Raw genomic sequence first — 57,671 nt, 5'->3', positions numbered from 1 at the left:
TTTATCATCTAAAGGAAGAATGTTAGGTGAGTTTGATGGGTATTTAGTTTGGAGTGATATCATGAAAAAAGAATTAAAATATTTTTATCCAAATACAAATTCTGAAAAAATATTTGTTGTAGGCACTCCTCAGTTTGAAACTTATGTAATAGATAAATATGCATCTGACTCAAACTATTTTTATAATACTTTTAATTTAGATAAATCAAAGAAAACAATTTGTTATAGCTGTGGAGATGTTTCAACAAGTAAATTAGATCCATTATATATTGAAATTATAGCAAAAGGTATTGTTTCTAAAGAGATTGAAGGTGTAAATTTTTTAGTAAGAACTTCACCTGCTGAAGATGAGTCTAGATTTAAAGACATTATTGAAAAATATCCAAATATAAAATGGAACTTCCCTAATTGGGAACTTACAAGAGATAATCATGTTGAAACTTGGTCTCAAAGAGTTCCAAGTGAAAAAGATTTAATTAATTTAAGGAGTATTTTGATGCATTGTAATTTAAATATAAATATGTGTTCCACAATGAGTTTAGATTTTATGCTATTTGATAAACCTGTAATTAATATAGCACTTGGGAATGAGCATAATGGGCTATATAATGATCAAAAATATTTAAATTATAATCATTATGATAAAGTTGTAAAAAGTAATGCTGTTGAAATAATAAAACTCGAATCTAATTTTTATGAAGCTATTAATGAATCGTTAATTAATCCGAAGATTAGATTTAAGGAACAACAAGAGCTAATAAAATTTGAAATTGGAGCGCCATTAAAAGACACTAGTAAAAGAATTATTAAAGCAATGAAAACTATATAATATTATATTTTAAAATATTATGAAAAAACATATTGCCATAATTTGTAACTATAAATTACTCGAAAACCGAATTGGTGGTATGGACTATTTTTTTTGGGTATTTAATAAAAAATGTGAAGAACAAAATATAACTGTTGATTGGTTTTTTCCTAACAATGCAACACACAGTAATTATAATACATTCAATATTATAGCAAACGAAAACATTTCAATTGAAGCATCATTCATTAATCATATAAAAAAAAATAAAACGCCTTACACACATGTTGTTACTCATTTTGTAGAGTTATGTACTTCATTTCATGCTGAGGTTAAGCAATTATTAAATACAAAGATTATTGCTATAGATCATAATCCAAGGCCACTAAATGGTTATCCATTAATAAAAAAACTTAAAAAGAAAGTAAAAGGCTATTTATATGCCAAACATATCGATCAATTTATTGGTGTTTCAGATTATACTAATCATGCTATTTTAAACGATTTTGGTTGGTTTTTAAAACCTAAGACAAAAACAATTTACAATGGCGTTTTAATACAAGGTATTATACCTAAAACTACCCGGAGAGCCACATTGAACCCTAAATTTTTAGTGGTATCTCATTTGCGATTTTCAAAAGGTATTCAAGATTTAATTCTTGCGGTTAGTAAATTACCACAACCTTTAATTAAAAATTTAAAAATTGACGTTTACGGAGATGGACAATATAAAACTGAGCTATTAAAACTAGTAACTTTACATAAATTAGAATTCGTTTTTAATTTTAAAGGAAATAGTGCGTCATTAAAATCAACCTATCAACATTACGATTATATGTTGCAACCAACACATATGGAGTGTTTTAGCCTATCTATTTTAGAAGGTTTAGCAGCAAATATTCCAGTAATTACAACACCAGTTGGAGGCAACGAAGAAGTAATTACAAACGGCGAAAATGGTTATATATTTAAAACTAAAGATATACAGGCGTTAACTGTACTTTTACAATCTATAATTACAGGAGAAAAGCAGATTAAAATTAATACAAGGGATTTAATTGAAACCAAATTTTCTATAGATTTTATGGTAGAAAAACACTTAAACCTTTTAAAATAAAAATGCTTTTTAATTCTTTTACATTTCTTGTTTTTTTTATTATTGTTTTTATTATTTATTGGTTTCCGTTAAGAAATAAAACTAAACTTCAGAATGTCTTTATTTTACTCGCAAGTTATGTTTTTTATGCTTGGTGGGATTGGCATTTTTTAGGATTAATTATTTTAAGTACCCTAGTTGATTATTTTATAGGAAACCAATTAGTCAAATTCGAAAACTCTAATACAAGAAAAGGCTTATTATCTATAAGTATCATATTTAATTTAGGATTACTTTGCTATTTTAAATACGCAAATTTTTTTATTGAAAATTGGATTATTGCATGGGAAAGTGTAGGTATAACATCTAATGTAACATCACTTAACATTATATTGCCAGTAGGAATTTCTTTTTACACATTCCAAACCATGAGTTATACTATAGATATTTATAGAAATAAACTTAAACCATCAACATCACTAGTAAATTTTGCTGCGTTCGTAGCATTTTTTCCACAATTAGTTGCTGGTCCAATAGAAAGAGCATCGCATTTATTACCGCAATTTAGTATAAAACGAATATTTGATTATAAATATGCAACTTCTGGTTTGTACTTAATTGTTTGGGGATTATTTAAAAAAGTAGTAATAGCAGATACATGTGCAACTTATGTAAATACAATATTCGATAATTACGAAAATATGAATGCACTTAGTCTTTTACTTGGTGCGGTGTATTTTGCTTTTCAAATTTATGGTGATTTTTCTGGATATTCAGATATGGCTATTGGTCTTTCTAGAGTTTTGGGATTTGATTTAAAACAAAATTTTAATAAACCCTATTTTTCAAGGAACATTGCAGAATTTTGGAGACGTTGGCATATTTCCTTATCAACATGGTTTAGGGATTATTTATATATTCCGTTAGGAGGAAGTAAAGTTTCTAATATACTTAAAATTAGAAACGTATTTGCAATTTTCTTAGTCAGTGGTTTTTGGCATGGTGCTAATTGGACATTCATTTTTTGGGGTTTATTAAACGCCTTTTATTTTTTACCTTCTTTATTATTAAATAGAAACCGAAAGTATTTAGATACGGTAACACTTAGCTTTTCTAAAAGTGGTTTACAATCACTATATCAAATGTTAATTACGTTTTTGCTAGTAACACTAGCTTGGGTGTTTTTTAGAGCCAATACTTTAAAAGATGCTTTTAATTATTTAAAAAGATTATTTTTAAATAGAGATTTTTCATTTCAATACTTAGCAATAGAGCGTTATAATTTTGAAGCCATATTGTTGTTGCTGTTTTTTATTTTAGTGGAGTGGTTATCTCGTAATAATATTCATCCTTTTGTAGGTAAATATAGAAAAGTATTTATGTCACTAATTTTAATATTAATCATTATTTTGGGTGTGTTCTCAGAGCACTCAAGTTTTATATATTTTCAATTTTAGATGAATAGATTTATTAAAAATTGTCTTGTCATTACATTAGGAATAATAATGGTATTGTTTCTATTAGATATATTATATACTAAAGTTTATGAAAATGCTTTTCCAAGAAACAAAACACAACACATTCTTAACCTTAAACCAGGTACAGAATTTGATTATGTTTTTTTAGGAAGTTCAAGAACAGAGAATTTTATAATGCCTTCAATTATAAAAAGCGAAACAAAAAAAGAAGCTCTAAATTTAGGTACACAAGGTGCAAGACTTGGTGATATGAATCTATTTTTAAGACTTTTAATAGATAAAAAAGTAAAAATAAAAAGACTGTTTGTTCAAGTAGATTATATATATAATTTTGAATCTAGTTCAGACATAGTACATTCTCAAGCCTTGCCTTATATAAGAAGTAATACTATTATTAAAAATTACATGAATAGAGTAGATTCTAGTTATTTTAAAAATTATTATATACCTTTTTATAGATATGCCAGTAATGATTATAGATTAGGGTTTAGAGAATTTTTTGCATCTTCAATAAATAAAAAATCCAAAACAGATTTTAGTAATGGTTTTGTTCCTCTATTTAATTCAATTAATCAAGGAGAAAAACATACTGCAAGTTTGCCTAATACAATATTAGAAAAAAATAAAAGCCTAATAGAAATAGACGCATTGTGCACGGCTAATAATATTAAGGTTACTTATTTTTGTGCACCTTTTTGTTCTGGATTAGTAGCTAATAACTACCTTTCTAAATTAAAAGAAAAAATACCTGATTTCAAGGATTTTTCTACAGTAATAAAAGAGGATAGTTTATTCCAAAATTGCAGTCATCTTAATAAAAATGGAGCAGAAGCTTTTACTAGGCATTTAATAACAGCATTAAATTTATGAAAATAGCCTTCATAACACCAGAATATCCACATGAAAGCTTAGGGCATTCAGGAGGTATTGGCACTAGTATTAAGCATTTAGCTATGGCATTGGTTAAACAAAAACATAAAGTATCAGTTTTAGTTTATGGACAAAAGGAAGATGGTTTTTTTAAAGATGGAGATATAACTATTTATAAAATTAAGAATCCTAAAATTAAAGGTCTATCATGGTTTTTAGCCAAGAAAAAAATTGAAAAATTAGCAAATACTTTACATTCTGAAAATAAAATAGATATTATTGAAGCACCAGATTGGACAGGTATTTCATCATTTATAAATCCAACATGTCCTTTGGTTTTAAGATTACATGGTAGCGATAGTTATTTTTGTCATTTAGATAATAGAAAAGTTAAAACAATCAATAAATATCATGAAAAAAAAGCATTTAAAAATGCTGATGGTATTATTTCGGTAAGTAAATACACAGCACAATTAACGAATACTTTATTTGGATTAAATAGAAACTTTAAAGTTATCCATAATGGTATTAATTTAAAGTTATTTAGTCCGCAAGAAAACACATCTACAGAAAAAACTATATTATATTTTGGTACATTAATTCGAAAAAAGGGACTTTTAGAATTACCTTATATATTTAATTTGGTACATGAAAAACATCCAAAAGTAAAGCTTGTTTTAGTAGGAAAAGACAGTCCGGATATTACTACAGGTAATCCATCTACCTGGCAATTAATGAAGTATTTATTTACTAAAACAAGTATAAAACAAGTTGACTATAAAGGAGCAGTAGATTATTCTAAAATGCAAAATTTAATTAAGAAGGCTAATGTTTGTGTTTTTCCTACTTTTGCAGAAGCTTTACCTGTATCTTGGATAGAAGCTATGGCAATGGAAAAAGCGGTAGTAGCTTCAAATATTGGTTGGGCTAAAGAAGTTATTAATGATAAAAAAGAAGGGTTTTTAGTACATCCAACCGAACATAACATATTCGCAAATAGAATTTTAGAATTGCTTGAAAACGAAACATTAAGTCAGCAATTTGGAATAGCGGCTAGAAAAAAAGTGGAAACGACTTTTAGTAATGACTTGGTTGCAATGCAAAGTGTTGAATTTTACAGTAAAACTATAAAAGAAAAAAGTAAGTGAATTTTAAAGAATATATAGCATCAAACGGAAGCATAATTTTATATGTTGGTAATCCCAATCTCGATGTATTAGATACTTTAGCACTTAGCGAAGGCGATATTTGGCATAGCAGTTTAGACCAAGGCTATAAAAATGCATTTCCAGAAATCGTATATCAATCTGTAGTTTATTTCTGGTATGCTAGCGATTTCAATAATTTAGATAAGTGTGTGAGTTGGAGAGTGAACCCAAATCAATTTGCAGTAAGAAAAGACGCTTGGGAAACTTTAGGAGGTTTTGATAGCGATTATATAAGTACACAAACCGCAGCTTTAGATTTTGGTTTTAATGGATTACGCTACCAAGGAGCAATTCCATTATATATAAAAGGATTATTTCCAGCTTCAAAAGAAGAGATAAATATTCCTAAAAAAGATAGCTATACTTTTTATTTTAAAAGCTTTAAAAAGCCTCATGCTATCTACATGCTATTTAGAAAAGGCATTTGGAAATTAAGTGAATTAAAGGCATATAACTACGCGAAGCAATTCACTTTAAAATCTAAAAAAAAGGTGGTTGCACCTAGACAGCTAAATGCTATAAAAGGAAAACCTACTGTTAGTTATATAATTCCAACAATGCTGCGTCAGGATTTTACTTTAAATTTATTAAACGATTTAGAGAATCAAACCTACAAACCTACAGAAGTTGTTGTGGTGGATGCAACACCAGAAAAAGCAAGAGATTTAACGTTATATAAGGAAGATAATTATTCATTTAAAGTTACTTTTAAATGGCAAACCAGCAAAGGTAGCTGCCGTGCACGTAATGAGGCTATCGATTTGTGTACTGGAGATTATATTGTTTTTGGCGATGATGATGTAAGATTGCAACCTCAGTTTATAGAAAATCACATTCGTTTATTGCAAACCTATAATGCCGAAGCATGTAATGGTTTAGATATTAGAGCAGACCACCAACAGCAAACCTTAGAAGATTTAGATATAAAATTAAAAGCATTCGATAACGAACGCTGGAAAGTTGGAGCAGCACAATCCTTTAGTAATGCAAATTCTTGTGTTTCTAAACGCGTTGTAGATACGCTTGTTGGTAACGATATTAATTACGATGGTGGTTATGGAGAAGACAGCGATTTCGGGATGGCCATAACAAAATTAGGCGTTACCGTTTTACACAATCCATTTTCTGTAAATTTACATTTAAAGCCACCAGTTGGAGGTTATCGTTTTTGGGGAAAACAAGCGAAAATAAGAGGAAAGAAAAGAAAAAAACAACCTTGGGAATTAGATACGCCTGTTAAAAATATTGTACCAAAACCTAGCCCAACCATTATGTATCAGTTACATAAACATTTTACACCAAGGCAACGTAAAGAGTACAAAATTAAATACTTTGTGTTTTATTTTACCAAAGCTAAAGTAATAGAATGGCCTTTAAGACTTATAAAGTTACCAATGCGACTACTGCAATTTAATAAGTCGGTTTTTTATGCAAAAAAGTTAATGGACTTAGGTAAACGTACAAAATAATTAAAATGAAGTTCGCTCTAATCATCTGTACCTACATGCGGCCACAACCACTTTTAAAGTTGTTGCAATCGGTTAGAGCGCAAACAATGTATCCTAACAGTATTCTAATTATTGATGGTTCAACGGATATTAAAACTGAAACTATTTTAAATAAAAATAATTTTGAAAATCTAAGTTATTATAAGGTAGATGAAAGTAATCGTGGACTTACAAAGCAACGTAATTATGGTATAAATCTGGTTGAAGACGATACAGAAATCATCTGTTTTTTAGATGATGATATCATATTAACTCCAAATTATTTTGAAGCCTTAATAGGTACTTACAAAACAAAACCTAACGCGTTAGCAGTTGGAGGTTATATAACCAATGAGATAGTATGGCAAAAGCAAAACACTACAAATAATGCCAATTATTTTTATTATGATGGTTGGCAACGTAAAGAGCCATTACGTTTTAAAATTAGGCGTTTATTTGGTGTTTTACCAGATGTTCCACCTGGTTTTATGCCCACATTTTCTAACGGACGATCGGTAAGTTTTTTACCACCTTCAGGAAAAATATATCCTGTAGAGCAAATAATGGGAGGCGTTTCATCTTACAAAAAAGACGTGTTTAATCACTTATCATTTTCAACCTATTTTGAAGGTTATGGTTTGTATGAAGATGCTGACTTTTCTTTACGTTTAGCAAAAACTGGAAAACTATATATAAATACAGCTGCACAGTTAGCGCATTATCACGATGCATCTGGAAGACCAAATAAATTTAATTACGGAAAAATGGTGATTAGAAACGGTTGGTATGTATGGCGTGTAAAATATCCAAATCCAAATTTAAAAGCACGGTTTAAATGGCATGTAACCGCTATCTTGCTCATTAAATTAAGATTTCTCAACGTTATTACCACATCAAAAAGAAAAGAAGCGTTTACCGAAAGTTTAGGACGAATAGTAGGTTGGTGGTCATTAATTTTTAATGCTCCTAAAATACAAAGATGAATTTTTTAATTATTTCTCATGCTATACATAAAACTAAAAACCAACAGGTTTTTAGTTATGCACCTTACGTTCGTGAAATGAACGTATGGTTAAAGTATGTGGATAATACAACAGTTATAGCTCCAAAAACTGATGGTATTATTAATGCTATAGAAATGCCTTATGAACATAAAAATTTAAAATTAGAGAGTGTTCCAGGTATTCAATTTACTAGTGTAAAACATATTTTTTTATCGCTTTTAAATTTACCATTACTCTTTTTTAAATTGTTTAGAGCCTGTCAGAAAGCAGATTATATACATTTACGATGTCCTGGAAATATGGGTTTGTTAGGATGTGTTGTACAAATATTTTTTCCGAAGAAAGCAAAAACCGCAAAATATGCTGGTAATTGGGATCCTGAAGCTACACAACCATTAAGTTACAGATTTCAAAAATGGATTTTAAGTAATACGACTTTAACCAGAAATATGCAGGTTTTAGTATATGGCGATTGGGAGAACCAAACTAAAAACATAAAACCTTTTTTTACAGCAACCTATAAAGCTTCAGAAATTGAAACTATCTCAACACGAGATTATAGTAAAAAACTAAAATTTGTGTTTATTGGAAGTTTGGTGATTGGTAAACGTCCGCTATTAGCCATTCAAATTATAGAACATTTAAAACAAAAAGGCTATAATGTGAGTTTAGATTTGTTTGGTGACGGTAATTTAAAAGATAAATTGTCTCAATATGTTTCTACAAATAAATTACATAATATTATTACCATCCACGGCAATCAAAGTAAAGATGTGGTAAAAGCAGCTTTAAAAACAGCACATTTTTCAATATTACCTTCTAAATCTGAAGGCTGGCCAAAAGCCATTGCAGAAGCTATGTTTTTTGGATGTGTTCCTGTGGTAACTAAAATTTCCTGCGTACCTTTCATGTTAGATTATGGTAGAAGAGGTATTTTAATTACAGCAGAATTAGAAGCAGCAATACAAGAAATAGAAATTGTGCTAGAAGATGAAGCGCGACTAAAATTAATGTCTGAAAATGCTTTAAAATGGTCTCAGCATTATACTTTAGATAAGTTTGAAAAGGAAATAGCAAAACTATTACAACATTAAATGAGGGTTTTACAATTAATAGATTCTTTACATCCAGGAGGCGCAGAGCGTGTGGCAGTTAATATTGCCAATGCTTTAGTTTCTAAAATTGAAGCTTCTTACCTATGTGCCACAAGGGAAGAAGGATTGTTAAAGGAGAGTATTAATCCTCAAGTTAATTATCTTTTTTTAAATAAAACAAAAACTATTGACGCCAAAGCAATTAAAACACTAAGTGCTTTTGTTAAACAGAATAAAATTGATTTAATTCACGCACATTCCACTTCTTTTTTTTTAGCTACAGTTACAAAAATACTCAACAATAAAGTCAAGATTGTATGGCATGACCATTATGGGCAAAGTGAATTTTTAGAAGCACGTTCTTTTAAAATGCTTAAAATATGTTCTCGTTATTTTTCACAAATTTATAGTGTTAATGAAACTTTAGAAAATTGGGCAAAACATAAATTAAACTGTAAAAAAGTAAGCTATATTTCTAATTTTGCTGTTGATATTGAATTTGATAAGATTACGAGATTAAATGGATTAGCTGGAAAGCGGATTATACATTTAGCAAACTTGCGAGAACAGAAAGATCACTTTACTTTATTTACTGCTTTTGCAGAAGTAGTAAAAAAGTATCCAGAATGGACTTTACATTGTGTAGGTAAGGATTTTAATGATGATTATTCCAAAGCTATCCAAAAAAGTGTTAAACAATTACAATTAGGAAAAAGTGTATTTATTTATGGCAGTAAAATAGATGTTTCTAATATCTTAAGCCAATGTGAAATCGCGGTTTTGTCATCACAATCTGAAGGCTTGCCAATGGCGCTTTTAGAGTATGGTTTAGCCGCTTTACCTACTATTGCTACGCAAGTCGGCAATTGTAATTTGGTCATTAAAAATGAAACTTTGGGTCAATTAATTAAACCGAAAATGCCCAATATATTAGCGAACGCATTAATGTATTATATTGAGAACTCAGAAAAATCTAAAATAATTGGTGAACAATTAAAAAAACATGTGGAAGCTCATTTTTCGTCTCATGCTATTTCCAAACTATTAATTAATGATTATAATACTATTTTATAAGGTTAGTGCAATTTTTTAAAGACATAAAAGGAATAGGGTTACACGTTATTATTGCTATGGCAGTATTTGCAGTGCCATTATTATCTAATATTTATTTAGTAGGAATTTTTATTTATTTTTTCTTCAGAATAATAAAATCTACAACCAAAGAAAGAACTTTAGAAATATTATTAGCTTGTGCTTACATTGTTGGAGCTGAGGTTTTTATTAGAATGACAGGTGGTAGTATTCTTTACGAAGCTTCAAAATATATGATTATGTTTTTTAGTTTGGTGGGTATTGTAACGACTCGATTATCTCAAAAAAGCTTTGTGTATGTACTTTATATTCTGCTTCTAATTCCTGGTATTTTTGTTACTGGCTTTAATCAAACAGCAGATACTGTTATTAGAAAAGCGATTGCATTTAATTTAAGTGGACCGTTTTGTCTGGGTATTGTAGCTATTTTTTGCTATCAAAAAGTGATAACATATGTTAGTTTTCAAAAACTACTTTTTTACATAGCTTTACCATTAATTTCTACAACTGTTTATCTTTTTCTTTACAATCCAAGTGTAAGAGAAGTAATAAGCGGAACAGGTTCTAATTTCGACACTTCTGGTGGTTTTGGACCTAATCAAGTTGCAACTGTTTTGGGTATTGGTATGTTTATTTTTACAGTTCGTTTTTTTTCTAAATCGCCATATAAATTTTCTAAAATTATAAATATAATTTTACTTGCAGTTATTTCATTTCGTGCTATTGTAACTTTTAGTAGAGGTGGCGTTATAGTTGCAATTTTTATGATATTAGCTTTTATAGTGCTCTATTTTAAAAAATCAACAGGAAAAAATAAAAAGCGTGTTGTGTTTTTAACGACTTTATTTGTTTTTTTAGGACTGTCGATTTGGACAATTTCATCCTTACAAACTAACGGAATTATTGAAAATAGATATAATAATGAAGATGCCTTAGGAAGAGAAAAAGAAGATTTTTCTACTGGCCGAAGTGATTTAATGGCTTTCGAGTTAAATGCTTTTTTAGAAAATCCGTTTTTTGGCATTGGCGTAGGAAAATCTAAAGAATTACGTTTTGAGAAAACAGGTGTAAAAGCAGCTTCCCATAACGAAATGAGTCGTATTTTATCAGAACACGGTTTATTTGGGCTATTTGCTTTTAGTATTTTATTTCTAACACCGTTAATACTTAGAATAAGAAATAAATCTAATATCTTTTTTTATTCTTTTTTCCTATTTTGGTTTTTAACTATTAATCATTCGTCCATGCGTATTGCAGCACCAGCTTTTATTTATGGCTTGTGTTTACTATCTATAAATTATGAAAAACCTCCTATACATAGGAAACAAGCTATCTCAAAAAGGTAAAACAGCTACAACTATAGATACGCTTAGCCAAGCTTTTATTGCTGAAGGTTATGCCGTTAAAACAGCTTCTAGTAAAACAAATAAAATTATACGTTTGTTGGATATGTTGTTAGCTATTGTAAAAAATAGAAAATGGGCAAATTATGTTTTAATAGATACTTATAGTACTCAAAATTTCTATTATGCATATTTATGTAGTCAATTATGTCGTTTCTTTAATTTAAAATATCTTCCAATTTTACACGGTGGAAATTTACCAAACCGTTTAAAAAACAATCCAAAATTAAGCAAAGCCATATTTAATAAAGCATACTTAAATATAGCGCCCTCAGCGTATATACAGTCTAATTTTAAAGATTTTGGCTATAATAACATTGTTATTATTCCAAATGCTATAGCTATTGAAAACTATGCATTTAAGCATAGAAAGATAGAAGAAATTAAATTACTTTGGGTACGTTCTTTTTCAGAAATATATAACCCAAAATTAGCTGTTGATATTTTAAAAGCGTTACAAGATAAAGGAGAAATAGCAAGTTTAACAATGGTTGGTCCAGATAATGATGGCAGTTTACAAAATACTCAAGTTTATGCAAAATCCTTAAATGTTGAGGTTAATTTTACAGGTAAATTATCTAAGCGTTCATGGATAAAATTATCTCAAGACTATAATATTTTTATAAATACAACAAATTTCGATAATATGCCAGTAAGTATTATTGAAGCTATGGCTTTGGGCTTGCCTGTAATATCTACTAATGTTGGAGGATTACCTTTTTTAATAAAAAACGGAGAAACAGGTGTTTTAGTGAAACCAAATAATGTTGAGGCATTTGTTTTAGAAATTTTAAACTTTAAAGAAAATTATGAAGCTGTTAAAGTTATAACAAAACAAGCTAGAAATAAAGTTGAAACGTTTAGTTGGACTATGGTAAAAGAAAAATGGAAGTCAATTCTTGTTTAAACATTGCAATACTCATATTACTTAGTATATTTACATAAAAAATTATACCAGTTAATCCATGACTTCAAAGTCTAATATTCATTTTGAAATATCAGAACGTAAAATATTATTAAGGATTCTCGATGTTTTTTTTATAGGATTAGCATTATATATTTTTAGTTTTTTTTCAGGATTCGATTATATAAAAATTGACGAAACACATTGGCGATGGTTAGTGGTTTTAGTAATTTATATTATGGGATTCGGGACAATTTTCGAGTTATACGATTTAAAAAAATCAAGTAAAATAGAAACTGTTTCTAGTGCTATAGTTTTAACTACTTCCATAACAGTTTTAGTATATCTTTTAACACCTTATTATACACCAACATTACCAGAAAATAGAATTCAAATTCTTTATTTCTACTTGGCAATTTTATTTCCACTTTTAATTTGGAGATTAGCTTATATTACATTTATTGCATCTCCCAGATTTTATAAACGTGCTTTGCTAGTAGCCGAAGTGTCTAATGTAGAGGCTATTATTGCTTCGTTTAATGCTGCGGATCCTAATTATCAAATAATAGGCTTTATTAATTGCGAAGCAGAAAATGAAAACTCGGTAAAATTTAAAGGGTTAACACAGTATTCTCCTAACGAGATTCATAAAATTATTATAGATAAAAACATATCAGAAGTAGTAGTAGCGAGTTCTAATTCAGAACGTATTACTCCTTCAATTTATGTAGATTTAGCAACGCTTTTAGAACGCGGTTATCCTATTAGAGAATATACTCAAGTTTATGAGGATATGTCTTACAGAGTTCCTGTAAGTTTTATAGGTAAAGATTTTTACAAATATTTTCCATTTAGTAGAAACAATAAAAACAAACTTTATTTAGCCTATAGGCGCGTTTTTGATATAATTTTATCTGTTATAGGCATTTTTTGTACACTATTATTTTTACCTTTTATTGCTATAGGCAATGCTATAGGAAATCGTGGTCCTTTATTATATTCTCAAGAACGTATTGGTAAAAATGGAAAAATATTTAAAATATTTAAATTTAGAAGTATGGTTAAAAATGCCGAAGCTGATGGAGCAGTTTGGGCAACAAAAAACGATGCAAGAGTTACTTCTTTTGGTCGTTTTTTAAGAAGAACACGATTAGACGAGCTACCACAACTTATAAATATTTTAAAAGGAGAAATGAGCATTATTGGACCAAGACCAGAACGTCCAATTTTTGTAAATGAACTAGCTTTGGTTATTCCTTTTTATCACACTAGGCATATTGTAAAACCAGGTTTAACTGGTTGGGCGCAAGTATTAGCACGGTATGGGTCAAGTATAGACGACAGTCAAGTTAAATTAGAATACGACTTATATTATATTAAGCACAGAAGTTTTCTTCTAGACTTTAATATTATTATTAAAACGTTAAGCACTATTGTTTTCTTTAGAGGTCAGTAGTTAAATATAAAAATGTTTTAATTACAATTATCGTGCACTTTTCTTGGTAAAAAACCAAATTAAAAAAACATATCTAATACATAAAGCAATAAGTATTGGAATTAATGCATAAGCGTATACTTGAACACCAATAAACCAATGCAGCGTCATTAAGCATAACATAATTACTAGTAGTTTTAAATAGCTAATAAACCATTGTTTTGGTCGCTTTTTAAAAATTTGAAATATTGCAATTAAACTAATAGGGCATGCCCAAAGTAAATTATAATTTTGCGCTGTAGCAGTGTGGTCTGTGGCAAACCAAAGTAGAAGCAACAATAAGCCTACAATTCCAGTAACAGTAAAAATAATAGTGTCTAACCATTTAGAACGTTTGTTATTTTTCTTGTTTTTGTACGTTATAAAAAGGATAAATAAACTGATTAATGATAGAATAAAAATTGGGCTTGTAAAAAAAGAACCTTTTGCAAAGTATCCTTTTTGAGCATATATAATGTGTGATGATTTTACTATAGGTGTTTTAGAGTCTTTAAAAGTGGCAACCTCAAAAAATTGAAAAATGTTTTCTGGTAAAAACATATATTCTCTTGGAGTTGCAATTCTATCTATTACAGAGCCTAATGCAATATCAATACCAAAACTTCCCCAAGAATTCCAATATAAATTATTTTGAATAAGCTCTCTAAATGTTTCTTTTTTATAAACCTTAGGTGTGTTATATTTTATATTACCGTTTAATATATTTTCAGAAACATCTCGCATTTTTGTAGCGCAATTATCATAGAAAAAATCGTAAAGATATGGTCTGTTTTCAGGTTTATAGTTATCTGCTAAATAACTTAAAAGATTTTCTTTTTGTTGTTGGTTTAAGTTAAGAATTTGTTCTTTTATAGTTCTATTTTGTTGTTTGTAAAAAGAGAGAACATCTTTTGTATTAGCAGCTCCCATTAAATATTTTAATTTTCCTTTTGCAAAATTGGTATAAAAATTAGGGTCGTTAAAGTTGTAGCGACCATAGTCATAAACAATATCTTGAAAATCGTTTTTAACCCTAAATCCATTATGTCCAAAACTATCATTTAATAAGTTTCCAGGTCCAATGGTAATAATACTAATTTCGGTATTTTCTGTTAATTGAGGTATTTGAGAAAACGATAAAAAGAAAGAAAGTAGAAGAGAGGTAAATAAAAATTGCTTCATAAAATAAATTTTATCTAAAAGCGCTAAAGTCTAACTTTAGAGAAAAAACATTAGAATATAATGCTACACTTTGGTCTCCAATATCTGTAAAAGCGTAATCTACGTGTATGCCTTTATATTTAAAACCAACTCCAAAACTAGGCTGAAAACTTAAACTTTCAGAATTATCAATTTGTAATTCGTTTTGAAAATTTCCAACACCTGTTCTTAAAAAAATCATGTCTACATATCCAAATTCAAAACCTAATGCAGGATTTATGCTGGCAAAAGAAGTAGAAATAATATCGTTATTTTGTTCAAAACGAACATTTAAATCTAATGCTGTTTTAAAGCTATAATCGTAGTGAAATAGATAGCTTTTAGAAACTCCTATTTGTAATTTAGGTATAGTAATTTCAGAAGATTCTGGTAATTCTTGATTTTGTCCTTCAATAGCATTTTGTATCCTAGCAAAAGACTCTTCATCATAACTCCAAGAGTTAAATGTTGTAGTTATATCTCGAGCCATAATACCAAATTTCCAATTATTTTCTGTTTGAAATTGTATTCCGGCATCAAATCCAAATCCCCAAGAATTAGCAAAATCACCAATAACACGACGAATTACTTTTGCATTAATTCCGTAATTTAAACCTTGAACAGGTAATTTTCTCGCATAAGAAAAAGTAAAACCATAATCTGCGGTAGAAAATAAACTAATACGGTCGTAATTTACATTACCTTGATCGTCTATAAGTTGTGTGGTGTCTAAAATATCGTCTACAGCAAACCTAATTAGCGAGATTCCAATTGTACTTCTATCATCAATTGGCATTGCAAATGCAGCGTAATCATAATTTGCAATGTTAGCAAAATAACTAGAATGCATTAATGCTAATTGGTTATCTTCGACATTAATTAAACCTGAAGGATTCCAATATCCAGCATTAACATCGCTTGTAGTTGAGGATACAGCATTACTCATTCCTAAAGCTGCCGCATCTACACCAATGTTCATAAACTCATTAGAATATTTGGTCTGAGCAAATAGTGATAGCGACACTATGGTTAGCACAAGTGTTAGTTTTAATTTCAATTGCAATTTTTTTACAAAGATGGTAATAATTTTTCTTTTTACTTAATACCAAAATTTATTTTGTTTCTGGTATGTATTAAACTTTAAATCAACTACTATATTGTATTAAGTTATTTTTAAAATTTAAATGATGTGGTTTTAAATAAAATACTTTGTTATTTTTACAAAAAAACTAACCAATGCAAATAAAAAAGTTTATACCTAATTTTATAACACTTCTAAACTTGTTATGCGGAAGTATTGCAGTTTTATTTGCTGTAAATAACCTTTTTGTTACCGCAGCTCTTTTTGTTTTTTTAGGTATATTTTTCGATTTTTTTGATGGACTTCTAGCACGAAAGCTTAATGTGCAAAGTGATTTAGGTTTACAATTAGACTCTCTTGCAGATATGGTTACAAGTGGTTTGGTTCCTGGAATTATACTTTATAAGCTTATAGCAATAGCTGTAGATGCTCCTGCAATGGCAGCTTCTAACGAGTGGTCTTTACATTGGTCTGGTTTTTCTATGTCTTTTATACCTATTATAGGTTTATTTGTAACATTAGCATCTGCTTATAGATTAGGAAAGTTTAATTTAGATGAAGAGCAACAAACTTATTTTAAAGGCTTACCAACTCCAGCAAACGCATTATTAATACTGTCTTTACCATTAATATTAGAGTTTCAAAATAGTGATGTAATAAATAACATAATATTAAATAAATGGTTTTTAATTTCTTTAGCTTTTTTAAGTTGTTATTTATTAAATTCTAGTATTAAGCTTTTTGCACTTAAGTTTAAAGATTATAGTTTTAAAAATAATGCATTACGTTATATTTTTATTATTATAAGTTTAGTATTATTAATTGTACTTCAATTTGTTGCAATTCCAGTAATTATAATACTATACATAATCTTATCTATTTTTTCTCAAAACACAATTTAATTTTATGGCATCAGGATTTTTTGCATTATTAGATGATATCGCAGCGGTAATGGACGATGTGGCTGTTATGACTAAAGTAACAACCAAAAAAACAGCTGGTATTCTTGGAGATGATTTAGCTGTAAACGCAGAGAAAGCTTCTGGTTTTGTATCGTCTAGAGAGTTACCAGTTTTGTGGGCAATTACAAAAGGCTCTTTTATTAATAAGCTTATTATTTTACCAATAGCCTTTTTATTAAGTGCATTTTTGCCATGGGCAGTTACAGTTGTTTTAGTTTTAGGTGGAGTTTATTTGGCTTTTGAAGGAGCGGAAAAAATTTACGAATTATTTGTACCACATAAGCCTAAAAAAGAAATAGATTTAGAAGCAGAGTTAAGCGAAAAAGAGGTAGTAGCTTTGGAAAAAGGTAAAATAAAATCTGCAATTATTACAGATTTTATTCTTTCTGTAGAAATAGTAATTATTGCTTTAGGTACTGTTGTAAACGAATCGTTAGGTTTTCAAATTACAATTGTTTCTATTGTTGCAATTATTGCAACAGTTGGTGTTTATGGTATAGTTGCTCTTTTAGTTAGAATGGACGATTTTGGTTATAAACTTATAAGTTTAAGTAAAGATGGAAAAGGTTTTTCTGCAATAATTGGTAACTTTTTTGTTAAAGCTTTACCTGTAATAATAAAAAGTTTATCGGTTATTGGAACCATTGCATTATTATTAGTTGCAGGTGGTATTTTTGTTCATAATATAGAATTCTTTCATCATTTTCTAGAACAGATACCTTCTATTTTAAGAGATTTTATTGTTGGTTTGTTAGTGGGTATTGTAGCGTTAATAGTTGTACTTGTTTTCAAGAAAATTTTAAAACAATTTAAAAAGTAAACCAACCTAGCATTAATTTGGTTTTTAAAAATCAATTTTCGTTTTACGAAGTTCAAAATTCTGACCTAAATATACTTTACGCACCATTTCATCTGCAGCTAGTTCCTCTGGTACACCGGCTTTAAGAATACCACCTTCAAACATAAGGTAAGTTCTATCTGTAATAGCTAGAGTTTCTTGTACGTTATGATCGGTAATTAAAATTCCAATATCTTTTTTTGCTAATCGAGCAATAATACGTTGTATATCTTCAACAGCTACAGGATCTACTCCTGCAAAAGGCTCATCTAAAAGAATAAAATTAGGATCGGTTGCTAGGGCACGAGCAATTTCTGTTCTTCTACGTTCTCCACCAGATAATAAATCGCCTCTATTTTTTCTTATATGTCCTAAACTAAACTCTTCTATAAGCGATTCCATTTTATGTAATTGCTCTTTCTTGCTTAATTTTGTTAATTGTAAAACACTTAAAATATTATCTTCAATGCTTAATTTTCTAAACACCGAAGCTTCTTGTGCTAGATAACCAATACCGTTTTGAGCACGTTTATACATTGGGTATTTGGTGATGTTTGTTCCTTCTAAAAATATATCACCATCATTAGGTTTTATTAAGCCAACAATCATGTAGAAAGATGTTGTTTTTCCGGCACCATTAGGTCCTAGTAAACCTACAATTTCTCCAGTATTAACTTCTAAAGAAACGTCTTTTACTACTTTTCGCCCATTGTAGGACTTCATTAAATGTTCGGCTCTTAATTTCATAAAATTAAATATAAGTGATAAAAATACTAAAGTTGTACTTAAACTAAAATTAGTTTATATAAAGTTTAACTTTGGGTTTCTAATTCTTCCCAATACTCATAAGCTCTTCTTAAATGAGGAATTACAATAGTACCACCAATTAATGTAGCAATGCTTAATGTTTCTACAACTTTTTCTTTAGATAATCCAGCTTTATGGCATGACTCTAAGTGGTATTTTACGCAATCATCACAACGTAAAACGGTTGAGGCAACTAAGCCTAAAAGTTCTTTTGTAGCAACATCTAGAGCACCTTCTGTAAAGGCATTAGTGTCTAAATTAAAAATACGTTTTATAATTTTATTATTGTCTGATAATATTTTATCGTTCATTTTAGAACGGTAATCGTTGAATTCTTTAACTGACTGTGACATCTTTTCTATTTTTCTTTTTCTGTTTTTTAACTACCATTCTAGAAATAAATATACTAACCTGGTATAATATTAATATTGGTATTGCCACAATAATTTGGCTCGCAATATCTGGAGGTGTAATTATAGCAGAAAGGATAAGCACAATTACAAGTGCAAATTTTCTGTATTTTTTTAAAATTTCTGGTGTTACTAAACCAACTTTAGTTAAGAAGTAAATAACAATAGGAAGTTCGAAAACAAATCCTGCTGCTAATGATGATGATCTAATTAAAGAAATATAAGAACTTATATCTATTTCGTTTAATATTTCTGCACTTACAATATAATTAGCCAAGAAATTAATAGAGAGTGGAATTATTATAAAGTAACCAAATAATACACCAATAAAGAAAAGGATAGAGGAAATTATAATAAAACCTCTAGAGGTTTTACGTTCATTCTCTTTCATTCCTGGACTTATAAAATGCCATAATTGATATATAATATAAGGAAAAGCAATAATAAAACCGGCATAAAAAGAGGTCCAAATATGTGCCGAAAACTGTCCGGCCATGGTTCTATTTTGAATAATAAAAGGAAACTCGGCTTGACAAAAAGTGGTGTCTTCAATTCCAAAAAATTGAGAAATATTACACAGCCACTGGTAAGTAGGAAAAGACATTTTCTTGGGCCACATAATAATGTTATCCATTATAAATGTTCCAAAAATAAATGCTACTGTACCACATATTACTATTGAAATAAAAATTCTAATTAAATGCCATCTTAAATCTTCAAGATGATCTAAAAAGGACATGCTGTTTACGTCTGGTTTAGCCATTAAATAATTCCTTCTTTTATTAAATTATGTATGTGTATAACACCGGCATACTCACCATTGTTTTCGACTAATAATTGAGAAATACCGTTGGTTTCCATAAGTTCCATAGCGTCTACAGCCATAGCTTCTTCGTTAATGGTTTTAGGATTACTACCCATAATATCTTTAGCAGTTAAACCAGTAAAATCATCTACTTTAGTAAGCATACGTCTTAAATCACCATCGGTAATAATACCTACAATTTTGTTGTTTTCTGTAACGGCAGTAACACCAAGTAAACTTTCAGATATTTCAATAATTACTTTTTTTACATCTGTATCTAATTGTACTTGAGGTTTGTTATTAACAGAAGATAAATCCTGAACTCGTAAATAAAGTTTTTTTCCTAAAGCGCCACCAGGATGATATTTTGCAAAATCCTTACTCGAAAAACCTCTAATTTCTAATAAACAAACAGCTAAAGCATCACCAATTACTAATTGTGCAGTTGTACTAGTTGTTGGAGCCAAATTATTAGGGCAAGCTTCTTTAGCTACATAAGCGTTTAATACATAATCTGCTTGAGTACCTAAAAAAGAATCTTTATTGCCAGTAATGGCAATCATTTTATTTTTTGCATTTTTTATTAAAGGTACTAGCACTTTTATCTCTGGAGTGTTTCCGCTTTTAGATATACAAATTACAACATCATCTTCAAGTATTAATCCTAAATCTCCATGAATAGCATCTGCAGCGTGCATGAAAACAGCAGGTGTTCCAGTAGAATTTAATGTTGCAACAATTTTTGTTGCAATAATTGCACTTTTACCAATTCCTGTAATAATTACACGCCCTTTAGATTTATATATAAGTTGTACTGCTTCAGCAAAATCATTATCAATTAACGTTGCTAAATTACTAATCGAAGCACTTTCTAAAGCAATAGTTTCTTTGGCGATTTTTAGTATAGAATCTTTAGTATTCAAAATTTATAATTTTAAGATTTGGTTGCAATTAAAAAGATTTTCTTATCTTTAAAAGTTGCAAAAAATAACATCGTATTAATGATTGTTGATAATCTTGGCAAATTTAGCGAAAAATTAAAAGGAAAACTTTAATTCTTTATACTAAAAAGACCATATTCGAAGTTGTTTTATTTAAATTAGATGTGTAAATATTAAATTGCTTAAAAATATAGTGAAAAGTCAAATTCGTGCCGCCCTAAAAAAATATTTCGGTTTTAGTGAGTTCAAAGGATTACAAGAAACCGTTATAGAGAGTATTCTATCGCAGAACAATACCTTTGTTATAATGCCTACTGGAGGAGGTAAATCCTTATGTTATCAACTTCCCGCTTTAATGCAAGAAGGTACAGCAATTGTAGTGTCTCCTTTAATCGCCTTAATGAAAAACCAAGTAGATGCTATTCGTGGTATCTCAGATGAACATGGCGTTGCTCATGTTTTAAATTCGTCTTTAAATAAAACTGAAATAAAACAGGTAAAAGAAGATATTACAAACGGAATAACAAAATTACTTTATGTTGCTCCAGAGTCTTTAACTAAAGAAGAAAATGTAGAATTTTTACGTACAGTAAAAATATCTTTTATGGCTATAGATGAAGCCCATTGTATTAGTGAGTGGGGACATGACTTTAGACCAGAATACAGAAATTTAAGAACTATAATAAAACGAATTGGAGATAATATTCCTATTATAGGATTGACGGCTACAGCAACTCCAAAAGTGCAAGAAGATATACTTAAAAACTTGGGTATGAGTGATGCTAAAACTTTTAAAGCATCGTTTAATAGACCAAACTTATATTATGAAATAAGACCAAAAACTAAAACGGTAGATTCAGATATTATTCGTTTTATTAAACAAAACGAAGGTAAAACAGGGATTATTTACTGTTTAAGTAGAAAACGTGTAACAGAATTAGCTCAAGTATTACAAGTTAATGGCATAAAAGCATTACCGTACCATGCAGGTTTAGATGCAAAAACTAGAGCAAAACATCAAGATATGTTTTTAATGGAAGATATAGATGTTGTTGTTGCTACAATTGCTTTTGGTATGGGAATAGACAAACCAGATGTACGTTTTGTTATACATCACGATATACCTAAAAGTATAGAAAGTTATTACCAAGAAACCGGACGTGCAGGTAGAGATGGAGGAGAAGGACATTGTTTAGCCTATTATGCATATAAAGATATAGAGAAACTTGAAAAATTTATGTCTGGAAAACCTGTTGCCGAACAAGAAATAGGTCATGCTTTATTACAAGAAGTAGTTGCGTATTGTGAAACTTCAATTTCGAGACGTAAATTTATTTTACACTATTTTGGAGAAGAGTTCGATAATGAAACTGGTGAAGGTGGAGATATGGACGATAATATGCGTCATCCTAAAAAGCAAATAGAAGCTAAAGAAGATGCGGCTTTACTTATGGAAATTGTACAGCTAACTAACGAAAAATATAAATCTAAAGACCTAGTTAGTGTAATAGTTGGGAGTTCTAACGCTATGATTAGTTCTCATAAAACAGATAATCAACCATTTTTTGGGAAAGGAAAACATAAAGATAAAAAGTTTTGGATGGCTTTATTGCGCCAAATATTAGTAGCAGGTTATCTAAAAAAAGACATAGAGACTTATGGTGTTGTAAAATTAACTGATGATGGAAAAGCATTTATAGAAAGTCCTGTTTCATTTATGATGACTGAAGACCACACTTTTGATGAATCTCATAACGACCATATAATTACAGCAGAAAAAGGTGGAGGAGCAGTTGTAGATGACGCTTTAATGAAAATGCTAAAAGATTTACGAAAAACTAATGCTAAAAAATTAGGAGTGCCTCCTTTTGTTATATTCCAAGATCCTTCGTTAGAGGATATGGCTCTAAAATATCCGGTAACAATACCAGAACTGTCTAACGTTCACGGAGTAGGAGAAGGAAAAGCAAAAAAATACGGTAAGGATTTTGTAGCTTTAATAGCTAAATATGTAGAGGAAAACGATATTATGAGACCAGACGATTTTATTGTAAAATCTACAGGTACTAATTCTGGTTTAAAACTCTATATTATTCAAAATGTGGATAGAAAATTACCATTAACCGATATTGCTTCGGCTAAAGGTATGGAAATGGGAGACTTTATTAAAGAAATGGAAGCCATAGTATATTCTGGAACGAAGCTTAATATTAATTATTGGATTGAAGAATTGTTAGACGAAGATCAACAAGAAGAACTGCATGATTATTTTATGGACTCTGAAACCGATAAAATTGATGTTGCTATAGATGAGTTTGATGGTGATTATGACGATGAAGAGCTACGTTTATACCGTATTAAGTTTATTAGTGAAGTAGCAAATTAAAATTTAAAACCTAATAATAACTTTTGTAAGGTCTATTTAATAAAAAATTACAATAGACTTTACATTTATGTTTTAATTAGTCGCTGTTTTAAATTTATTTAGAATAAAGATTAAACAAAATTTCTTTCTTTTTTACGTAAAGAGTAAGTTGTTTAATGTTAGATCTTTTTATTTTTTCAACGTCTGTTTTTTCAATTTGAAAATCTATTCTTGTAACGTGTCCATCTAATGGGCTAGCAGATTCAGATTCAAATTCAGGCATATCAGAATCTAAATTAAGAGTATAATTGTTACCAATAATTTCAAGTTTTGCACCATTTTTTGTTTTCACTTTTAAGCGTCCAACAATAAATGTTTGAAGGTAGTAGTACCCGCCTAATTCGTTATAACCAACGTACATAACTTCATTATTTGATATAGCCAAAGGCTCACCTTCACCAGATTGAATTATCGTTTCAATATAATTATCGTTAGTTAAAACTTCTTCATTTTGCTTGCTACCAAATAATTTACCAAAAATACCCATAGTTACATTTTATTTGCATCAAAGCTAATAAAATTCAAACTTCAAAAAAAACTCATAACACTTTACTTAAAACTTTTAACTTCTTCCTATCTTTGCACTTCATTAAAAAACAAGACAATGCAAGACGGTTTATACGCAAAATTTAACACGAATAAAGGTGCTATTTTAGTTAATTTAGAATTTGAAAAAACACCTGGAACTGTAGGTAATTTTGTTGCTTTAGCAGAAGGTAATATGGAAAACTCTGCTAAACCTCAAGGTACACCTTATTATGATGGTTTAAAATTTCATAGAGTAATACCAGATTTTATGATTCAAGGTGGATGTCCTCAAGGAACAGGAACAGGAAACCCTGGTTATAAGTTTGATGATGAGTTTCATCCAGACTTAAAACATAGTGGCCCAGGAGTTTTATCTATGGCAAATGCTGGACCTGGAACAAACGGAAGTCAGTTTTTTATAACTCACGTTGCTACAGATTGGTTAGATGGAAATCATACCGTTTTTGGAAATGTAGTAGAAGGACAGGATGTTGTAGATGCTATAGCTCAAGGCGATGAAATTGAAACATTAGAAATAGTAAGAGTTGGTGATGCAGCTAAAAACTTTAATGCTATTGAAGCTTTTAGAACTTTTGAAGGTGCTCGCGAAAAAAGAATAGCAGAGGAAAGAGCAGCAAAAGCAGCTGAGTTAGATAAATATTCTGCAGGTTTCGAGCAAACCGAGAGTGGTTTACGTTACCAAATCGTTCAAAAAGGAGACGGAGCAAAAGCAGAAAAAGGAAAAACAGTTTCTGTACATTATAAAGGAACGTTAACAGATGGAACGGTTTTCGATTCGTCTTACAAACGTAATCAACCAATTGATTTTGCTTTAGGAATGGGACAAGTAATCGCAGGTTGGGACGAAGGTGTTAGCTTATTAAAAGTAGGCGATAAGGCACGTTTTGTAATACCAAGTGATTTAGGATATGGTTCTAGAGGTGCTGGTGGAGTTATACCGCCAAATGCAATATTAATTTTCGATGTAGAATTAATGGCTGTAAAATAAGCAGAAAATAAATATTTGTTTAATATAAGTAACAAATACAAATCTAAAACGTCTCATAATTATGAGGCGTTTTTTTATGCCAAACATTTATTATTTTTAAATACCAAAAACACCAAAAATGAAAACCAAACTTATTATTTACACTATAATTTGTACTCTATTTTTAGCTTGTGGTAAAAAAGCAGACTATACTCCAGAGTTTATAGAAAAAACCACCGGACGTTATTTGTTTAATGTAAATGAAGTAATAGAAGTTTATTTTGAAAATAATGAACTGTTTTTAAAATGGAGAGGTGCAGAAAAGATAGAGCCTTTATATTTAGAAGAAAACACCTATTTTATAAAGGAGATGAACAAGAAAATTAAGTTTTTAAAACATCCCGAAAATAAGATTATGTATATTTCTGAAGTTTCACCAGATGAAAACGCGAAAACAACATATAATTATAAAAAAATGCCAGATTCTTTACACGTTCCAAGTACTTATTTAAAAAATAAGGAATATGAGAAAGCAACAGAAGGTTACTTGGCTATACAAAAAGAAGATTCTCTAAATGTGTTTATAGAAGAGCATGTTTTTAATAGATTAGGTTATAATAAACTTAAAGAAAAAGAATTTGATGAAGCTATAGAACACTTTAAAATAAATGTAGCTTTATATCCAGAAAGTAGTAATGTTTACGATAGTTTGGCAGATGCTTATGCTAGAAAAGGCGATAGCTTACAGGCTTACAATAATTACAAAAAAGCTTTGCAACTTAATACAAGTAATGATAGGGCAAAACGTTTTATTGCATCTTACAATAATGAATAAAGATGTGTAAATAATGAATAATCAATCATTAGAAAAATTAAAGTATCCAATAGGAAAGTTTAATTGTCCAAAAGAAATTACAGTAACTCACACTAAAGAATGGATTAGTGTATTAGAGAATTTTCCAAGACATTTAGAAGAACTTGTAGTTAATCTTAATAATAAACAATTAAATACACCATACAGGCCAAATGGTTGGACAGTAAGACAACTAATACATCATATAAGTGATAGTCATCACCATAGTTACATTCGTTTTAAGTGGGCAATAACAGAAGAAAATCCTGTAATTAAAGCTTATAATGAAAATTCTTGGTCGCAATTGCATGATTATAATCAACCAATTGAAAATTCTTTATTACACATAAAAGTAATTCATGCAAAGTTGGTACATTTTGTAAAAGGCCTTTCTTTTGAAGATTTAGAGCGTACTTTTATTCATCCAGAAAGTAATGAGGTCATTGCTTTAAACAAAAACTTAGGAATATATGCTTGGCACTCTAATCATCACTACGCTCATATAGAGAGATTGATTAAGAGAAATGAATGGTAATTACACCTTTTTGCTTTTATTCATTTTTAGTGATGCTAATCCTAAAATAGGACCAATAGCTAGAATAAAAAAAATGTAATTTGAGTCTGTTATTTCTATAAATTTAGACACAAATTGAATACTTATTATAGTTACCAAATAACCAATTGAATTAACAATTGTTAGTGCTGTTGCTTTTATTTCTCCTTTAACATTTTGAGCAATTAAAGTCGATAATAATGGAGAGTCTGCAATAACAACCATTCCCCAAAAAACAAGAAAACCAATAAAAAGTATTTTATTTTCAATAGAAAAAACAAACGGAGATAAAATACAACAGCAACAAGATAAAAGTAAGGCTATTGCCGCAGTTTTTTTTGTTCCTAAAAATTCTGCAATATATGCTCCTATAACGCAGGCAACACCTCCAATTCCTATTATTACAAATGATAGTAATGGAATGTTAAAGTTAGTTTGTGTAAAGTTAATACTATACTTTGTTAACATAAGTGGTACAAATGTCCAAAAGGCATAAAGCTCCCACATATGTCCAAAATAAACTAAAGCTATAGATCTAAAATTACGATTTTTAAAAACACTAAAGCATGATAATAAGTTTAAATTGTTATTTGGTTTACGATATGGTCCATCTGGAACTAATACAAACATTAATAAACCACCAAATGTTGAAAGGGAAGATGTTGCTATAATAACAGACTTCCAAGAATAGGTTTGTGTTAAATCTTTTAATAAATGCGGAAGTGCTGTACCTAAAACTAATGCACCAACTAAAAAACCAAGCGATTTGCCTAAACCTTTATTAAAGTAATCGGCAGCTATTTTCATTCCAACTGGATAAATGCCTGCTAGAAAAAAACCAGTAAGAAAACGACATACAATTAAACTTGTAAAGTTGTTGGCTTCATTTATAATTATTAAATTAAAAAAAGTTCCAAGAATTGCACTAATTAAAAACACTTTTGATGGTGAAAAACGATCAGCAATTGCCATTATAGCAAAAATTAATGTGCCAATAATAAACCCAAATTGAACCGAAGATGTTAAGTCGCCTAACGCATTGTCGTTAAGATTAAAATCTTTAATAAGATTAGTAATTACAGAGTTGCCAGCAAACCAAAGCGAAGTGCAAAAAAATTGAGAAATTACAATTATAGGAAGTATTAGTTTAGATTGTTTCAATATTTTTATGTTGATATTTAATATCCTTAAAATTGTGTGTTGCAAATTTAAAACCACTTAAAAAAGACTGATAAATAAATGCTTCTGTTTTATTAAAAATCTATTTATAATTTATGCAATCACCTATAATAATTATATTTTTTTTAATTTTCTTATAGCTAATTAGTACTTCGGTACTGTGGTCTTTTTCAAAAACGTCTATGTGCTTTTTTTCTATTAATAAACCGTTTGGTAAGTGTTTTTGTAGTTTCCATTTTTCGTATGCTGTTGGATGCGTAAAAAAAGGTAGATGAGAAATGGATGAGTTATCTATAATATAAACATTTGTACCTGAGCCATTTCTTTTTCTTTTTTTGAAATTTAGCTTGCTTTTTAAATTATAGATTTGATGATTTTTATTATTTATTACTGTGTCTTTGGGTGCAGAGAATTCATAATCATCGATTACACTTTTATACTCATTTTTTTTAAATGTAATTTGATTACAGTTAATATTAATGGCTTCAGCTTCGTTTATCTGAAATTTTGAAACTAATACAAAAGAATGCAATTTATCATGATGTTTAAAAAACATATTATAATTTAAGCTGTCTTTTAAAGTAAGCTCGGCAAAATAGCTGTTGTCTTTTGAGTTTGTTAAGTAGAATACTTTTTTTTTAAGCGAATCTTCTTTTAAGAATGTTCTTTCATATTCAATTAAATAATCAAAAGTATATTTTTCTTGTGCAGAACAAAAGGTTGAAAATAGAATAAGAATTATTATGTGTTTCATACTTAGGCTTATAAATATTGCAAATATAATTGAATTACAATGTACTATATTAAAGCTGATTTTTTTTATTTTTTTACAATTTGTAAGAGCTATTCAACTTTATTACCTTTAGCTCATGAGCAAAACTATTCAATTTAACGATTTTACTAAAGTAGATATTCGTGTAGGAACTATAATAGAAGTAAATGATTTTCCAGAGGCTAGAAATCCGGCATATAAGCTTACTATAGACTTTGGAGCTTTAGGTGTTAAAAAATCTTCGGCACAAATTACTACGCTTTATAAAAAAGAAGACTTAATAGATAAGCAAATTTTAGCAGTTGTTAATTTTCCTAAAAAACAAATAGGCAAATTTATGAGCGAATGCCTAGTATTAGGAGCGGTAAATGGCAAAGATGTTACTTTATTAAACCCAGAACTTAAAGTAAAAAACGGAAGTACGGTGTCTTAATACAAATATTTTACTAAAACAATTTTAATAAAAAAACCATTTCAAAAGAAATGGTTTTTTTATGTTTAATATATAAAGAGTTAACTTTTTTATTAAATATCGTCGAAATCTATATCTGTAAATCTGCTTTCTGCAGTTTCACTAACATTTGTTGTGTCTTCTGTAACAGCGTCTTGGTTAGTTCTAGAAGAGTCGTATTCTTTTTTGTAATCTTTTTGGTGACGATCACTAATAACTTCGTCTCCTTTTTCGGCAATAACATAATCTGTCATTTCCTGTAAAATGCTATTAAACTCATTAAAATCTTCTTTGTATAAGTAGATTTTATGTTTTTTGTAATGAAATGAGCCATCATCATTTGTAAACTTTTTACTCTCGGTAATTGTTAAATAATAATCACCGGCTTTTGTAGCGCGAACATCAAAAAAATAAGTACGTCTTCCAGCTCTTAAAACCTTAGAGTAAATTTCTTCTTTCTCCATCATCTCGTTATTGTTCATAATTTTAATTTGTTATTAATGTGTTTCAAAAATAGGAAAAAAATAAAACCACGCAACATTTTAAAGTTTTTCTTTTAATTAGACTTATTTACATTAATTAGTATAATTTTCACTCATTTGTTTAATATAGAGTTCTTTGTAGTAACCATCAATGTTTATAAGTTGATTGTGTGTTCCTTTTTGAACAATTTTTCCATCGTCTAGTACTATAATATGGTCTGCATTTTTAGCTGAAGAAATGCGATGACTTACTATTATAGTTGTTTTACCAGCCGAAACTTTTTTAAGATTGTTAAGTATTTTTTCTTCTGTTTCTGTATCTACTGCAGAAAGACAATCGTCAAATAATAATATTTGTGGATTTTTAACTATTGCTCTAGCAATAGACACTCTTTGTTTTTGTCCGCCAGATAAAGTAATACCACGTTCTCCTAAAACTGTTTGGTATCCATTTGTAAATTTTGAAATGTTTTTATGTACTTGGGCGTTTTTTGCAGCAGCAATTACCTCTTCGTCTGTTGCATTTTCTTTACCAAATTTAATATTATTATTTATGGTGTCGCTAAACAAAAAGGCATCTTGTGGTACATAACCAATAGCGTCTCTTAAACTTGTTAAGTTTAATTGGTCTATTTCTTTATTATCGATTAATAATTGACCTTTATTAATATCATACAATCTGCCTATTAAATCTAAAATGGTAGATTTACCAGAGCCTGTTTTACCAACTATAGCTAAAGTTTCACCAGAGTTTAATTTAAAACTTAACCCTTTTAATGCTTTAATATTAGTATCGTCGTAAGTAAAATAAACATTTTTAAATTCAATATTACCTTTAATTATAGAAGGTTCTATTGTGTTGTTTTTAATTTCTGGTTCAATTTTTAAAAACTCATTAATTCTCTTTTGCGAAGCCTCAGCACGTTGAATAATAGAGGTTACCCAACCAACTGTAGCAACAGGCCAAGTTAACATGTTTACATATATAATAAACTCCATAATATTACCTAGAGAAATTTCACCATTTATATACTGCATACCACCAATGTAAATAACTAGAATATTACTAATACCAATTAGTAAAATCATCATTGGAAAAAAGAACGCTTGAATGCGTACTAAACTAAGTTGTTTCTCTTTACTTGTGTAAGCAAGCGTAGTAAAATCTGCCTGTGTTTGTGGTTCTATACCGTAAGCTTTAATTACCGAAATACCACTAAAAGCTTCTTGAGTAAATGTTGAAAGTTTAGATAAATACTCTTGAACTATTGTACTACGTTTATGTATTTCTTTACTAATTAAATAAATTAAAACCGATAGAATAGGAAGCGGAATTATAGTGTATAACGTTAAAGTAGGTGCTTGTTTAAACATAAAAGCCAAAGCCACTATAAAAAGTGTAATGGTATTTATACTATACATAATTGCAGGTCCGGCATACATTCTTACCTGTGTTACGTCCTCACTTATTCTATTCATTAAATCTCCTGTTCTATTTTTTTTATAAAAATTTAAAGAGAGTTTTTGGTACTGTTGGTAAATTTCATTTTTTAAATCGAATTCTATATATCTCGATACGTTAATAATATATTGACGCATAAAAAAAGTAAGAATACCTGCTATAATTGCAGTACCAATAATTAATAAAATATTATTTAAAAGTTCTTGCTTAAAATCTGAAATTGAGTTTTCAGGATTTTGTAATTGGTTGTTTACAATATCTATAATAGAACCAATTAATTTAGGAACATAAATTTTAAAAAGCATAGATATAATTGTAATTAAAATACCAATTATTAATTGCTTTTTATATTTTAAGAAATATTTGTTAAGGTGCTGTAATTCTTTCATTTACAGTTTTGGAGTTTGTTTTTTAGTTTAAAAACCTAAATATGTCGCTTTTTTATAAAGACAAAGATAAAGTATAAAAAGGAATAAAAAGGGTTGTAATGTTGGATTAGATTGTGTTTTAGTACAATAAAATTACTGTTTGTTCTATTATAAATAATATTAGCAATTAATAATAAATAATTAGTATTAGTATTCATAAAATATATTATTTTTGCCGACTTAAAGTGACCACCACTTTTATATTAATTTTATTAAGTTCTTTGTAAAGATGTTAAGTAGAAGACACATTCGAGTTAAAGTTATGCAAGTGCTTTATGCCTTTAATGGTAGTGAAAGCGATGATTTTTCAAAAGATCAAAAATTTTTATTATACAGTATAGATAACATGTATAATTTGTATTTATTATTAATTTCTTTAATGATTGAAGTACAAAAGCGTGCAGAATCTCACTTAGAAAAAACTACAAAAAAACATTTAGCAACTGCCGAAGAAAAAAATCCTAATCGTAAATTTATAAATAACGAAGTGCTTATTATGCTTAGAGATAATGAGCAGCTTCAAGCCAAATTTGATGCCCATAATATTAAAAATTGGGATTTAGATTCTGAATATGTTGATATTATTTATAAAGAAATATTAGCGAGTGATATTTATAAAGAATACCTAAAAACTACTACAACAAACTTTAACGAAGACCGTAATTTTATTGTAGAGGTATTTAAAGAAATTATTGCACCTAACGATAAACTTTATGAGTATTTAGAAGACAAACATTTAACTTGGTTAGACGATTTGCCTACTGTAAACACTTCAATACTTAAATTATTACGCAAAGTAAAAAAAGACTCTAACGCATTTCATTTTCTGCCTAAGTTGTATAAAGATATCGAAGACAAAGAATTTGCAATTAAGTTGTTTAGAAAAACGTTGTTAAATCAAAATACATTTACAAAAGAAATAGAAAATAAAACAACAAATTGGGATAGCGATAGGATAGCAAATATAGATTTAATGTTACTTAAAATGGGAATATGCGAAATTCAAAACTTTCCATCTATTCCTACAAAAGTTACTATTAACGAATATTTAGAAATATCTAAAGAGTATTCAACACCAAAAAGTCGCATATTTATTAACGGAATACTCGATAAACTTGTAAAAGAATATCAAATCGAAGGAAAACTAAATAAAGTTGGCCGTGGCTTGATGTAGTTCAAAATTATTCTTATTTTTGCGTTCGAAATTTATCAAAATATTTAAAAATTAAATTATGAAAAAAGTAGTATTATTATTTAGTGCAGTATGCATGTTAGCTTTTACTTCTTGTAAAGAAGACGCAACAAGCAAAGTAGATGACACAAAGGTTGCAGCAGCAGCAGAAAGAGATCAAGCTGCATCTAAATTTCCAGTAATCGAGTTTAATAAAACAGATCATGATTTTGGTGAAATTATCAATGGAACTCCAGTTGAAACTGTTTTTACATATAAAAATACAGGAGAAGCGCCATTAGTAATTACAGATGTAAAAAGTTCTTGTGGATGTACAATTCCTAAAGATTGGTCTAGAGAGCCTTTAGCTCCAGGTGAAGAAGGAAAATTTACAGTTAAATTTAATGGTAAAGGAAACAACAAAATTTCTAAAGCAATTACTGTAACTGCAAATACAGAAAAAGGTAGAGAAGTAGTTAAAATTTCTGCTTTTATTAAGCCAGATCCTAATGCTCCTGCAAAAACAGCAGCACCTTTATCTCCAGCAATTAAGTAATGGGAGATATTTCAGGTTTTTTACCAATAATAGCAATGTTTGCTGTAGTGTACTTTTTTATGATTGCACCACAGATGAAACGTGCTAAGAATGAAAAAAAGTTCGCTGCCGAGTTAAAGCGTGGCGATAAAATAGTTACTAAAAGTGGTATGCATGGTAAAATAGTAGAGCTTAACGATAAAGATAATAGTTGTGTTATAGAAACTATGTCTGGAAAATTAAAGTTTGATCGTGCTGCAATTTCTATGGAAAGCAGTAAAGCTTTAAATGCACCTTTAAAAGTAAACAAATAACTCTATTTTAATAAATTACTAAAAATCCTCAAGTTAAAACTTGAGGATTTTTTTTGTGTAATTTTTTAAATTTGATAATCAATCTTTTTGTACTTTCGTAAGGATTTTTTCATTTCAAGCCACAATTTTTTATATGATTACTTTAAAAGAACTTGCCGAAAAACTAAATGTTTCCATCTCTACAGTTTCTAAAGCCTTAAATGGAAGTAGTGAAATAGGAGAAGCAACTATAGCGCGAGTAAAGGAAACGGCTAAAATGTATAATTATAAGCCTAATCGCGTGGCTTTAAGCCTTAAAAATAGCAAGACAAAAACCATAGGAGTTATTATCCCAAATATATTAAATCACTTTTTTGCTAAAGTTTTATATGGTATAGAAAAGGAATCTGCAAAGCAAGGTTATAATATTATTACATGTCTATCTAACGAGTTATATGAAAAAGAAGCTAACAGTTTAGAGCTATTAGCAAACGGAAGTGTAGATGGTTTTATAATGTCTATTGCTGAAGAAACAGAGGTTAATAAGAAAACAGATCATTTTAAAGATATTTTAAATCAAAAAATACCTATTTTAATGTTCGACCGTGTGTCTCAAGCCATAACTTGTGATAAAGTTGTAAATAACGATTTTCAAGCAGCCTACGATGCAACAATGCATTTAATAAAAGAAGGTAGAAAAAATATAATACTAATAAATAAGATTGAAGAACTAAGTGTTGGTAAATTAAGATCTAAAGGTTGTTTTAAAGCTATTGAAGATGCAAAACAATACAATAGTAATTTAACCGAAGTAAAAATACCTAGTACAGAAAATGTAGAAGTTGCAATTGAAAATTATTTTGATAAAAAGCAACCTATAGATGGTGTTATTTGTATCGATAATATTTCTGGTGGAGCAGTACTAAATATTGCAAAAGAGAGAGGATATAGTATACCACAAGATATGTCTATAATTGGTTTTAGTGATGATAATGTTTTGCCATTTACAAGTCCAAAACTTTCAACTATAGCTCAACATAGTGATGCTATTGGTGAAGCATCTGTACAAATTTTAGTTAATAGATTAGAGTCTAAAGAACCAGTAGAAACGGTATTTAAAACTATAGACTTTAGTTTAAATTTACGTGAAACTACACTGTAATATTAAAACAAGTAAAAATTAGCAGTTTTTATATTTATCGTGTAAGCCAGCACCTTTTAAAATCATAGGTTTAATTTTTTCTAACCTAGACAATTTTGTGCTTTCTCGTTTTGCATCAATTATATGGTTGCAATATTCTCTTTGGCAAGATGGCGTTAAAGCTTTAAAAGCATCTTTAAATTTTTTATTGTTTTTTATTTCTTCGGCAATTAAATCTGGAATTGTAACATCTTTCTTTGTAGCGCGAACAGGTTTTAGTTCTTTACCATTTTTTTGATTTTCTATAGCTTCTTTTATATATGCTATAACAAGAGGTTTGTTTATGTCTTCCAACTTTTTAAAACGCATTTGGCGTAAAGCTTTAGTTTTTTCTTGTGCCTTTTCTAAAAGGTTATGCTCATCTTTTAAAAAGACACCGTTAAAAAACCATAAACAAAAATGATTTTTAAAAGCACCAATACCTAATATATTCTTTCCAGACAAAGTATAAGTAGGAGCAGACCATTTAATAGTTTCTTCAAGATTTGTAGATAAAATAAGTTCTCGAAGTATCTCTAAAGCGTCTTTAAAATGATTGTTATTTTCAATATATTCTTCTACCGAGTCTGCTTTTTTCATGTTTTAATTTATTTTTTTTTCACGTAAAATTTTTTCCATTTTACGACCTTTAGCTAATTCATCTATTAACTTGTCTAAGTAACGTACTTTTTTTGTTAAAGGTGTTTCGATATCTTCTATTCTATAACCGCAAATTACACCTTTAATTAAATCGGCATTTGGGTTTAAGGTTGCGCGATCAAAAAAAGTTTTAAATGTAACTTTTTCGTCAATGAGTTGTTTTATTTTTTCAGTATTAAAACCAGTTAGCCATTCTATTACCGTATGTAACTCTTCAACTGTTCTGCCTTTTTTTTCAACTTTATCAACGTAATGTGGGTATACAGAAAAGAATTTCATTTCTGCAATTCTTTTATCATGTTCGGGTGTTGTTGTACTCATAATTTTAAGCTTAGTACTCAAAATTAGTCAAATTTATTGAGACAAGAAATAGGGAAAATTTATCAAGCGCTAAATTAACTGTGTTTTTGCCAATATGCTTTACCATAACTGCAAAAAACTTCGTCTCCGGCATTAATATTTTTGGTTGCCATGATGCAAACATTATCATCACTGTCTAAAGTAATTTTAGCATTATTTTTAAAAGTGTTATTTACTATACCTTTAGCATCGTTAGCATATTTTGCATAACACTGTGTGTGCATGCTGTCCATTATGTTACCGTCTAAAAGGTTAATAAAATAGCGATCTTCACCTTTATTAACCCTTTTTTCGGCTTCAAATGTGCTAATAATTTCTCCTTTAAAAATAGAAATTATTTCATTTTTAAATATATCTATTGCGGTATATAAACCATTACCAGCATTTGGTATTTGTGAGGGTTTTATGAATAAATATTCACTTTCATCTGCATCAATAGAATCAAATGAAACATATTGAGATTTATTAGCATTTTCTTTCAAAGTATAAGACGTTTCGTTTACTAAAATAGTCTTCGAATTTACTTAACTTTTTTATGCTTTAGCTTCTAGATAGTATTTTTTTCTTAACCAAAACGATACACGAACTAATAAAATTAATGCCGGTACTTCTACTAGTGGACCAATAACTCCTGCAAAGGCTTGTCCGGAGTTTAGTCCAAAAACTGCAATAGCAACTGCTATAGCTAACTCGAAATTATTTCCTGCTGCAGTAAAAGCTACGGCTGTTGTTTTGTCGTATTCTGCTCCTGTAGCTTTTGTAAAGAAAAAACCAATAATAAACATTAATGTAAAGTAGATTAATAATGGAACAGCAATTATTAAAACGTCCATAGGTATTTCTACAATTAGCTCTCCTTTTAATGAGAACATTATTACAATAGTAAATAGTAAAGCTATTAATGTTAATGGAGAAATGGTTGGAATAAATTTATTTGTGTACCATTCATCTCCTTTTAGTTTTACTAAAATTAATCGGCTTAAAATGCCAAGTGCAAAAGGTATACCTAAATATATTGCTACACTTTCTGCAATGGTTGCAACAGAAATATCAATAATTGCACCTTCAAACCCAAAATATGGAGGCAGTACTGTTATAAAAAGCCATGCATAAAAGCTATAACCAAACACTTGAAAAATGCTATTTAATGCAACTAAACCTGCTCCATATTCGCTACTGCCTTCGGCTAAATCATTCCAAACTAAAACCATTGCAATACAACGTGCTAAACCAATTAAAATTAGTCCAACCATGTATTCTGGATAATCACGTAAAAATATAATAGCTAAAAAGAACATTAAAACCGGACCAATAATCCAATTAAGAATTAGTGAAATGGAAAGAATTTTAGTGTTCTTAAAAACCTTTGGTAATAATGAGAAATTTACTTTGGCAAGTGGTGGATACATCATCACTATTAATCCAATAGCAATAGGAATGTTGGTACTACCACTACTAAAAGAGTTAACAACTTCTGGAAAAGATGGATAAAAATACCCAATACCTACGCCAATAGCCATTGCGATAAAAATCCATAGTGTTAAATAACTATCTAAAAAACTTAATTTTTTTATTGCCATTATTTATGCTTTAATTTGAGAGAATATGTAAAATAATTCGGTTGCAATTTGTATGCTTCTTTCGTTGTACTTTTCCTCTTGTTGTGGTGTATTATCGAAAGCTTTTGGGTCTTGAAAAGTAATTGGTATACGTTTTTCTGCGCCAGGAATAAAAGGACATGCACCATCTGCTTGCGAACAAGTCATTATTGCTGCAAATTCAGATTTAGGATTAAAATCGTCTCCAAAAGTTTTGGAAAAGCCTATAATAGGATGCTCGTTTGTAGCATATTTAATACTGTAAATAGGATTTTTACCTTCAGAAAGTGTATTAATTTTAAAACCCGAATTTTGTAATGCTTTTGCTGCCATTGGAAACATTGCTGTAGCTTCTGTTCCGCCAGAATAACAAAACACATTATCTATATTAAAATACTGTGCCATTGCTTGCGCCCATACTTGCGATAAATGACTTCTTCGTGAGTTATGAGTACAAATAAAATTGATACGAATATCTTGTTTATTTTCAACTTTGGTTTGAATATATTCCGCTAACGGATTTAAAACCGTTTTACGTTCTTCTGAAATTGTTTCAGGTTTTAAGGTTTTAATTGTAGTGTCTATTTCTGAAAATAGAGTAGATTGTGTAGTAATCATTTTTTGTAATTTTATAATTAATTTTTAATTAACAACATCCACTTCCTGGAGCGCAAGAATTTCCAGATTGTATTTCAGAGAATTTTAATTTTGTTTTTTCTTGTGGAATCCCGCATTGGTCTTTAGCTAAACAATCTGTTTGTTTATTGGTTAATAAAAAATGTTTACCATCGAAATCAAGACCAAATTTTCCAATAGTATCACCTTGGTATTCTACTTCAATTTCTAAATCCTCTATACCTAAAACTTTTTCAGATAATTCTATAATATTTAAAAGTTTTTCTGGATGTAATCTATGGTCGTAATCGTTAGCATTCCATAATTGAAAATTTACAACATCCTCATGTCGCACTGTACCACCACAGTCTATAAAGTGTTTAGATATTTTACCAACTTCGGTAACATGAAAATGGTTTGGTACTAACTCTCCATTTGGTAATTGAAAAGAAATAGTTTCTAATTCATTTAATCTGTTTTTAACTTCTGATAATTTCATAATATTTTATTTATTTGTTTATTGCAATTATACGATTGATGTGTTTAAATTTTTTTAACAGCAATCTCCCTTTTTAGTTAGGTCTTGATCTAAAAATTGATTCATAACCTGTTTCATTTTTGTCCAATTTTCTGTGTCTATACAATAGCAAACACTTGTACCTTCAACGTTTCCTTTAATTAATCCTAATTGTTTTAATTCTTTTAAGTGTTGTGATATTGTGGGTTGCGCTAAACCAATCTCGTTAACTAAGTCTCCACACACGCATGTGTCTCTTTTAAATAAATGTTGTAAAATAGATACTCTTGCTGGATGACCAAAAACTTTTGCATAAAGAGCAATCTCGTTTTGTTGGTCTGTAAACATTTCTGATTTTACTAATCCCATAGTTTAAATTAATTTATTCATTGCAATATTACGATTAATAGATTTGTTAGAAAAATATATTTAGTTAAATTTTTATTAGAGGTGTATTAAATTACTAAATAAGGGAGCTCTAATAATTAATAAGAAGTAATTGTTTCGTATTATGCTTTTTACATAGATAATTTTTAATTCTAAAGTCATATAAAACCGGTATGGATAAATTTTAAATCCTCTGTAATTTTAGATGAATATTCTGTAAAAAGTTAAACCCATAAGACATGGCCTTATGGGTTTAATTTATATTAGAATTTTATTGGTTCTTATTTGTTTTTCTCTGCTGTAATCTCACAAATTTTACAAATAACCTCTGTTGCTTTTATCATACTTTCTACTGGAACGTACTCATAACGACCATGAAAATTGTGTCCGCCAGCAAAAATATTAGGGCAAGGTAAGCCCATATAACTTAATTGAGAACCATCTGTACCGCCACGAATGGCTTTAATTAATGGTTTTATGTCTAATTGTTTCATTGCTTCTTCTGCAATATCTACAATATGCATTACAGGTTCTACTTTTTCTTTCATATTGAAGTATTGATCTTTAATTTCAATCTCAATAACTTCTTTTCCGTATTGGCTATTTATCTCGTTCGTGATTTTTTGCATGACTTCTTTACGTGCTTCAAAATGTTCACGATCATGATCACGAATTATATATTGCATCACGGTATCTTCAACTTCTCCTTTAATAGAATATAGATGAAAAAATCCTTCGTAACCTTCAGTATGTTCGGGAGTTTCCATACGAGGTAACGAGTTTATAAACTCAGTAGCAATGTACATAGAGTTTACCATTTTACCTTTTGCATAACCAGGATGTACAATTTTTCCTTTTACACGAACTTTTGCGCCAGCAGCATTAAAATTCTCGTATTCTAATTCACCAATTTGGCTACCATCCATAGTATAAGCCCAATCTGCACCAAATTTTTCTACATCAAATTTATGCGCACCACGACCAATTTCTTCGTCTGGAGTAAAACCAACTTTTATAGTACCATGTTTAATTTGTGGATTGGCAATTAAATACTCCATAGCCGAAACAATTTCTGTAATTCCTGCTTTATCATCTGCACCTAAAAGTGTTGTGCCATCTGTAGTAATTAAGGTCTGACCTTTATAAAGTAGTAAATCTTCAAAATAATCTGGAGATAGTACAATATTTTCAGCTTGATTAAGCATAATATCTTTACCATCGTAATTTTCAATAATTTGAGGTTTTACGTTAGCACCAGTAAAATCTGGAGTGGTATCAAAATGCGAAATAAACCCAATTGTTGGTACATCGTGCTCTACATTACTAGGCAACGTTGCCATTATGTACGCATTATCGTCTATAGTAACATCGCTCATTCCAATGGCTTTAAGCTCATCTACTAAAGCATTTGCTAAATCCCATTGTTTTGCTGTACTTGGTGTTGTGTCGCTTTCTGGGTCAGACTCTGTATCTACAGTTACATAACCTACAAAGCGTTTTATTATATCTTGTTTTGAAATCATATTAATTTCCTGCAAACACAGGAATCTATTTAAAGGTTAACTAATAATTTAATGACGTAAAAATACAATTATTAAGTTTTTTTAAGCTTTTACATTGCTCATTTTTTTAATAAGAATTACTTTTGTGCAAACATTACTACATGTACAAAGCACTACTACGCCCGTTATTTTTTCTTTTTGATCCAGAAAAGATTCATCACTTTACTTTTTCACTTATAAAATTTACTTGTAAGATACCAGGAATGGCTTCGGTTTTTAGAAGTTTATATGTGGTTGAAAATGCCAAATTAGAACGAAAACTTTTTGGTTTAACTTTTAAAAATCCGGTAGGTTTAGCAGCAGGTTTCGATAAAAATGCAGTGTTATATAATGAGCTAGCAAACTTTGGTTTTGGTTTTATAGAAATAGGTACAGTAACACCAAAGGCACAAGCAGGAAACCCAAAAAAGCGTTTATTTAGGTTAAAAGACGATAAAGGCATTATAAACAGAATGGGTTTTAATAACGAAGGTCTTGATGCGGCTATCTCTCAATTAAAAAAGAATAAAGGTAAACTTATTATTGGTGGAAATATTGGAAAAAACACACAAACCAAACCAGAAGATTATACTAAAGATTATCTAGAATGTTTTAATGCTTTACATCCTTATGTAGATTATTTTGTACTCAATGTAAGTTGCCCAAATGTTGGCAGTCATGCAAAATTAAATGATAAAGACTATTTATTAGAGCTTATTGGCGCTGTACAAAAAGCGAATAACACTTTTAAAGTACAAAAACCAATTGTATTAAAAATTGCTCCAGATTTAAATAATGGGCAGTTAGATGAAATTATAGAGTTAGTACAAGAAACCAGTTTAGATGGTGTAATCGCAAGTAATACATCTACCGATAGAACAGGTTTAAAAGCTACAGATGAAAGATTGGCCGAAATAGGAAATGGCGGTTTAAGTGGGCAACCAGTAAAAGAAAAATCTACGCAGGTTATTAAATACCTATCTAAAAAAAGTAACAAAGCATTCCCTATAATTGGTGTTGGAGGCATACACTCTGCAAAAGATACTTTAGAGAAAATTGAAGCAGGAGCAGACTTAGTGCAAATATATACTGGTTTTATTTACGAAGGTCCATCGCTTGTAAAACAAATTAATAAAGCTATTTTAAAGAGGTGTTAAATTGAATATAGAAACACTTTTAGCATTTGTAGTTGCAACTTCGGCTTTAGCTATATCTCCAGGTCCAGATAATATATACGTGTTAATGCAAAGCATTGTAAACGGTACAAAGTATGGTTTGGCAACGGTTTGTGGTTTAATTTCAGGTTGTTTAGTGCATACTACTTTAGTAGCCTTTGGCGTATCGGCTATTATAAAAGAAAATGATTTGTTATTTTTTATAATAAAATGTTTAGGTGCGGCTTACCTTTTGTATTTAGCTTTTAAAGTATATAAAAGTGATGCAAAAGTAGAATTAAATGATACTGCAGTTCCTAAAAAAAGCATGTGGCAATTATTTAAGCAAGGTGTGATAATGAATGTGTTAAACCCAAAAGTTTCTATTTTCTTTTTAGCTTTTTTTCCAGGTTTTTTATTTTCAGAAACATTAAGTTCTGTAAAACAGTTTTATATTTTAGGTTTGCTGTTTATGGCAACGTCATTTATACTATTCTCTTTAGTCGCCATTTTAGCAGGTTCTATTTCTACTTATTTAAAATCACATAAAAATATAGGTTTATTTTTAAAATGGTTACAAATAGTTGTGTTTGTTGGTATTGCAATTTTTATATTCTTCTCAGAAAAATAAATTATCTTAGTATGGATGTTTAAATTCAAACTTAGATTTTCTATAATTATATTTTTAGTATTTATAGCCTTTACTATAATAGGAACTTTGTCTCATGAATATGGTCATGTTTTAGTTGCCAAATTTTTGGGCTATAACACTCATTTAAGTTATAGTTCTATGAGTTATAAAGAAAAAGGGTATTATGAAGATGCCGAAGTTAAAGAGATTTTTAGCATTGTAGATTTATACCATCATGAAATAAATAATAATCTACCATTTAAAGAAAAAAAACGTTTTAATACATTAAAGCATTCGTTGGAGAAAAAATACAAGCTTAATTTTAAACATATATTTTGGATTGCATTAGGTGGCCCATTGCAAACAATTTTAACGTCACTAATTGGATTATGCATACTTTTTTATAGAAAAACATCAACTAAACATAAATTAAAATTTTTAGATTGGTTAGCAATATTACTAGCATGTTTCATTTCTCGAGAAGTCTATAATACATTTGGTGCTTTAGTATCGAAATTTATAAATAAAGAACGTTTTTTTACAGGCGATGAATTTGAAATCTCTAGATATTTAGAATTAAATCAATGGGTGATTCCTATAATTACAGCATTAATTGGAGCTTGTGTAATGTATTATATCTTATTTAATGTAGTGCCTAAAGCTTACAGATTTTCATTTATTGTTTCTGGTTTTTTGGGTGGTATTTCTGGTTTTGTTTTTTGGAATAATTTTTTAGGTCCAATAGTATTACCTTAATTTAAGAAAACGTTTTAGTAACTAACTAACTTTATTATCTTTGAAGTTAATTATGAAGCACCAAGTAAAAGTTATAGAATGTCCAAGAGATGCCATGCAAGGCATTAAAGATTTTATTCCAACCGAAAAGAAAGTACAATACATACAATCTTTACTTCGTGTTGGTTTTGATACTATCGATTTTGGAAGTTTTGTATCACCAAAAGCAATACCGCAAATGGTAGATACTGCCCAAGTTTTAGCGCAGTTAGATTTAAGCAAAACAACAAGTAAATTACTATCAATAATAGCTAATACTCGTGGTGCAGACGATGCTTGTAAACATCCAGAAATAGATTATTTGGGTTATCCGTTTTCTATTTCAGAGAATTTTCAAATGCGTAATACGCATAAAACCATTGCACAATCTGTTGTAACATTGCAAGAGATACTTAATAGAGCAGACCAAGCCAATAAAGAAGTTGTTGTATACATATCTATGGGTTTTGGAAATCCTTATGGCGATCCTTGGAGTGTAGAAATAGTAGGCGAGTGGACAGAGCGTTTAAGTAAAATGGGTGTTAAAATACTTTCACTTAGCGATACTGTTGGTACTTCTAATCCAGAAAATATAGATTATTTGTTTTCTAATTTAATACCACAATATAAAGACATCGAGTTTGGTGCGCATTTACACACAACACCAACAACTTGGTTTGAAAAAGTAGACGCAGCTTATAAAGCAGGTTGTCGTCGTTTTGATGGTGCTATTCAAGGTTTTGGTGGTTGCCCAATGGCTAAAGACGATTTAACAGGAAATATGCCAACCGAAAAAGTACTATCGTACCTAACAACAAAAAAAGCACACAATTTAAATGCGATGTCTTTTGAAAGTAGTTATAACGAAGCCACTAAAATCTTCTCAAAATACCATTAATACTATCCTTAAAAAAATATTTTTTTAATCATAATTGACTTTATGTTGTTGATTATTAATGTTTTATTTTTAAATTTTATTCTTTATTTAAATTTAATCTAAATAAACTTGCATAAACTACTTTTCAGTTTTATTTTTGCAAACTGATTACATATCTATTTGTAATTAGTCTAAATAATAATAAATAAAATAATTTTATCAAAAATGAATAAACTAGTATTAGGTTTAGCAGCTTTAGCAACAATATCACTTTCATCATGTTCAAGTGATGATGATGCAGCAGTTGTAATTGAAACAAACAACGTAACAGCTCCAGATACTTATGTGTTTGAAAGAAACGGAAATACATCTGTAAGCTTTAGCGGTCAAACAACACGTATATTAATGGCAGACGAAATTGTGTCTGGTCTATCAAATACAGCAAATACAGAAACCATTTTAGATAATATGTTTGCACACCAAGAAGGCGCAAACGATTTTAGTGATGCCGCTTTAAATGCATCAGATAAAAGTGTAAGAAGTAAAACAGCAGCCTCAACAGATTTCTTTTCGGCTAATACAACAGATGCAACAGCAATAAAAGCAGAATTTGATGCTTTAATAGAAAACCAAGTAAATGTCGTATTTCCAAATTGGGATAATACAGCATCAGCAGGTAATGCAGGACAAATTCAAGAAGCTGGTGGTGGTTCTACACGTTATGTAAACACAAAAGGATTAGAAAACAATCAAGCGTTTGCAAAAGGTTTAATAGGTGGTTTAATGGTAGACCAAATGTTAAATAACTACTTAGGTGCGGCAGTTTTAGACGCCGGAGATAATAGAGCAAATAATGATGCCGGTGTGTTAGATGGTGATAACAACTACACAACAATGGAGCACAAATGGGATGAAGCTTACGGTTATTTATATGGTAACGAAGCAAATCCATCAGTACCAACTTTAGAAGGAGATAATTTTTTAAACAAATACTTATCTAGAGTAGAAGGAGACGACGATTTTGCAGGTATAGCAATGGATGTTTACAATGCATTTAAATTAGGTCGTGCTGCAATTGTTGCTAAAAATTACGATGTACGTGATGCACAAGCACAGATAATTAGAGAGAAAATATCTCAAGTAATAGGTGTTAGAGCAGTATATTATTTACAACAAGGAAAAACAGGTTTAGGTTCAGATTGGGCTTCTGCTTTTCATGATTTATCAGAAGGATACGGGTTTGTATATAGCTTACAATTTACAAGAAAGCCAGGTACAAACGAACCATATTTTACAAAAGCAGAAGTTGATGCTTTTACAACAACATTAATGAGTGGTAATGGTTTTTGGGATGTTACAGCAGAAACTTTAGATACTATATCTAATGCCATTTCAGCAGAGTTTAGTTTTACAACTGAACAAGCAGGAAGTTAATTTTTGAAGGTTAGTTTTTTAAATAGTGGCCTCCTTTTTTAGGAAGCTGCTATTTATTATTTTTGCAAATTAAATAAAAGAATAATATGTTTAAAAGAATATTAATAGTAGTACTAATAGCAGCAGCAATTTTTGCTTGTTCAAGTTCAGACGATTCTAACTCAGGAAGCGTTACCAATGACACTTACAATAGAACAGCAATGCTTACAAACATTGCCGATAACATTATTATTCCTGGCTATCAAAATTTAAGTGCAGAGTTAAGTACTTTAGTAGATTCTAAAAATGTATTTGTAGCTAATGTAAACCAAACAAACTTAGAAGCTTTAAGAACCAATTGGTTTAATGCATACCAATCGTTTCAAGCGGTACAAATGTTTCAAATTGGTAAAGCAGAAGAGATTTTGTTTGAAGAACAAATGAATATCTACCCAACCAATACTACAGATATTGAAAACAATATCGCCAATGGTAACTACGATTTATCAAGCGTAAATAATAACGATGCTGTTGGTTTTCCTGCAGTAGATTATATGTTATATGGTGTTGCAGATAACGATGCAGCTATTTTAACGACTTTATCTAATACTAATTATAGTACTTACCTTTCAGATTTAATAGATAGAATGCAAACACTAACCAATACTGTTTTAACAGATTGGACTTCGGGTTACAGAGATAATTACATTACAAACACAGCTAACGTAGCCTCTGGAGCAGTAAACCAAACCTTAAACGCTTATATTTTTTATTACGAAAAACGCCTTAGAGCAGATAAGGTAGGTATTCCAGCTGGTGTTTTTTCTAGCACGGCATTACCATCTAAAGTAGAAGCTTTATATAAAGAAGAAGACTCTAAAACATTATTATTAGAAGCACTAAATTCAGTGCAAGATGTTTTTAATGGTAAAGCAATTAATAGCGATGCTGAAGGAGAAAGCTATAAAAACTATTTAATAGCTTTAGATAGAAATGATTTAGCCGAAGTTATAAACAACCGTTTTGATGCAGCAAGAACTAAAATTGAAGCATTAAACACAAACTTTAAATCTCAAATAGAAACAGATAATACAAAAATGACTGAAGCTTACGATGCTATACAACTAGCTGTAGTATCACTAAAATCTGATATGATTTCAGTTTTTAATATATCTATTGCATTTGAAGATAATGATGGTGATTAACATTAAAATAAATTTAATAAAAAGGTTGTCTATTTAAACGGGCAACCTTTTTTTTGCATTATGAATAGCAAAATTAATTCATACCTAAACGCAACTACAAATGCCGCACCTTTAGCTGTATTTCGTATAGGTTTTGGTTTAATGATGTTGTACAGTATTATTCGTTATTGGGCAAAAGGTTGGATAGAAACTGTTTACATACAACCGCAATTTCATTTTAAATACTACGGTTTCGAGTGGGTAAAAACGTTAGGTAATTATACCTATGTTTTATTTATTATCTGCGGCATCGCTTCGCTTTTAGTGGCGCTTGGTTTTAAATATAGACTAGCTATTATTGCCTTCTTTTTAAGCTTTACTTATATAGAGTTAATGGAAAAAACTACGTATTTAAACCATTACTATTTTATAAGCGTTTTAAGCTTCCTCATGATTTTTTTACCAGCAAATGCATACTTTTCTGTAGATGCTTACAGTAATAAAATTCAATATAAAAACATACCACGATGGACAATAGATAGTGTTAAACTGCTATTAGGTATTGTCTATTTTTACGCTGGATTAGCTAAAATTAATAGCGATTGGTTATTAAAAGCACAACCATTAAAAACATGGTTACCATCTAAGTATGATATTCCGTTTATAGGCGAAAGTTTAATGCACCAAAATTGGTTTCACTTTGCTATGAGTTGGTCTGGTATGTTGTACGATTTATGCATTCCGTTTTTACTGCTTTATAAAAAAACACGCGGTTTCGCTTTTGTATTGGTTGTTATATTTCATGTATTTACAAGAGTATTATTCCCAATCGGGATGTTTCCGTATGTCATGATTGTTAGTGCGCTCATTTTCTTTGATGCTAACTTTCATAATAAAATAATAAGCGTTATTAAAAAAGGATTACGAATTCCTTCCGCGAAAGCGATACAAATAAAAGAAGTGTTTATAGTAAAAAGAAAAACATTAGTGTTACCAGTTATTACTCTGTTTTTTGTTTTGCAATTACTCATTCCTTTTCGCTATTTGCTATATCCAGGCGAATTATTTTGGACTGAAGAAGGTTATAGGTTTTCATGGCGCGTGATGCTAATGGAGAAAACGGGAAGCACCACATTTAAAATTGTAAACGGAAAAACGAAAGCGTTTTTTTATGTTCAGAATGACGACTTTTTAACGCCTTTACAAGAAAAGCAAATGAGTTTTCAGCCAGATTTTATTTTAGAATATGCACATTTTCTTGGCGACCATTTTAAAAAACAAGGTCATGAACACGTAGAAGTATATGCAAAAAGTTATGTCGCATTAAACGGAAGATTAAGTGCGCCGTTTGTAGATGAAACCGTAAATTTGTACGCCGAAAAAGAAACATTTAAACCCAAAGCTTGGATTTTACCATTTAACGATGACATTAAAGGATTATAAATTATTTTTCATTTGTTTTTTAATAGCAAGTATAGCCATTGCTCAAAACAAAATTTCAGGAACCATTACAGATGGTTCTAGCAACCAACCTATTGTAAACGTTGAGGTTTACGATAAAGATGCAGGATTGTTAACGACAACAAATACTTCTGGTTTTTTTGAATTTGAAACCGAAAAGCAAAATATTACCGTTGTATTTTTCTCTTACAATTACGAGGTTGTAGAGCAAGCAGTAACAGGTAACAGTACCATTGACGTTAAGTTAGTGCCTTTAGCCGAAACACTATCTGAAGTCGAAATATCTTCTAGAGAAGCAAAAGTGTTTGCTCTAAAACGCTTAAAAGATGTTGAGGGAACAGCAATATATGCAGGTAAAAAAACCGAAGTTGTTTTAGTAGAACAATCTATGGCAAGTTTAGCGTCTAACAATGCAAGACAAATTTATAGTCAAGTTTCTGGTTTAAACATTTATCAAAACGACGATGCAGGTTTACAGCTAAATATTGGTGGTCGTGGTTTAGATCCAAACCGTACAGCAAGTTTTAATACCAGACAAAATGGTTACGATATTAGTGCAGATGTTTTAGGTTATCCTGAGAGTTATTATACGCCAGCTGCCGAAGGTTTAAAAGAAGTGCAAATTATTCGTGGTGCTGCATCTTTACAATATGGAACGCAGTTTGGTGGTTTGGTTAATTTTAAAATGAAAGAACCTAACCCAACAAAACCTTTTGAGTTAATTACAAGAAACACCATTGGTAGTAATGGTTTATATACCAATTTTACAAGCGTTAGTGGTACTAAAGATAAATTGAGTTACTATTCATTTTTTAATTATAAAAAAGGAGATGGTTTTAGAGATAACTCAAACTTTGAATCTAAAAATGCATTTGCACATATAGGTTATCAATTTAATGAACGTACAAAATTAACAGGAGAAGTTACTTACTTAAGATATTTAGCAAAGCAAGCCGGTGGTTTAAACGATAGCCAGTTTGAAGAAGATCCATACCAAAGTAACAGAGCACGAAATTGGTTTCAAGTAGATTGGTTATTATATAATTTAAAATTATCTCATAAATTTTCAGAGAATACAAACTTTACATTTAATGCTTTTGGTCTTGATGCTAATAGAACAGCTTTAGGGTTTAGAAACAGACGCACAGATATAGAAGATCCTGGAGGAGCAAGAGATTTAATAAGTAGTGATTTTAATAACTATGGTTTTGAAACACGATTACTTTCTAAGTATAATGTGTTTAATAAAGACGCTACATTTTTAATTGGAGGTAAGTTTTATAAAGCAGATAATAGCTATTCTCAAGGACCAGGAAGCGATGGTGCAGACCCAAATTTTGATTCTGCAATAAACGAGTTCCCATTTTACCCAACACAATCTGCATACGATAACCCAAACTTAAATATTGCAGTATTTGGCGAAAATATATTTTATGTTACAGATAAATTCTCTGTTACACCAGGCGCAAGATTTGAGTTTATTAAAACCGAAAGTATAGGTTCTAGACAAACGTTTAATTTTGATGGTGCAGGAAACCCAATAGATGCAGGAGTAGAGTTCCAAGATATTGAAAACGAACGCTCTTTTGTACTCTTAGGTTTAGGCTTAAGCTACAAGGCTTCAAAAGCTTTAGAGTTCTACGGGAATGCTTCACAAAATTACCGCTCGATAACATTTGGTGATATTAATATTGTAAATCCGTCTAATGCTGTCGATCCAGATTTAGATGACGAGTCTGGTTTTACTTTAGATTTAGGAGTTAGAGGTAATATTAACCAGTTAGTTTCTTACGATGCAAATGTTTTTGGTTTGTTTTATAATGATAGAATAGGTTTAATAGACGCAACAATTCCGCCAGTAAATAATGTAGGTAAACTGCGTGTAAATGTTGGTGATGCTCGAATATTTGGAGTAGAATCTTTAATAGATTTTAATCTTAAAAAACTATTTAATTTAAATAATAAGTTTAGCGCTAATTACTTTATTAACTCATCGTTTGTGACTTCAGAATATACCTCTACAAATTTCGATAATACAAGTAGCGATGTTCGTGTTGGAAATAAGGTAGAGTTTATTCCAGATGTAAATATAAAAACAGGACTACAGTTTGGTTACGGTAATTTTTTATCAAACATTCAATATACGTACTTGTCTTCTCAATTTACAGATGCTGGTAACGATCCAGGAGGCGATAACCTAAATAGTATTGTTGGTACCATACCAAGTTACGATGTTTTAGATATTTCTATGTCTTACAAATACAAGCGTTTTAAGTTAGAAGCAGGAGTTAATAATGTGTTAGATAATGCTTATTTTACAAGACGTGCGACGGGTTATCCTGGACCAGGAATTATACCATCTGCAAACCGTAATTTTTATACTACACTTCAAATAAAAATATAATTAAACTAAGCCTTATTTTAATACAGTCTAAATACATATAGTTGAAATACAGTTATTTAAATTTGTTCTAAACACATTATTACATAGCTTTAAGTATTATTAATTATAAATAAAGTAAAGTTATGTCTATAAGAATAGGAAATAGTTGTATTAATTGTGATAATTTATTAGAAAACGAAAACTGTAAAATTCATGGTGTTAAAGTAAGTACAAGTTACACCTGTGATAGTTTTGAAATGAAAGCAGCTTTAAAAAACGATCCTAATTGTGATACTTGTGCAAGATACCAAGGTCCAACATGTGCAAATCCACAAAAAGCAACACCAGGTATGTTATGCTCACATTGGGCACCACAAAATGCTACAGCTTAAAAAAAACAATTTTTTTTATATAAAACAGTAAGCTTAATAGTTTACTGTTTTTTTTATTAGATTATTAAAGCTTAATAGTTATCTTTGTTTGCAATTAAATTCCAATTGCAATGACAGCACACGAAAACAAAATAGTTGGCGAAGGTTTAACTTATGACGACGTTCTATTAGTTCCAGCTTTTTCTGAAGTTCTTCCACGAGAAGTTAATATTCAAACAAAATTTACACGTAACATTACAATTAACGTTCCTATAGTTTCTGCAGCTATGGATACGGTTACAGAAAGTAGAATGGCAATTGCTATGGCTCGTGAAGGAGGAATAGGTGTGCTACATAAAAACATGACGATTGAGCAGCAGGCAACAAAGGTTCGTAAAGTAAAACGTGCAGAAAGTGGTATGATTATAGATCCTGTTACTTTACCATTAACAGCTGTTGTGGCCGATGCTAAAAATGCTATGAGAGAGCATAGTATTGGCGGAATTCCAATTGTAGATAATGATGGAAACTTAAAAGGTATTGTAACCAATAGAGATTTACGTTTTGAACACCAAAACAATAGACCAATTGTAGAGGTAATGACGAGCGAAAATCTTATTACAGCTGCCGAAGGTACAAGCCTTAAAGATGCAGAAAAAATTCTTCAAGAAAATAAAATTGAAAAGCTTTTAATTGTAAAGGAAGATAAGCTAGTTGGATTAATTACATTTAGAGACATTACTAAAGTAACCCAAAAGCCAATAGCAAATAAAGATACTTACGGTAGATTAAGAGTTGCTGCAGCAATTGGTGTAACTGGTGATGCTGTAGAAAGAGCAGAAGCTTTAGTAAATGCAGGCGTAGATGCTATAATTATAGATACAGCTCATGGACATACAAAAGGTGTGGTTTCTGTTTTAAAAGAAGTAAAATCTAAATTTCCAAAATTAGAAGTTGTTGTAGGAAATATAGCTACAGCCGAAGCTGCTAAATATTTAGTAGAAGCAGGTGCAGACGCTGTAAAAGTTGGTATTGGTCCAGGTTCTATTTGTACAACACGAGTTGTGGCAGGAGTTGGATTTCCTCAGTTTTCTGCAGTTTTAGAAGTAGCAAATGCTATTAAAGGTTCTGGAGTGCCAGTAATTGCAGATGGAGGAATACGTTATACCGGAGATATACCAAAAGCAATTGCAGCTGGAGCAGATACTGTAATGTTAGGTTCTCTATTAGCAGGAACAAAAGAGTCTCCAGGAGAAACTATTATTTACGAAGGAAGAAAGTTTAAATCTTACCGTGGTATGGGTTCTGTAGAAGCCATGAAAAAAGGAAGTAAAGATCGTTATTTCCAAGATGTTGAAGACGATATTAAAAAATTAGTACCAGAAGGTATTGTAGGTCGTGTACCATATAAAGGAGAGTTGTACGAAAGTATCCATCAATTTATTGGAGGTTTAAGAGCTGGAATGGGTTATTGTGGTGCTAAAGACGTTGAAACTTTAAAAGAAACAGGAAGATTTGTAAAAATTACAGCATCAGGAATTAACGAAAGTCATCCACACGATGTAACCATTACAAAAGAAGCGCCTAATTACTCTAGATAACAAGAAATTTTAACTATAAAAAAACACGATTAATATCGTGTTTTTTTATGCTTTAATTTAAAATATTTAATTGTTAATGTTAATCTAATTAGTGTAGGATTTAACAGTTTACTTTCTATTTTTATGTTCTACGATTAAAAGATAGTAAATAATGGAAATTATAGGTAACATAATTAAAGGAGCCATAAATTTAAAAGATGCTTTAACACCTTCGGTAAATCCTGTTGAAGCACAACAAAAAGTTTTAAAAAGCTTATTAGAAACTGCAAAAAACACTCAGTTTGGTGAACATTATAATTTTCAAAATATATTAGAATCAGAAAATATAACTGAAACATTTTCTAAAACCATTCCATATTATGATTATAATGAAATAAATAAAAAATGGTGGAGTAAGTTACATGATGGTGAGGAGAATGTTACATGGCCTGGAACACCAAATTATTTTGCTTTAAGCTCTGGTACAACAGGAAAAACAAGTAAAAAAATACCAGTAACAGATGCGATGCTAAGCGCTATAAAGCAAGCAGGAATAGATCAAGTTACTGCGTTAAGTAATTTCGATTTACCAGCAGAGTTTTTTACAAAAGAAGCTATGATGTTAGGTAGTTCTACAGATTTAGCAGAAAAAGATGATCATCTTGAAGGAGAAATAAGCGGTATAACGGCAAGTAATATTCCATCGTGGTTTAAAGGTTTTTATAAACCAGGAGAAGATATTGCAAAAATAGACGATTGGGATAAACGTGTTGAAACTATAGCAAAACGCGCAAAACAATGGGATATAGGAGCATTAAGCGGGATACCATCGTGGATGGAGCTTATGCTTAAAGAAGTTATAGATTATCACAATTTAGAAAACATACACGATATTTGGCCAAACCTACAAGTATATACTTCTGGAGGTGTTGCGTTTGGACCGTATAAAAAGAGTTTTAATGCCTTATTAGGAAAACCAGTAACGGTTATAGATACTTACTTAGCTTCCGAAGGTTTTTTAGCATTTCAAGCAAGACCAGAAACTACAGCTATGCAATTAGTAACAAATGGCGGTATTTACTTTGAGTTTGTTCCTTTTAAGCCAGAATACATAAATCAAGATGGTTCTTTAAAAGATAATGCACCTAGTATAACATTAAAAGATGTAGAATTAGAGCAAGATTATGTTTTAATAATAAGTACAGTAAGTGGTGCTTGGCGTTATTTAATAGGCGATACAATAGAATTTACAGATATAGAAAAAGCCGAAATTAAAATAACTGGTAGAACAAAATTCTTTTTAAATACTGTTGGCTCACAATTATCTGTAAACAAACTTGATGATGCTATTAGATATCTTGAAGAAGAATTTAATACTACAATTCCAGAATATACACTTTGCGCAAAACGTTTTGATGACGGTTTTTATCACAGTTGGTATTTAGGTTCAGAAAACTTAAATGAAGATAACACTAAAATAGTTGAAGCTTTAGATGGATACTTAAAAACCGCAAATAAAAATTATAAGGTAGCAAGAAGTAAAGCTTTAGAAGGCGTAAAGGTAAGTGTTGTAAAACCAGAAGTTTTTGCAGACTGGAGTGGTGCCAACAAGAAAAAAGGCGGACAGGTTAAAATGGAACGTGTTATGGGAGAAGATAAGTTTAAGGAGTGGGAAGCTTTTGCTAACTAATTTAAGACTTAGAAAGTTCTAAATCTCTTTGGTTAATTATTTCCATAATCTCTTCTGGAGATAAATAATATTTTTTAATTCGGGCAATATATTTTTCATCAATATTAGCTTGATTTAAAATAAAGTCCTTTGTTTTTAAAATGTACTTTTCCATACCAGATTTTATGGCAAAAGTATCGGCAGAGCGTTCGGCTTCAACTATGTGTTTATCGGATAATAAATATTTTATACCAAACCAAATCAAATTTAAATTACTTCTATTTCTATAATCCATTATGTGTCCTAATTCATGACCAATCCAACCAATTAAAACATCTTTAGGCATGTTTTTGGTAAAATAGGTTTCTCCAGAAATTTTTACTGTTTCACTAATGTAAATATTGTAAGAACGGTGACCTTTAGATTTAAAAAAACTAGCAAAAGAAGGTTGTGCTTGCATGGTAGACTTCTTTATATTCTTTTTAAATTCAAAATTTATAGGAGTATTTTGTAACTCTGGATAATAATCCATAGCAATTATAACTTCATTTTTAATAGATTCAGGAATCGTGGATTTTGGGTATGTGTTATTTGTCATTAAAATTAATATGGTTTGTAAAATTTTGTCTTTCCTTTAAATTATAATTTATAATCCAATTAAAAAATGATTTAACTTAATATGGAAGTAATTTTAACATTCTTACTAAATTTAAATAAAATCGGTTTCAAATGTGTTAATAATAATTTCAAAATCATTAAAATTTTAAGTCGCTACTTATTAATTTTAAAAGGTTAAAAATCAAAATTATTTATGTCTTTTGAACGTGTACAAGAAAAACTTAATATCCTTGCAGATGCCGCTAAATACGATGTGTCTTGCTCTTCTAGCGGAAGCAATAGAACTAACAAAAACAAAGGTTTAGGTGATGCGTCTGCATCTGGAATTTGCCATACATATACCGAAGATGGAAGATGTGTTTCACTCTTAAAAATATTATTAACCAACCATTGTATTTTTGATTGTGCATATTGTGTTACCAGAAAAAGTAACGATATAAAACGTGCAGCGTTCAAGGTTCAGGAAGTAGTAGATTTAACTATAAATTTTTATAGGCGTAATTACATTGAAGGCTTATTTTTAAGCTCGGGTATATTTAAAAATGCCGATTATACTATGGAGCGTTTAGTTGCAGTTGCTAAAAAATTAAGATTAGAAGAAAATTTTAATGGCTACATACATTTAAAATCTATACCAGGTGCTAGTGATGAGCTTATGCGTGAAGCGGGTTTATATGCAGATAGATTAAGTGTAAATATTGAAATTCCTACAGAAAAAGGTTTAAAACTATTAGCTCCAGATAAAAATAGAGCAGATTTTTTAAAACCAATGAAAAAGGTGAAAAATGAAATAATTCAATATAAATCTGAAAAGAAAATAATAAAAAGTACTCCAAAATATGCACCAGCAGGACAAAGTACACAAATGATTGTTGGTGCAAGTGGTGAAAATGATATGGAGATAATGTACACCTCTAATTATTTTTATAAAAACTTCAATCTTAAACGTGTTTATTATTCTGGCTATGTACCAATAAGTTATGATAATCGATTGCCACAAATAGGAACACCAGTGCCAATGCTTAGAGAGAATAGACTGTATCAAACCGATTGGTTATTGAGATTCTATGGTTTTAATATAGAAGAGATATTAAATAACGACCATAAAAGTTTAGATTTAGATATAGACCCAAAACTAGGTTGGGCATTACGTAATCTTCACGAATTTCCTATAGATGTAAATAAAGCAGAAAAACGAATGCTTGCCAGAATTCCAGGATTAGGCATGAAATCTGTTTATAAAATAATAAATGCTAGGCGTTACGGTAAGTTAAATTGGGAACATTTAAAAGCAATTGGTGTGGCCTTAAATAGAGCTAAATATTTTATTATTTGTGCTTCTAACGAGTACGAAAGACGAGATTTAACGGCCCAAAAAATAAAAGGTTTAATATTACAAAACTCTAAAAGTAAGTATACAAAAACCTTATCAAACCAATTAAACTTGTTTGGCTAAAATGTATACAACATTAATTTACGATGGCTCTTTTGATGGTTTTTTAACCAGTATTTTTGTAAGCTTCGATTTAAAATTGGAGAAAGTAAATATAGTTAAATCTCAATTTTTTCAGGAATCATTTTTTGAAGAGAAAGAAACTATAATTACAGATAAAGAAAAAGCAGATCGTGTTTGGTTAGGTTTACAAAAGAAAATAAAACCAATAGAATTAAGCAGAATGTATTATGCTTTTTTAAGTGAAAATGCTACAGTAGAAAACACATTGTTTATGGCAATAAAGTATGTGTTTAAAAGTAAAGATAATGTAGCTTCTAATTTCTCTAACCCATACATATTAGAAATTTCAAAACTATCTAAAAATGTAAGTAGAGAAAAACATAGAATGGAAGCCTTTGTAAGGTTTAAGCTTACAAAAGATAATATTTACTTTGCTAATATTGAGCCAGATTTTAATGTATTACCATTAATCACCAAACATTTTAAAAATAGATATGCAGACCAAAAATGGATGATTTACGATTTAAAACGTAATTATGGTATATTTTATAATTTAGAAAAATTAGAAACAATACAACTGTCCTTTAATAACAGTTTTGATCCCACAAAAACAAATGCGTCCTATTTTACAGATTCAGAACTAGAATTTCAACAACTTTGGAAAGACTATTTTAAAAGCACAAATATTAAATCTCGTAAAAATATGAAGTTACATATACAACATGTACCTAAACGGTATTGGAAATATTTAAGCGAAAAGAGTCCAATTTAAATTAATTAATATTTAAGTTTCTATTAATTGTATGTTTTACTTGCTTAAATTTTAGTTAGTTACAAATTATCTTATTAATATTGTAGTGATAACCTACTTATATTAAAAAAAACCTTGAATAAAACTGTTTTAATTATACTAGCATTATTTCTTCATTGTTCTGTAATTAACGCACAATCTAATAGCAAATCTCAACAAGAAAAAGTTGAGGAAAATAATAATCTTCAAAAGCAAAAAGATATAGATTCGTTAATTAGAGATTTGCGTGATAGTTTTTATGCTAAAGATTATGTTAAGACTATAGATGACGGGAAAGCAATTATAGAAAAAGCAAAACCTATAAATTATAATACAGCAGTTTATACAGTTTCTAGTATTTTAGGTAATACTTTTTTGCAATTAAATGATACTATTGCAGCCGTTAAAATTATTAAAGACCAATTAGAACAAGCAGAAGTTAGAAAAGACTCAGCAAATTTTTTAGGAGCAAGTATCGATTTAGGAAATATTTATTTTTATCAAGGTAAAATTGATAAAGCTCTAACATCTTTTAAGTCTGTTTTGCCACATGCAAAACAATCTAAAGACACAATACGTTTATTCATATTAAACTATAATATTTCCGAAATTTATTTAGATAAAAAAAACAGTAATAAGTCAGAGTTTTATGTTAATGAAACAGGAAAATACATAGATGCACTTAGAGCTAAACCTTATCACGCTGGATACGAATTAATATTAGGAAGATTAAAATATCTTAAAAATAATCCAAAAGAAGCCATTGTGCACTTAAGTAAAGCAATTGAAATTTCTAATAAAATAAATTATACAGAGTGTTTAATTAAAAGTTCAAGCTTTCATGCTCTTGCAAGTGCTAAATTAGGCGATTTTGAAACTGCGTATAAACTACAACAAAAGGTAGATTTATATAAAGAAGAAAAATATAATACAGATAAAATAAAAGCTATAGAAACTGTAACTGCAAAATTTAATATAGAGCAATACAAACAAGATATAGAAAGAAAAGAGCTTAAAAATAAAATAATAGAGCAAGAAGCAAATAGAAACGAAACAAAATTAATGTGGGTATCTTTTGCAACAGTAGGATTATTGCTTTTAATGCTATCTATATTGTATTCATATTTTAAAAGAAAAAAGCTACTTAAAGACTTAAAAGAAAGAAATATAAAATATTTAAAAGCTAAAGAAAAAAGCGAAGAATTAGCAATTGCAAAAAGTTTGTTTTTTTCAAATATAAGTCACGAACTTAGAACTCCACTATATGGAATTATAGGTTTATCTTCTATTTTAATGGATGATAAAACTTTAGATAAACACAGAGAAGATGTTAAGTCTTTAAAATTTTCTGCAGACTACTTATTATCATT

At 29.6% G+C, this 57,671-nt stretch carries 57 protein-coding genes (2 of these 57 only partly in view); 37 read left to right on the top strand and 20 right to left on the bottom strand.

What is annotated here, in order from left to right; all coding sequences use genetic code 11:
- The 12 genes in view from BWR22_RS10510 to BWR22_RS10455 are tightly spaced (at most 58 nt apart) and all read left to right on the top strand, a layout consistent with a single transcriptional unit that may run on beyond the window.
- Positions 1-829, top strand: partial view of a hypothetical protein gene (locus BWR22_RS10510; RefSeq protein ID WP_076733631.1) — the 3' portion only. 563 nt of this gene lie to the left of the window's left edge; 829 of the gene's 1,392 nt are visible here — the last part of the coding sequence; its start codon lies beyond the left edge, outside the window; the stop codon is at positions 827-829.
- 19 nt (positions 830-848) lie between these two features.
- Entirely contained in the window at positions 849-1,925 is a 1,077-nt protein-coding gene (locus BWR22_RS10505) for a glycosyltransferase family 4 protein (protein ID WP_076733630.1), read from the top strand.
- A 2-nt stretch (positions 1,926-1,927) separates the two neighbouring features.
- The gene (locus BWR22_RS10500) at positions 1,928-3,361 is read left to right on the top strand and encodes an MBOAT family O-acyltransferase (protein ID WP_076733629.1); all 1,434 of its coding nucleotides are present in this window, start codon (positions 1,928-1,930) and stop codon (positions 3,359-3,361) included.
- The gene (locus BWR22_RS10495; protein WP_076733628.1) at positions 3,362-4,252 is read left to right on the top strand and encodes a hypothetical protein; all 891 of its coding nucleotides are present in this window, start codon (positions 3,362-3,364) and stop codon (positions 4,250-4,252) included.
- Positions 4,249-5,400: a glycosyltransferase family 4 protein gene (locus tag BWR22_RS10490; protein ID WP_076733627.1), complete on the top strand. Its 1,152-nt coding sequence runs from the start codon at positions 4,249-4,251 to the stop codon at positions 5,398-5,400. Before BWR22_RS10495 ends, BWR22_RS10490 begins: the two co-directional genes overlap by 4 nt.
- Positions 5,397-6,929, top strand: coding sequence for a glycosyltransferase family 2 protein (locus tag BWR22_RS10485; protein ID WP_076733626.1), 1,533 nt, complete (start codon positions 5,397-5,399; stop codon positions 6,927-6,929). The genes BWR22_RS10490 and BWR22_RS10485 overlap by 4 nt, the downstream gene beginning before the upstream one ends.
- Positions 6,930-6,934: 5 nt before the next feature.
- On the top strand, positions 6,935-7,930 hold the full coding sequence (locus BWR22_RS10480) for a glycosyltransferase family 2 protein (protein WP_076733625.1): 996 nt from the start codon (positions 6,935-6,937) through the stop codon (positions 7,928-7,930).
- The gene (locus tag BWR22_RS10475; protein ID WP_076733624.1) at positions 7,927-9,045 is read left to right on the top strand and encodes a glycosyltransferase family 4 protein; all 1,119 of its coding nucleotides are present in this window, start codon (positions 7,927-7,929) and stop codon (positions 9,043-9,045) included. Before BWR22_RS10480 ends, BWR22_RS10475 begins: the two co-directional genes overlap by 4 nt.
- A complete protein-coding gene (locus BWR22_RS10470; protein WP_076733623.1) occupies positions 9,046-10,119 on the top strand; it encodes a glycosyltransferase family 4 protein in 1,074 nt (357 codons plus the stop codon).
- Positions 10,120-10,175: 56 nt separating this feature from the next.
- Positions 10,176-11,483, top strand: coding sequence for an O-antigen ligase family protein (locus BWR22_RS10465; protein ID WP_076734415.1), 1,308 nt, complete (start codon positions 10,176-10,178; stop codon positions 11,481-11,483).
- Positions 11,437-12,447 (top strand): glycosyltransferase family 4 protein, encoded by a 1,011-nt coding sequence (locus BWR22_RS10460; protein ID WP_076733622.1) that lies wholly within the window; start codon positions 11,437-11,439, stop codon positions 12,445-12,447. Before BWR22_RS10465 ends, BWR22_RS10460 begins: the two co-directional genes overlap by 47 nt.
- Positions 12,448-12,505: 58 nt before the next feature.
- Positions 12,506-13,900 (top strand): sugar transferase, encoded by a 1,395-nt coding sequence (locus BWR22_RS10455; protein ID WP_076733621.1) that lies wholly within the window; start codon positions 12,506-12,508, stop codon positions 13,898-13,900.
- 27 nt (positions 13,901-13,927) lie between these two features.
- Here the strand turns inward: BWR22_RS10455 and BWR22_RS10450 are convergent, their stop codons facing one another.
- Positions 13,928-15,100, bottom strand: a complete 1,173-nt coding sequence (locus BWR22_RS10450) for a lipoprotein N-acyltransferase Lnb domain-containing protein (protein WP_076733620.1) — start codon at positions 15,098-15,100, stop codon at positions 13,928-13,930.
- Positions 15,101-15,110: 10 nt separating this feature from the next.
- Positions 15,111-16,175 carry a putative type IX sorting system protein PorV2 gene (locus tag BWR22_RS10445; protein ID WP_076733619.1) on the bottom strand — a complete coding sequence of 355 codons (1,065 nt, stop codon included), beginning with the start codon at positions 16,173-16,175 and terminating at the stop codon, positions 15,111-15,113.
- 179 nt (positions 16,176-16,354) lie between these two features.
- Between BWR22_RS10445 and BWR22_RS10440 the strand changes: the two genes are divergently transcribed.
- Together BWR22_RS10440 and BWR22_RS10435 are read left to right on the top strand one after the other, a co-directional pair.
- Positions 16,355-17,101, top strand: a complete 747-nt coding sequence (locus BWR22_RS10440) for a CDP-alcohol phosphatidyltransferase family protein (RefSeq protein WP_076733618.1) — start codon at positions 16,355-16,357, stop codon at positions 17,099-17,101.
- Between the two features lie 4 nt (positions 17,102-17,105).
- Positions 17,106-17,981 carry a DUF808 domain-containing protein gene (locus BWR22_RS10435; protein WP_076733617.1) on the top strand — a complete coding sequence of 292 codons (876 nt, stop codon included), beginning with the start codon at positions 17,106-17,108 and terminating at the stop codon, positions 17,979-17,981.
- A gap of 24 nt (positions 17,982-18,005) precedes the next feature.
- Here the strand turns inward: BWR22_RS10435 and lptB are convergent, their stop codons facing one another.
- The 4 genes from lptB to BWR22_RS10415 form a co-directional block, all read right to left on the bottom strand.
- Positions 18,006-18,746, bottom strand: a complete 741-nt coding sequence (gene lptB, locus BWR22_RS10430; protein ID WP_076733616.1) for an LPS export ABC transporter ATP-binding protein — start codon at positions 18,744-18,746, stop codon at positions 18,006-18,008.
- Positions 18,747-18,811: 65 nt separating this feature from the next.
- Positions 18,812-19,159 carry a carboxymuconolactone decarboxylase family protein gene (locus BWR22_RS10425; RefSeq protein WP_076733615.1) on the bottom strand — a complete coding sequence of 116 codons (348 nt, stop codon included), beginning with the start codon at positions 19,157-19,159 and terminating at the stop codon, positions 18,812-18,814.
- Positions 19,143-19,979 carry a twin-arginine translocase subunit TatC gene (tatC, locus tag BWR22_RS10420; RefSeq protein WP_076733614.1) on the bottom strand — a complete coding sequence of 279 codons (837 nt, stop codon included), beginning with the start codon at positions 19,977-19,979 and terminating at the stop codon, positions 19,143-19,145. Before tatC ends, BWR22_RS10425 begins: the two co-directional genes overlap by 17 nt.
- Complete coding sequence (locus tag BWR22_RS10415; RefSeq protein WP_076733613.1) at positions 19,979-20,944, bottom strand: KpsF/GutQ family sugar-phosphate isomerase; 966 nt, start codon at positions 20,942-20,944, stop codon at positions 19,979-19,981. The genes tatC and BWR22_RS10415 overlap by 1 nt, the downstream gene beginning before the upstream one ends.
- Positions 20,945-21,155: 211 nt before the next feature.
- Here BWR22_RS10415 and BWR22_RS10410 point away from each other — a divergent pair, with 211 nt between their 5' ends.
- Positions 21,156-23,348 (top strand): RecQ family ATP-dependent DNA helicase, encoded by a 2,193-nt coding sequence (locus BWR22_RS10410; RefSeq protein ID WP_076733612.1) that lies wholly within the window; start codon positions 21,156-21,158, stop codon positions 23,346-23,348.
- Between the two features lie 94 nt (positions 23,349-23,442).
- Here the strand turns inward: BWR22_RS10410 and BWR22_RS10405 are convergent, their stop codons facing one another.
- The gene (locus tag BWR22_RS10405) at positions 23,443-23,874 is read right to left on the bottom strand and encodes a hypothetical protein (RefSeq protein ID WP_076733611.1); all 432 of its coding nucleotides are present in this window, start codon (positions 23,872-23,874) and stop codon (positions 23,443-23,445) included.
- A 117-nt stretch (positions 23,875-23,991) separates the two neighbouring features.
- On the opposite strand from BWR22_RS10405, the gene BWR22_RS10400 reads away from it, so the two are divergent.
- From BWR22_RS10400 to BWR22_RS10390, 3 genes are all read left to right on the top strand, one after another.
- On the top strand, positions 23,992-24,924 hold the full coding sequence (locus BWR22_RS10400; protein ID WP_076733610.1) for a peptidylprolyl isomerase: 933 nt from the start codon (positions 23,992-23,994) through the stop codon (positions 24,922-24,924).
- Between the two features lie 118 nt (positions 24,925-25,042).
- Positions 25,043-25,738 carry a tetratricopeptide repeat protein gene (locus BWR22_RS10395; RefSeq protein WP_076733609.1) on the top strand — a complete coding sequence of 232 codons (696 nt, stop codon included), beginning with the start codon at positions 25,043-25,045 and terminating at the stop codon, positions 25,736-25,738.
- A 13-nt stretch (positions 25,739-25,751) separates the two neighbouring features.
- Entirely contained in the window at positions 25,752-26,291 is a 540-nt protein-coding gene (locus tag BWR22_RS10390) for a YfiT family bacillithiol transferase (RefSeq protein ID WP_076733608.1), read from the top strand.
- On the opposite strand, the gene BWR22_RS10385 is transcribed toward BWR22_RS10390, so the two are convergent.
- The gene (locus BWR22_RS10385; RefSeq protein WP_076733607.1) at positions 26,292-27,470 is read right to left on the bottom strand and encodes an MFS transporter; all 1,179 of its coding nucleotides are present in this window, start codon (positions 27,468-27,470) and stop codon (positions 26,292-26,294) included.
- 100 nt (positions 27,471-27,570) lie between these two features.
- A complete protein-coding gene (locus BWR22_RS10380) occupies positions 27,571-28,242 on the bottom strand; it encodes a hypothetical protein (protein WP_076733606.1) in 672 nt (223 codons plus the stop codon).
- Positions 28,243-28,357: 115 nt separating this feature from the next.
- On the opposite strand from BWR22_RS10380, the gene BWR22_RS10375 reads away from it, so the two are divergent.
- On the top strand, positions 28,358-28,693 hold the full coding sequence (locus BWR22_RS10375) for a tRNA-binding protein (protein WP_076733605.1): 336 nt from the start codon (positions 28,358-28,360) through the stop codon (positions 28,691-28,693).
- A 92-nt stretch (positions 28,694-28,785) separates the two neighbouring features.
- On the opposite strand, the gene BWR22_RS10370 is transcribed toward BWR22_RS10375, so the two are convergent.
- Positions 28,786-29,193 carry a PUR family DNA/RNA-binding protein gene (locus tag BWR22_RS10370; protein WP_076733604.1) on the bottom strand — a complete coding sequence of 136 codons (408 nt, stop codon included), beginning with the start codon at positions 29,191-29,193 and terminating at the stop codon, positions 28,786-28,788.
- A gap of 93 nt (positions 29,194-29,286) precedes the next feature.
- Positions 29,287-31,044 (bottom strand): ABC transporter ATP-binding protein, encoded by a 1,758-nt coding sequence (locus BWR22_RS10365; protein WP_076733603.1) that lies wholly within the window; start codon positions 31,042-31,044, stop codon positions 29,287-29,289.
- Between the two features lie 268 nt (positions 31,045-31,312).
- Here BWR22_RS10365 and nusB point away from each other — a divergent pair, with 268 nt between their 5' ends.
- The 4 genes from nusB to BWR22_RS10345 all read left to right on the top strand — a co-directional run bounded on the left by nusB (position 31,313) and on the right by BWR22_RS10345 (position 34,244).
- Positions 31,313-32,257, top strand: coding sequence for a transcription antitermination factor NusB (nusB, locus tag BWR22_RS10360; protein WP_241828204.1), 945 nt, complete (start codon positions 31,313-31,315; stop codon positions 32,255-32,257).
- Positions 32,258-32,315: 58 nt separating this feature from the next.
- On the top strand, positions 32,316-32,810 hold the full coding sequence (locus BWR22_RS10355; protein WP_076733602.1) for a DUF1573 domain-containing protein: 495 nt from the start codon (positions 32,316-32,318) through the stop codon (positions 32,808-32,810).
- Complete coding sequence (yajC, locus tag BWR22_RS10350) at positions 32,810-33,103, top strand: preprotein translocase subunit YajC (RefSeq protein WP_076733601.1); 294 nt, start codon at positions 32,810-32,812, stop codon at positions 33,101-33,103. The genes BWR22_RS10355 and yajC overlap by 1 nt, the downstream gene beginning before the upstream one ends.
- 133 nt (positions 33,104-33,236) lie before the next feature.
- Positions 33,237-34,244 carry a LacI family DNA-binding transcriptional regulator gene (locus BWR22_RS10345; RefSeq protein ID WP_076733600.1) on the top strand — a complete coding sequence of 336 codons (1,008 nt, stop codon included), beginning with the start codon at positions 33,237-33,239 and terminating at the stop codon, positions 34,242-34,244.
- An 18-nt stretch (positions 34,245-34,262) separates the two neighbouring features.
- Here the strand turns inward: BWR22_RS10345 and BWR22_RS10340 are convergent, their stop codons facing one another.
- The 8 genes from BWR22_RS10340 to pepT form a co-directional block, all read right to left on the bottom strand.
- Positions 34,263-34,862: a YdeI/OmpD-associated family protein gene (locus BWR22_RS10340; RefSeq protein WP_076733599.1), complete on the bottom strand. Its 600-nt coding sequence runs from the start codon at positions 34,860-34,862 to the stop codon at positions 34,263-34,265.
- 3 nt (positions 34,863-34,865) lie between these two features.
- Positions 34,866-35,243: a DUF2200 domain-containing protein gene (locus tag BWR22_RS10335; RefSeq protein ID WP_076733598.1), complete on the bottom strand. Its 378-nt coding sequence runs from the start codon at positions 35,241-35,243 to the stop codon at positions 34,866-34,868.
- 74 nt (positions 35,244-35,317) lie between these two features.
- Complete coding sequence (locus tag BWR22_RS10330) at positions 35,318-35,764, bottom strand: SET domain-containing protein-lysine N-methyltransferase (protein WP_083678281.1); 447 nt, start codon at positions 35,762-35,764, stop codon at positions 35,318-35,320.
- Positions 35,765-35,815: 51 nt separating this feature from the next.
- Positions 35,816-36,862 carry an ACR3 family arsenite efflux transporter gene (gene arsB / locus BWR22_RS10325; protein ID WP_076733597.1) on the bottom strand — a complete coding sequence of 349 codons (1,047 nt, stop codon included), beginning with the start codon at positions 36,860-36,862 and terminating at the stop codon, positions 35,816-35,818.
- Positions 36,863-36,865: 3 nt separating this feature from the next.
- Complete coding sequence (locus tag BWR22_RS10320) at positions 36,866-37,498, bottom strand: arsenate-mycothiol transferase ArsC (RefSeq protein ID WP_076733596.1); 633 nt, start codon at positions 37,496-37,498, stop codon at positions 36,866-36,868.
- A gap of 28 nt (positions 37,499-37,526) precedes the next feature.
- On the bottom strand, positions 37,527-37,994 hold the full coding sequence (locus BWR22_RS10315) for a DUF6428 family protein (RefSeq protein WP_076733595.1): 468 nt from the start codon (positions 37,992-37,994) through the stop codon (positions 37,527-37,529).
- A gap of 54 nt (positions 37,995-38,048) precedes the next feature.
- Complete coding sequence (locus BWR22_RS10310) at positions 38,049-38,381, bottom strand: ArsR/SmtB family transcription factor (RefSeq protein ID WP_076733594.1); 333 nt, start codon at positions 38,379-38,381, stop codon at positions 38,049-38,051.
- 299 nt (positions 38,382-38,680) lie between these two features.
- On the bottom strand, positions 38,681-39,922 hold the full coding sequence (gene pepT / locus BWR22_RS10305; RefSeq protein WP_076733593.1) for a peptidase T: 1,242 nt from the start codon (positions 39,920-39,922) through the stop codon (positions 38,681-38,683).
- Between the two features lie 140 nt (positions 39,923-40,062).
- Here pepT and BWR22_RS10300 point away from each other — a divergent pair, with 140 nt between their 5' ends.
- The 11 genes from BWR22_RS10300 to BWR22_RS10250 all read left to right on the top strand — a co-directional run bounded on the left by BWR22_RS10300 (position 40,063) and on the right by BWR22_RS10250 (position 53,458).
- A complete protein-coding gene (locus tag BWR22_RS10300) occupies positions 40,063-41,097 on the top strand; it encodes a quinone-dependent dihydroorotate dehydrogenase (protein ID WP_076733592.1) in 1,035 nt (344 codons plus the stop codon).
- 1 nt (position 41,098) lies between these two features.
- Positions 41,099-41,725, top strand: a complete 627-nt coding sequence (locus tag BWR22_RS10295; RefSeq protein WP_076733591.1) for a LysE family translocator — start codon at positions 41,099-41,101, stop codon at positions 41,723-41,725.
- Between the two features lie 15 nt (positions 41,726-41,740).
- Positions 41,741-42,481, top strand: coding sequence for a hypothetical protein (locus tag BWR22_RS10290; RefSeq protein ID WP_076733590.1), 741 nt, complete (start codon positions 41,741-41,743; stop codon positions 42,479-42,481).
- A 52-nt stretch (positions 42,482-42,533) separates the two neighbouring features.
- A complete protein-coding gene (locus BWR22_RS10285; protein WP_076733589.1) occupies positions 42,534-43,397 on the top strand; it encodes a hydroxymethylglutaryl-CoA lyase in 864 nt (287 codons plus the stop codon).
- Between the two features lie 204 nt (positions 43,398-43,601).
- On the top strand, positions 43,602-44,810 hold the full coding sequence (locus BWR22_RS10280; protein ID WP_076733588.1) for a DUF4856 domain-containing protein: 1,209 nt from the start codon (positions 43,602-43,604) through the stop codon (positions 44,808-44,810).
- An 86-nt stretch (positions 44,811-44,896) separates the two neighbouring features.
- Positions 44,897-45,994 carry an imelysin family protein gene (locus BWR22_RS10275; protein ID WP_076733587.1) on the top strand — a complete coding sequence of 366 codons (1,098 nt, stop codon included), beginning with the start codon at positions 44,897-44,899 and terminating at the stop codon, positions 45,992-45,994.
- A 60-nt stretch (positions 45,995-46,054) separates the two neighbouring features.
- Positions 46,055-47,416 (top strand): HTTM domain-containing protein, encoded by a 1,362-nt coding sequence (locus BWR22_RS10270; protein ID WP_076733586.1) that lies wholly within the window; start codon positions 46,055-46,057, stop codon positions 47,414-47,416.
- Positions 47,397-49,838 (top strand): TonB-dependent receptor domain-containing protein, encoded by a 2,442-nt coding sequence (locus BWR22_RS10265; protein ID WP_198033373.1) that lies wholly within the window; start codon positions 47,397-47,399, stop codon positions 49,836-49,838. Before BWR22_RS10270 ends, BWR22_RS10265 begins: the two co-directional genes overlap by 20 nt.
- Positions 49,839-49,960: 122 nt before the next feature.
- Positions 49,961-50,209, top strand: coding sequence for a hypothetical protein (locus BWR22_RS10260; protein ID WP_076733585.1), 249 nt, complete (start codon positions 49,961-49,963; stop codon positions 50,207-50,209).
- A gap of 110 nt (positions 50,210-50,319) precedes the next feature.
- Positions 50,320-51,789: an IMP dehydrogenase gene (gene guaB / locus BWR22_RS10255; RefSeq protein ID WP_076733584.1), complete on the top strand. Its 1,470-nt coding sequence runs from the start codon at positions 50,320-50,322 to the stop codon at positions 51,787-51,789.
- Between the two features lie 151 nt (positions 51,790-51,940).
- Positions 51,941-53,458, top strand: a complete 1,518-nt coding sequence (locus tag BWR22_RS10250) for a GH3 family domain-containing protein (RefSeq protein ID WP_076733583.1) — start codon at positions 51,941-51,943, stop codon at positions 53,456-53,458.
- Position 53,459: 1 nt separating this feature from the next.
- Here the strand turns inward: BWR22_RS10250 and BWR22_RS10245 are convergent, their stop codons facing one another.
- Positions 53,460-54,035 (bottom strand): hypothetical protein, encoded by a 576-nt coding sequence (locus BWR22_RS10245; RefSeq protein ID WP_076733582.1) that lies wholly within the window; start codon positions 54,033-54,035, stop codon positions 53,460-53,462.
- 213 nt (positions 54,036-54,248) lie between these two features.
- Between BWR22_RS10245 and BWR22_RS10240 the strand changes: the two genes are divergently transcribed.
- From BWR22_RS10240 to BWR22_RS10230, 3 genes are all read left to right on the top strand, one after another.
- Entirely contained in the window at positions 54,249-55,511 is a 1,263-nt protein-coding gene (locus BWR22_RS10240; protein WP_076733581.1) for a putative DNA modification/repair radical SAM protein, read from the top strand.
- 1 nt (position 55,512) lies between these two features.
- A complete protein-coding gene (locus BWR22_RS10235; RefSeq protein ID WP_076733580.1) occupies positions 55,513-56,283 on the top strand; it encodes a TIGR03915 family putative DNA repair protein in 771 nt (256 codons plus the stop codon).
- 114 nt (positions 56,284-56,397) lie between these two features.
- Positions 56,398-57,671: the 5' portion of an ATP-binding response regulator gene (locus tag BWR22_RS10230; RefSeq protein ID WP_076733579.1), read on the top strand. Its footprint extends 943 nt past the window's final position; only the first 1,274 of its 2,217 coding nucleotides appear in the window; its start codon is at positions 56,398-56,400; the stop codon falls past the right edge of the window.

Source organism: Lacinutrix venerupis (genome assembly GCF_001971745.1).
Lineage (GTDB): Bacteria > Bacteroidota > Bacteroidia > Flavobacteriales > Flavobacteriaceae > Lacinutrix > Lacinutrix venerupis.
Note: the sequence above shows the minus strand (reverse complement) of the source record. Positions and strands in the feature narration are given on the sequence as shown.

Excerpts from the sequence above, each read along its gene's own strand:
- BWR22_RS10460 (WP_076733622.1), top strand. The coding sequence starts at position 11,437 with ATGAAAAACCTCCTATACATAGGAAACAAGCTATCTCAAAAAGGTAAA.
- BWR22_RS10315 (WP_076733595.1), bottom strand. The coding sequence starts at position 37,994 with ATGAAATTATCAGAAGTTAAAAACAGATTAAATGAATTAGAAACTATT.
- BWR22_RS10290 (WP_076733590.1), top strand. The coding sequence starts at position 41,741 with ATGTTTAAATTCAAACTTAGATTTTCTATAATTATATTTTTAGTATTT.
- BWR22_RS10465 (WP_076734415.1), top strand. The coding sequence starts at position 10,176 with ATGGCAGTATTTGCAGTGCCATTATTATCTAATATTTATTTAGTAGGA.
- BWR22_RS10440 (WP_076733618.1), top strand. The coding sequence starts at position 16,355 with ATGCAAATAAAAAAGTTTATACCTAATTTTATAACACTTCTAAACTTG.
- tatC (WP_076733614.1), bottom strand. The coding sequence starts at position 19,979 with ATGGCTAAACCAGACGTAAACAGCATGTCCTTTTTAGATCATCTTGAA.
- BWR22_RS10435 (WP_076733617.1), top strand. The coding sequence starts at position 17,106 with ATGGCATCAGGATTTTTTGCATTATTAGATGATATCGCAGCGGTAATG.
- BWR22_RS10275 (WP_076733587.1), top strand. The coding sequence starts at position 44,897 with ATGTTTAAAAGAATATTAATAGTAGTACTAATAGCAGCAGCAATTTTT.
- BWR22_RS10470 (WP_076733623.1), top strand. The coding sequence starts at position 9,046 with ATGAGGGTTTTACAATTAATAGATTCTTTACATCCAGGAGGCGCAGAG.
- BWR22_RS10480 (WP_076733625.1), top strand. The coding sequence starts at position 6,935 with ATGAAGTTCGCTCTAATCATCTGTACCTACATGCGGCCACAACCACTT.
- pepT (WP_076733593.1), bottom strand. The coding sequence starts at position 39,922 with ATGATTTCAAAACAAGATATAATAAAACGCTTTGTAGGTTATGTAACT.
- guaB (WP_076733584.1), top strand. The coding sequence starts at position 50,320 with ATGACAGCACACGAAAACAAAATAGTTGGCGAAGGTTTAACTTATGAC.
- BWR22_RS10400 (WP_076733610.1), top strand. The coding sequence starts at position 23,992 with ATGCAAGACGGTTTATACGCAAAATTTAACACGAATAAAGGTGCTATT.
- lptB (WP_076733616.1), bottom strand. The coding sequence starts at position 18,746 with ATGAAATTAAGAGCCGAACATTTAATGAAGTCCTACAATGGGCGAAAA.
- BWR22_RS10450 (WP_076733620.1), bottom strand. The coding sequence starts at position 15,100 with ATGAAGCAATTTTTATTTACCTCTCTTCTACTTTCTTTCTTTTTATCG.
- BWR22_RS10405 (WP_076733611.1), bottom strand. The coding sequence starts at position 23,874 with ATGGGTATTTTTGGTAAATTATTTGGTAGCAAGCAAAATGAAGAAGTT.
- BWR22_RS10280 (WP_076733588.1), top strand. The coding sequence starts at position 43,602 with ATGAATAAACTAGTATTAGGTTTAGCAGCTTTAGCAACAATATCACTT.
- BWR22_RS10335 (WP_076733598.1), bottom strand. The coding sequence starts at position 35,243 with ATGAGTACAACAACACCCGAACATGATAAAAGAATTGCAGAAATGAAA.
- BWR22_RS10270 (WP_076733586.1), top strand. The coding sequence starts at position 46,055 with ATGAATAGCAAAATTAATTCATACCTAAACGCAACTACAAATGCCGCA.
- BWR22_RS10240 (WP_076733581.1), top strand. The coding sequence starts at position 54,249 with ATGTCTTTTGAACGTGTACAAGAAAAACTTAATATCCTTGCAGATGCC.
- BWR22_RS10260 (WP_076733585.1), top strand. The coding sequence starts at position 49,961 with ATGTCTATAAGAATAGGAAATAGTTGTATTAATTGTGATAATTTATTA.
- yajC (WP_076733601.1), top strand. The coding sequence starts at position 32,810 with ATGGGAGATATTTCAGGTTTTTTACCAATAATAGCAATGTTTGCTGTA.
- arsB (WP_076733597.1), bottom strand. The coding sequence starts at position 36,862 with ATGGCAATAAAAAAATTAAGTTTTTTAGATAGTTATTTAACACTATGG.
- BWR22_RS10310 (WP_076733594.1), bottom strand. The coding sequence starts at position 38,381 with ATGGGATTAGTAAAATCAGAAATGTTTACAGACCAACAAAACGAGATT.
- BWR22_RS10505 (WP_076733630.1), top strand. The coding sequence starts at position 849 with ATGAAAAAACATATTGCCATAATTTGTAACTATAAATTACTCGAAAAC.
- BWR22_RS10390 (WP_076733608.1), top strand. The coding sequence starts at position 25,752 with ATGAATAATCAATCATTAGAAAAATTAAAGTATCCAATAGGAAAGTTT.
- BWR22_RS10250 (WP_076733583.1), top strand. The coding sequence starts at position 51,941 with ATGGAAATTATAGGTAACATAATTAAAGGAGCCATAAATTTAAAAGAT.
- BWR22_RS10455 (WP_076733621.1), top strand. The coding sequence starts at position 12,506 with ATGACTTCAAAGTCTAATATTCATTTTGAAATATCAGAACGTAAAATA.
- BWR22_RS10245 (WP_076733582.1), bottom strand. The coding sequence starts at position 54,035 with ATGACAAATAACACATACCCAAAATCCACGATTCCTGAATCTATTAAA.
- BWR22_RS10345 (WP_076733600.1), top strand. The coding sequence starts at position 33,237 with ATGATTACTTTAAAAGAACTTGCCGAAAAACTAAATGTTTCCATCTCT.
- BWR22_RS10500 (WP_076733629.1), top strand. The coding sequence starts at position 1,928 with ATGCTTTTTAATTCTTTTACATTTCTTGTTTTTTTTATTATTGTTTTT.
- BWR22_RS10265 (WP_198033373.1), top strand. The coding sequence starts at position 47,397 with ATGACATTAAAGGATTATAAATTATTTTTCATTTGTTTTTTAATAGCA.
- nusB (WP_241828204.1), top strand. The coding sequence starts at position 31,313 with ATGTTAAGTAGAAGACACATTCGAGTTAAAGTTATGCAAGTGCTTTAT.
- BWR22_RS10395 (WP_076733609.1), top strand. The coding sequence starts at position 25,043 with ATGAAAACCAAACTTATTATTTACACTATAATTTGTACTCTATTTTTA.
- BWR22_RS10285 (WP_076733589.1), top strand. The coding sequence starts at position 42,534 with ATGAAGCACCAAGTAAAAGTTATAGAATGTCCAAGAGATGCCATGCAA.
- BWR22_RS10355 (WP_076733602.1), top strand. The coding sequence starts at position 32,316 with ATGAAAAAAGTAGTATTATTATTTAGTGCAGTATGCATGTTAGCTTTT.
- BWR22_RS10475 (WP_076733624.1), top strand. The coding sequence starts at position 7,927 with ATGAATTTTTTAATTATTTCTCATGCTATACATAAAACTAAAAACCAA.
- BWR22_RS10375 (WP_076733605.1), top strand. The coding sequence starts at position 28,358 with ATGAGCAAAACTATTCAATTTAACGATTTTACTAAAGTAGATATTCGT.
- BWR22_RS10300 (WP_076733592.1), top strand. The coding sequence starts at position 40,063 with ATGTACAAAGCACTACTACGCCCGTTATTTTTTCTTTTTGATCCAGAA.
- BWR22_RS10490 (WP_076733627.1), top strand. The coding sequence starts at position 4,249 with ATGAAAATAGCCTTCATAACACCAGAATATCCACATGAAAGCTTAGGG.
- BWR22_RS10320 (WP_076733596.1), bottom strand. The coding sequence starts at position 37,498 with ATGATTACTACACAATCTACTCTATTTTCAGAAATAGACACTACAATT.
- BWR22_RS10235 (WP_076733580.1), top strand. The coding sequence starts at position 55,513 with ATGTATACAACATTAATTTACGATGGCTCTTTTGATGGTTTTTTAACC.
- BWR22_RS10370 (WP_076733604.1), bottom strand. The coding sequence starts at position 29,193 with ATGAACAATAACGAGATGATGGAGAAAGAAGAAATTTACTCTAAGGTT.
- BWR22_RS10340 (WP_076733599.1), bottom strand. The coding sequence starts at position 34,862 with ATGAAAAAAGCAGACTCGGTAGAAGAATATATTGAAAATAACAATCAT.
- BWR22_RS10425 (WP_076733615.1), bottom strand. The coding sequence starts at position 19,159 with ATGTCACAGTCAGTTAAAGAATTCAACGATTACCGTTCTAAAATGAAC.
- BWR22_RS10380 (WP_076733606.1), bottom strand. The coding sequence starts at position 28,242 with ATGAAACACATAATAATTCTTATTCTATTTTCAACCTTTTGTTCTGCA.
- BWR22_RS10495 (WP_076733628.1), top strand. The coding sequence starts at position 3,362 with ATGAATAGATTTATTAAAAATTGTCTTGTCATTACATTAGGAATAATA.
- BWR22_RS10365 (WP_076733603.1), bottom strand. The coding sequence starts at position 31,044 with ATGAAAGAATTACAGCACCTTAACAAATATTTCTTAAAATATAAAAAG.